The 57,671-nt window shown below is 71.3% G+C and carries 51 protein-coding genes and 1 tRNA gene (1 of these 52 cut by a window edge); 17 read left to right on the top strand and 35 right to left on the bottom strand.

The genetic code is table 11. The features are described 5' to 3' along the window. Together der and cmk are read right to left on the bottom strand one after the other, a co-directional pair. Positions 1 to 982: the 5' portion of a ribosome biogenesis GTPase Der gene (gene der, locus AB0K82_RS23505; protein WP_364400242.1), read on the bottom strand. 293 nt of this gene lie to the left of the window's left edge; only the first 982 of its 1,275 coding nucleotides appear in the window; it begins with the start codon at positions 980 to 982; the stop codon falls past the left edge of the window. Positions 983 to 1,005: 23 nt separating this feature from the next. After that, entirely contained in the window at positions 1,006 to 1,734 is a 729-nt protein-coding gene (gene cmk / locus AB0K82_RS23500) for a (d)CMP kinase (RefSeq protein WP_364400233.1), read from the bottom strand. 210 nt (positions 1,735 to 1,944) lie between these two features. Between cmk and AB0K82_RS23495 the strand changes: the two genes are divergently transcribed. The 3 genes from AB0K82_RS23495 to AB0K82_RS23485 all read left to right on the top strand — a co-directional run bounded on the left by AB0K82_RS23495 (position 1,945) and on the right by AB0K82_RS23485 (position 5,490). After that, positions 1,945 to 2,568 (top strand): GntR family transcriptional regulator, encoded by a 624-nt coding sequence (locus tag AB0K82_RS23495; protein ID WP_345363646.1) that lies wholly within the window; start codon positions 1,945 to 1,947, stop codon positions 2,566 to 2,568. 40 nt (positions 2,569 to 2,608) lie between these two features. Next, positions 2,609 to 3,922, top strand: coding sequence for an MFS transporter (locus tag AB0K82_RS23490; RefSeq protein WP_364400231.1), 1,314 nt, complete (start codon positions 2,609 to 2,611; stop codon positions 3,920 to 3,922). Between the two features lie 122 nt (positions 3,923 to 4,044). Further along, positions 4,045 to 5,490, top strand: a complete 1,446-nt coding sequence (locus tag AB0K82_RS23485) for an NF041680 family putative transposase (protein WP_364400239.1) — start codon at positions 4,045 to 4,047, stop codon at positions 5,488 to 5,490. Between the two features lie 213 nt (positions 5,491 to 5,703). On the opposite strand, the gene AB0K82_RS23480 is transcribed toward AB0K82_RS23485, so the two are convergent. The 10 genes from AB0K82_RS23480 to AB0K82_RS23435 all read right to left on the bottom strand — a co-directional run bounded on the left by AB0K82_RS23480 (position 5,704) and on the right by AB0K82_RS23435 (position 16,395). Beyond that, positions 5,704 to 6,786, bottom strand: a complete 1,083-nt coding sequence (locus tag AB0K82_RS23480) for a prephenate dehydrogenase (protein WP_345363650.1) — start codon at positions 6,784 to 6,786, stop codon at positions 5,704 to 5,706. A 151-nt stretch (positions 6,787 to 6,937) separates the two neighbouring features. Beyond that, the gene (gene aroH, locus AB0K82_RS23475) at positions 6,938 to 7,306 is read right to left on the bottom strand and encodes a chorismate mutase (RefSeq protein ID WP_364400228.1); all 369 of its coding nucleotides are present in this window, start codon (positions 7,304 to 7,306) and stop codon (positions 6,938 to 6,940) included. Between the two features lie 39 nt (positions 7,307 to 7,345). Then, positions 7,346 to 8,083 carry a pseudouridine synthase gene (locus tag AB0K82_RS23470; RefSeq protein WP_364400226.1) on the bottom strand — a complete coding sequence of 246 codons (738 nt, stop codon included), beginning with the start codon at positions 8,081 to 8,083 and terminating at the stop codon, positions 7,346 to 7,348. Beyond that, complete coding sequence (gene scpB / locus AB0K82_RS23465; RefSeq protein WP_364400223.1) at positions 8,080 to 8,739, bottom strand: SMC-Scp complex subunit ScpB; 660 nt, start codon at positions 8,737 to 8,739, stop codon at positions 8,080 to 8,082. Before scpB ends, AB0K82_RS23470 begins: the two co-directional genes overlap by 4 nt. Continuing rightward, complete coding sequence (locus AB0K82_RS23460) at positions 8,732 to 9,559, bottom strand: segregation/condensation protein A (protein ID WP_364400220.1); 828 nt, start codon at positions 9,557 to 9,559, stop codon at positions 8,732 to 8,734. Before AB0K82_RS23460 ends, scpB begins: the two co-directional genes overlap by 8 nt. A gap of 207 nt (positions 9,560 to 9,766) precedes the next feature. Beyond that, positions 9,767 to 10,639, bottom strand: coding sequence for a ParA family protein (locus AB0K82_RS23455; protein ID WP_364400236.1), 873 nt, complete (start codon positions 10,637 to 10,639; stop codon positions 9,767 to 9,769). Positions 10,640 to 10,842: 203 nt separating this feature from the next. Beyond that, positions 10,843 to 11,754: a site-specific tyrosine recombinase XerD gene (gene xerD / locus AB0K82_RS23450; RefSeq protein ID WP_364400218.1), complete on the bottom strand. Its 912-nt coding sequence runs from the start codon at positions 11,752 to 11,754 to the stop codon at positions 10,843 to 10,845. Positions 11,755 to 11,828: 74 nt separating this feature from the next. Continuing rightward, positions 11,829 to 12,476, bottom strand: coding sequence for an NUDIX hydrolase (locus AB0K82_RS23445; protein ID WP_364400215.1), 648 nt, complete (start codon positions 12,474 to 12,476; stop codon positions 11,829 to 11,831). Continuing rightward, the gene (locus AB0K82_RS23440; RefSeq protein WP_364400213.1) at positions 12,473 to 14,131 is read right to left on the bottom strand and encodes a CTP synthase; all 1,659 of its coding nucleotides are present in this window, start codon (positions 14,129 to 14,131) and stop codon (positions 12,473 to 12,475) included. The genes AB0K82_RS23445 and AB0K82_RS23440 overlap by 4 nt, the downstream gene beginning before the upstream one ends. 125 nt (positions 14,132 to 14,256) lie before the next feature. Then, positions 14,257 to 16,395, bottom strand: coding sequence for a hypothetical protein (locus tag AB0K82_RS23435; protein WP_364400210.1), 2,139 nt, complete (start codon positions 16,393 to 16,395; stop codon positions 14,257 to 14,259). 186 nt (positions 16,396 to 16,581) lie between these two features. On the opposite strand from AB0K82_RS23435, the gene pip reads away from it, so the two are divergent. From pip to AB0K82_RS23400, 7 genes are all read left to right on the top strand, one after another. Continuing rightward, positions 16,582 to 17,538 (top strand): prolyl aminopeptidase, encoded by a 957-nt coding sequence (pip, locus tag AB0K82_RS23430; RefSeq protein ID WP_364400208.1) that lies wholly within the window; start codon positions 16,582 to 16,584, stop codon positions 17,536 to 17,538. A gap of 58 nt (positions 17,539 to 17,596) precedes the next feature. After that, on the top strand, positions 17,597 to 18,523 hold the full coding sequence (locus tag AB0K82_RS23425) for an arginase family protein (RefSeq protein WP_364400205.1): 927 nt from the start codon (positions 17,597 to 17,599) through the stop codon (positions 18,521 to 18,523). 79 nt (positions 18,524 to 18,602) lie between these two features. Then, the gene (locus AB0K82_RS23420) at positions 18,603 to 19,769 is read left to right on the top strand and encodes a thiolase family protein (protein WP_364400202.1); all 1,167 of its coding nucleotides are present in this window, start codon (positions 18,603 to 18,605) and stop codon (positions 19,767 to 19,769) included. Continuing rightward, positions 19,766 to 20,161, top strand: a complete 396-nt coding sequence (locus tag AB0K82_RS23415; RefSeq protein ID WP_364400199.1) for an OB-fold domain-containing protein — start codon at positions 19,766 to 19,768, stop codon at positions 20,159 to 20,161. The genes AB0K82_RS23420 and AB0K82_RS23415 overlap by 4 nt, the downstream gene beginning before the upstream one ends. Then, positions 20,142 to 21,272: a nitronate monooxygenase family protein gene (locus tag AB0K82_RS23410; RefSeq protein WP_364400196.1), complete on the top strand. Its 1,131-nt coding sequence runs from the start codon at positions 20,142 to 20,144 to the stop codon at positions 21,270 to 21,272. Before AB0K82_RS23415 ends, AB0K82_RS23410 begins: the two co-directional genes overlap by 20 nt. Before the next feature lie 419 nt (positions 21,273 to 21,691). Continuing rightward, positions 21,692 to 23,131 (top strand): IS200/IS605 family accessory protein TnpB-related protein, encoded by a 1,440-nt coding sequence (locus AB0K82_RS23405; RefSeq protein ID WP_364400193.1) that lies wholly within the window; start codon positions 21,692 to 21,694, stop codon positions 23,129 to 23,131. A 12-nt stretch (positions 23,132 to 23,143) separates the two neighbouring features. Beyond that, the gene (locus tag AB0K82_RS23400) at positions 23,144 to 26,110 is read left to right on the top strand and encodes a hypothetical protein (protein ID WP_364400191.1); all 2,967 of its coding nucleotides are present in this window, start codon (positions 23,144 to 23,146) and stop codon (positions 26,108 to 26,110) included. A gap of 125 nt (positions 26,111 to 26,235) precedes the next feature. Here AB0K82_RS23400 and AB0K82_RS23395 read toward each other — a convergent pair whose 3' ends face one another. Continuing rightward, positions 26,236 to 27,288 carry an SGNH/GDSL hydrolase family protein gene (locus AB0K82_RS23395; protein WP_364400188.1) on the bottom strand — a complete coding sequence of 351 codons (1,053 nt, stop codon included), beginning with the start codon at positions 27,286 to 27,288 and terminating at the stop codon, positions 26,236 to 26,238. 321 nt (positions 27,289 to 27,609) lie between these two features. Between AB0K82_RS23395 and AB0K82_RS23390 the strand changes: the two genes are divergently transcribed. Continuing rightward, positions 27,610 to 27,813, top strand: a complete 204-nt coding sequence (locus tag AB0K82_RS23390) for a cold-shock protein (protein ID WP_252783825.1) — start codon at positions 27,610 to 27,612, stop codon at positions 27,811 to 27,813. A 169-nt stretch (positions 27,814 to 27,982) separates the two neighbouring features. Here AB0K82_RS23390 and uvrB read toward each other — a convergent pair whose 3' ends face one another. Beyond that, positions 27,983 to 30,097, bottom strand: coding sequence for an excinuclease ABC subunit UvrB (uvrB, locus tag AB0K82_RS23385; protein WP_364400185.1), 2,115 nt, complete (start codon positions 30,095 to 30,097; stop codon positions 27,983 to 27,985). 265 nt (positions 30,098 to 30,362) lie between these two features. Between uvrB and AB0K82_RS23380 the strand changes: the two genes are divergently transcribed. Further along, positions 30,363 to 31,187 (top strand): glycerophosphodiester phosphodiesterase family protein, encoded by an 825-nt coding sequence (locus AB0K82_RS23380; RefSeq protein WP_364400183.1) that lies wholly within the window; start codon positions 30,363 to 30,365, stop codon positions 31,185 to 31,187. Positions 31,188 to 31,214: 27 nt separating this feature from the next. Here AB0K82_RS23380 and AB0K82_RS23375 read toward each other — a convergent pair whose 3' ends face one another. From AB0K82_RS23375 to polA, 10 genes are all read right to left on the bottom strand, one after another. Beyond that, entirely contained in the window at positions 31,215 to 31,985 is a 771-nt protein-coding gene (locus AB0K82_RS23375; protein ID WP_364400181.1) for an alpha/beta hydrolase, read from the bottom strand. A 78-nt stretch (positions 31,986 to 32,063) separates the two neighbouring features. Then, positions 32,064 to 32,963 (bottom strand): aldo/keto reductase, encoded by a 900-nt coding sequence (locus AB0K82_RS23370; protein WP_364400178.1) that lies wholly within the window; start codon positions 32,961 to 32,963, stop codon positions 32,064 to 32,066. Further along, positions 32,960 to 33,868 carry a helix-turn-helix transcriptional regulator gene (locus AB0K82_RS23365; protein WP_364400176.1) on the bottom strand — a complete coding sequence of 303 codons (909 nt, stop codon included), beginning with the start codon at positions 33,866 to 33,868 and terminating at the stop codon, positions 32,960 to 32,962. The genes AB0K82_RS23370 and AB0K82_RS23365 overlap by 4 nt, the downstream gene beginning before the upstream one ends. Positions 33,869 to 34,210: 342 nt before the next feature. Then, the gene (locus tag AB0K82_RS23360) at positions 34,211 to 34,912 is read right to left on the bottom strand and encodes a hypothetical protein (protein ID WP_364400174.1); all 702 of its coding nucleotides are present in this window, start codon (positions 34,910 to 34,912) and stop codon (positions 34,211 to 34,213) included. Positions 34,913 to 34,949: 37 nt separating this feature from the next. Then, the gene (coaE, locus tag AB0K82_RS23355) at positions 34,950 to 35,561 is read right to left on the bottom strand and encodes a dephospho-CoA kinase (protein ID WP_364400171.1); all 612 of its coding nucleotides are present in this window, start codon (positions 35,559 to 35,561) and stop codon (positions 34,950 to 34,952) included. Positions 35,562 to 35,622: 61 nt separating this feature from the next. Next, positions 35,623 to 36,108 carry a GNAT family N-acetyltransferase gene (locus AB0K82_RS23350; protein ID WP_364400169.1) on the bottom strand — a complete coding sequence of 162 codons (486 nt, stop codon included), beginning with the start codon at positions 36,106 to 36,108 and terminating at the stop codon, positions 35,623 to 35,625. Between the two features lie 6 nt (positions 36,109 to 36,114). Beyond that, positions 36,115 to 38,124 carry an endonuclease/exonuclease/phosphatase family protein gene (locus AB0K82_RS23345; protein ID WP_364400166.1) on the bottom strand — a complete coding sequence of 670 codons (2,010 nt, stop codon included), beginning with the start codon at positions 38,122 to 38,124 and terminating at the stop codon, positions 36,115 to 36,117. A gap of 42 nt (positions 38,125 to 38,166) precedes the next feature. Then, positions 38,167 to 39,630, bottom strand: a complete 1,464-nt coding sequence (rpsA, locus tag AB0K82_RS23340) for a 30S ribosomal protein S1 (RefSeq protein WP_345363701.1) — start codon at positions 39,628 to 39,630, stop codon at positions 38,167 to 38,169. Positions 39,631 to 39,837: 207 nt separating this feature from the next. After that, complete coding sequence (locus tag AB0K82_RS23335; RefSeq protein WP_364400164.1) at positions 39,838 to 40,977, bottom strand: polysaccharide deacetylase family protein; 1,140 nt, start codon at positions 40,975 to 40,977, stop codon at positions 39,838 to 39,840. Between the two features lie 167 nt (positions 40,978 to 41,144). After that, on the bottom strand, positions 41,145 to 43,838 hold the full coding sequence (polA, locus tag AB0K82_RS23330) for a DNA polymerase I (protein WP_364400161.1): 2,694 nt from the start codon (positions 43,836 to 43,838) through the stop codon (positions 41,145 to 41,147). Positions 43,839 to 43,891: 53 nt separating this feature from the next. On the opposite strand from polA, the gene AB0K82_RS23325 reads away from it, so the two are divergent. After that, positions 43,892 to 44,308: a hotdog fold thioesterase gene (locus tag AB0K82_RS23325; RefSeq protein ID WP_364400158.1), complete on the top strand. Its 417-nt coding sequence runs from the start codon at positions 43,892 to 43,894 to the stop codon at positions 44,306 to 44,308. 318 nt (positions 44,309 to 44,626) lie between these two features. Then, positions 44,627 to 45,226 (top strand): DUF4352 domain-containing protein, encoded by a 600-nt coding sequence (locus tag AB0K82_RS23320; RefSeq protein ID WP_364400156.1) that lies wholly within the window; start codon positions 44,627 to 44,629, stop codon positions 45,224 to 45,226. Between the two features lie 70 nt (positions 45,227 to 45,296). Here AB0K82_RS23320 and AB0K82_RS23315 read toward each other — a convergent pair whose 3' ends face one another. The 6 genes from AB0K82_RS23315 to AB0K82_RS23290 all read right to left on the bottom strand — a co-directional run bounded on the left by AB0K82_RS23315 (position 45,297) and on the right by AB0K82_RS23290 (position 51,105). Continuing rightward, positions 45,297 to 46,028 carry an ABC transporter ATP-binding protein gene (locus AB0K82_RS23315; RefSeq protein WP_364400153.1) on the bottom strand — a complete coding sequence of 244 codons (732 nt, stop codon included), beginning with the start codon at positions 46,026 to 46,028 and terminating at the stop codon, positions 45,297 to 45,299. Next, entirely contained in the window at positions 46,018 to 46,830 is an 813-nt protein-coding gene (locus AB0K82_RS23310; RefSeq protein ID WP_364400150.1) for an ABC transporter ATP-binding protein, read from the bottom strand. Before AB0K82_RS23310 ends, AB0K82_RS23315 begins: the two co-directional genes overlap by 11 nt. Next, positions 46,827 to 48,014 (bottom strand): branched-chain amino acid ABC transporter permease, encoded by a 1,188-nt coding sequence (locus tag AB0K82_RS23305; RefSeq protein ID WP_364400148.1) that lies wholly within the window; start codon positions 48,012 to 48,014, stop codon positions 46,827 to 46,829. Before AB0K82_RS23305 ends, AB0K82_RS23310 begins: the two co-directional genes overlap by 4 nt. Continuing rightward, entirely contained in the window at positions 48,011 to 48,976 is a 966-nt protein-coding gene (locus AB0K82_RS23300) for a branched-chain amino acid ABC transporter permease (protein ID WP_364400145.1), read from the bottom strand. The genes AB0K82_RS23305 and AB0K82_RS23300 overlap by 4 nt, the downstream gene beginning before the upstream one ends. Positions 48,977 to 49,057: 81 nt before the next feature. Then, on the bottom strand, positions 49,058 to 50,224 hold the full coding sequence (locus AB0K82_RS23295; protein WP_364400143.1) for a branched-chain amino acid ABC transporter substrate-binding protein: 1,167 nt from the start codon (positions 50,222 to 50,224) through the stop codon (positions 49,058 to 49,060). 269 nt (positions 50,225 to 50,493) lie between these two features. Continuing rightward, positions 50,494 to 51,105: a response regulator gene (locus AB0K82_RS23290; RefSeq protein WP_364400141.1), complete on the bottom strand. Its 612-nt coding sequence runs from the start codon at positions 51,103 to 51,105 to the stop codon at positions 50,494 to 50,496. A 91-nt stretch (positions 51,106 to 51,196) separates the two neighbouring features. Here AB0K82_RS23290 and AB0K82_RS23285 point away from each other — a divergent pair. Beyond that, positions 51,197 to 51,270: transfer RNA gene (locus tag AB0K82_RS23285), tRNA-Leu, on the top strand. Between the two features lie 163 nt (positions 51,271 to 51,433). On the opposite strand, the gene AB0K82_RS23280 is transcribed toward AB0K82_RS23285, so the two are convergent. The 5 genes from AB0K82_RS23280 to AB0K82_RS23260 all read right to left on the bottom strand — a co-directional run bounded on the left by AB0K82_RS23280 (position 51,434) and on the right by AB0K82_RS23260 (position 55,657). Continuing rightward, complete coding sequence (locus tag AB0K82_RS23280; protein ID WP_364400139.1) at positions 51,434 to 52,207, bottom strand: ABC transporter permease; 774 nt, start codon at positions 52,205 to 52,207, stop codon at positions 51,434 to 51,436. Further along, complete coding sequence (locus AB0K82_RS23275) at positions 52,204 to 53,178, bottom strand: ATP-binding cassette domain-containing protein (protein WP_364400136.1); 975 nt, start codon at positions 53,176 to 53,178, stop codon at positions 52,204 to 52,206. Before AB0K82_RS23275 ends, AB0K82_RS23280 begins: the two co-directional genes overlap by 4 nt. Before the next feature lie 159 nt (positions 53,179 to 53,337). Continuing rightward, positions 53,338 to 53,958 (bottom strand): PadR family transcriptional regulator, encoded by a 621-nt coding sequence (locus AB0K82_RS23270; protein WP_364400134.1) that lies wholly within the window; start codon positions 53,956 to 53,958, stop codon positions 53,338 to 53,340. 163 nt (positions 53,959 to 54,121) lie between these two features. Beyond that, on the bottom strand, positions 54,122 to 55,180 hold the full coding sequence (locus AB0K82_RS23265) for a methyltransferase (RefSeq protein ID WP_364400131.1): 1,059 nt from the start codon (positions 55,178 to 55,180) through the stop codon (positions 54,122 to 54,124). Between the two features lie 21 nt (positions 55,181 to 55,201). After that, positions 55,202 to 55,657 carry a DUF1772 domain-containing protein gene (locus tag AB0K82_RS23260; RefSeq protein ID WP_364400129.1) on the bottom strand — a complete coding sequence of 152 codons (456 nt, stop codon included), beginning with the start codon at positions 55,655 to 55,657 and terminating at the stop codon, positions 55,202 to 55,204. Between the two features lie 229 nt (positions 55,658 to 55,886). Here AB0K82_RS23260 and AB0K82_RS23255 point away from each other — a divergent pair, with 229 nt between their 5' ends. Together AB0K82_RS23255 and AB0K82_RS23250 are read left to right on the top strand one after the other, a co-directional pair. Then, positions 55,887 to 56,348, top strand: a complete 462-nt coding sequence (locus AB0K82_RS23255; protein ID WP_364400127.1) for a DUF1772 domain-containing protein — start codon at positions 55,887 to 55,889, stop codon at positions 56,346 to 56,348. Positions 56,349 to 56,521: 173 nt separating this feature from the next. Then, positions 56,522 to 57,580: a cytochrome P450 gene (locus tag AB0K82_RS23250; protein WP_364400124.1), complete on the top strand. Its 1,059-nt coding sequence runs from the start codon at positions 56,522 to 56,524 to the stop codon at positions 57,578 to 57,580. The last annotated feature ends 91 nt before the right edge of the window (positions 57,581 to 57,671 follow it).

Here is a 57,671-nt window from a genome sequence, read left to right as displayed (position 1 = left end):
GCAGCTGCCGGTCGATCTCGCGGTCGAGGAAGTGCCGGCGCTCTTCGTCCACCAGGTCCCACTTGTTGTACGCCAGGACGAGCGCGCGGCCGGACTCGATCACCATGGAGATGATCCGCAGATCCTGCTCGGCGAGCGGCTCGCTGGCGTCCACGAGCACGACCGCGACCTCGGAACGCTCCAGCGCCGAGCGGGTGCGCAGGGTCGCGTAGAAGTCGGCGCCCTGGGACTCGCGGGCGCGGCGGCGGATACCGGCGGTGTCGATGAACCGCCAGGTCTCACCGCCCAGCTCGATGAGCTCGTCGACCGGGTCGCGGGTCGTGCCGGCGACCGAGTCGACGACGACGCGGTTCTCTCCCGCCAGCTTGTTGAGCAGGCTGGACTTGCCGACGTTCGGCCGGCCGAGCAGCGCGATGCGCCGCGGGCCGCCCGCGGCGCCGTACGTCTCCGGCGGCGCCTCCTCGGGCAGGGCCTCCAGAACGGCGTCGAGCAGGTCGCCGCTCCCCCGCCCGTGCAGGGCGGAGACCGGCAGCGGCTCGCCGAGGCCGAGGGACCACAGGACGGTCGCGTCCGCCTCGGCCCGGGCGTCGTCGACCTTGTTGGCGGCCAGGACGACCGGTTTCTTGGCCCGCCGCAGGACGTCGGCGACGGCCTCGTCGGTGTCGGTGGAGCCGACCGTGGCGTCCACGACGAACAGGACCGCGTCGGCGGCGTCGACGGCGAGCCGCGCCTGGTCGGCGACGGCGGCCGCGAGGCCCTCGGCGTTCGGCTCCCAGCCGCCCGTGTCGACGACGGTGAAGCGCCGTCCGCTCCAGGTGGCGTCGTAGGCCACCCGGTCCCGGGTCACGCCGGGAACGTCCTCCACGACCGCCTCACGGCGGCCCAGAATGCGGTTGACCAGCGTGGACTTGCCGACATTCGGCCGGCCGACGACGGCCACGACCGGCGGCGGCGCGACGTCGTGCTCGACGGCGACGTCGATCGCCTCGGCGTGCTGGAATTCACTCACTCGTCTCGCTCCTCGTGCGGCGGCTCGCCCGTACGGGAGCGCGCCTGTGACGCCGAATCGCCGTCGGCGGCGGCGAGGTGCTTGCGCGCGATGCGCAGCACCTCCTCGATGACCTCGTCGAGGCCGAGGCTGGTGGTGTCGACCTCGACCGCGTCCGCCGCCTGCGCGAGCGGGTCGACCTTGCGGGTGGAGTCGAGGCGGTCGCGGCGGGCCAGGTCGGCCTGGGTCGCGGTGATCGTGACCCCGGTGAGCTCGGCGTTGCGGCGCTGCGCCCGCGCCTCGGCACTCGCGGTCAGGTAGATCTTGACCTGGGCGTCGGGGGCGACGACGGTGCCGATGTCGCGGCCCTCCACGACGATGCCGCCCGCACCGATGATCTCTCGCTGCAGGGCGACGAGACGCTCACGGACGGCGGGTACGGCGGCGACGGCGCTGACCGCGCCGGTGACCTCCGAGCCCCGGATCGGGCCGGACACGTCGACGCCGTCGATCGTGATCGTCGGCGCGGCCGGGTCCGTGCCGGAGGCCATCTCGGGCTCGGCGGCCCGGGCCGCGACCGCGGCGGGATCCTCGACCGGGACGCCCTCGCGCAGCATCCACCAGGTCATGGCGCGGTACATCGCGCCCGTGTCGAGATAGCGCAGCCCGAGGGCGCGCGCCACGCCTTTGGAGACGCTGGACTTACCCGACCCGGAGGGACCGTCCATGGCGATGACGAGCGTCACGTTCGCTTCCTTATCTGCCTTTTTCGCATAACCGACCGGCCAACGTCTGAGGCTACCGGTCTCGGGCCCCCGTCGTGGCCGCCCGGCCCACTCGCGACGGCCCGGTGGCCGCCGCCTCCCCATCGCATCCGGCCGCACGCGCGCCGGGCACCGGGTGACGCCCGCCCCTGACAGGGGCTCCAAGCGGCTTGTATGTAACATGGATACAAGATGACCTCGGCGACCTCCCGGGCCTACGACCACGTCAAGCAGGCCATCCTCGACCGCGCCTACCCGGGTGGCGCACTGCTCAGCGAGGGTGAGATCGCGTCCGCGGTGGGCGTGTCCCGTACGCCCGTACGCGAGGCGCTGCTCCGCCTGGAGACCGAGGGGCTGGTCCGGCTCTATCCCAAACGCGGCGCGCTGGTGCTGCCGGTCTCCGCCCAGGAGATCTCCGACGTCTTCGAGACCCGCGAGCTCGTGGAGACCTTCGCCGCAGGCAAGGCGACCCTCGGCCCGGACCGGATCGACGAGCTGGCCGGGTGGCTCGAGGCGATGCGCACCCACGCCGCCGGCGGAGACGCCCGGGAATTCGCGCGCGCGGACCGTTGTTTCCACCGAACAATGGTCGCCGCGGCGGGTAATGAGATCATTACCCAGCTCTACGACGCGCTGCGCGACCGTCAGCTGCGCATGGCGCGGCTGACGGCCGACGATCCGGACCGTACGGCGACCGCGATCCAGGACCACGCCGAGATCCTCGAGGCCGTGCGAACCGGCGACCGCGAGCGGATCCGCGCCGCGGTCCACCGTCACCTGCACACCGCGGTGACGGCGTTGCGCGGGCACGCGTGACCGCCATACCGATCAAGGCACCACCGAAAGGCTCCCCCCGTTGAAACCCGCGGTTCTGACCGTCCCCGCCGAAGCGTCCGCACCGCGGCCTCCCTCCCACCCGCTCGGCGGACGGCGCGCCTGGACCGTCTGGGGCGTCGCCGCGCTGGCCTACCTGATCGCCTTCTTCCACCGGACCAGCCTCGGCGTCGCCTCGCTCGCCGCCCAGCAGCGCTTCGGCGTCGGCGCGACCGCGCTGTCGATGTTCGTGATCCTGCAACTCGGCGTGTACCTGGTGATGCAGATCCCGGGCGGGCTGATGGCCGACCGGTTCGGACCACGCCGGATGATCGGCGCGGCCCTGGTCATCATGGCGCTCGGTGAGGCGGTGTTCGCGTTCGCGAGCTCGATGCCGCTGGCGATCACCGGCCGGGTGCTGGTCGGACTGGGCGACGCGATGACGTTCCTCAACCTCATCCGCCTGATCGCCGCCTGGTTCCCCCGCCGGCGGTTCGCGCTGCTCACCGCGATGACCGCGATGATCGGGTCGCTCGGCCAGGTCGTCGGCACGGTGCCGCTGTCCGCCGGGCTGCACGCGTACGGGTGGACGAAGACGTTCCTCGGGATCTCGGTGATCAGTGCCGCGATGGCGGTCGTCGTGTGGCTGTGGGTCCGCAACCACCCGGGTGCTCCCGTGGAACGCTCCATCTCCCTCTCCGAGTCCGGCGCGGAATCGAAGAAGGGCTCGGCGCTCGCCGACATCCGGGCGGTGTTCGGCACGCGCGGCACCCGCACGGGCCTGTGGACGCACTTCACGCTGTCGTCGTTCACCGTGCTGGCCACCCTGTGGGGCTACCCCTACCTGGTCAAGGGGCTCGGCATGGCGCCCGGAGCGGCCCGGCTCATCCTCACGCTCGGCGCGGCGACCCCCATGGTGGCCGCCCCGCTCCTCGGCTGGTTCGCCGGCCGCCGTCCCGACCTGCGCGGCCGGTTGATCATCTCGACCGTCATCACCCTCGCGGTCGCCTGGCTCGTCGCGATCACCTGGCCGGGCGGTCACCTGCCCGCTCCGCTGGCCCTGCTCCTCTTCCTGATCAACGCGGTCGGCAGCGCGGCCTCCATGCTCGCCTTCGACCTCGCGCGGGACGCGAACCCGCCGGAGCGCGGCGGCCTCGCCTCGGGCATCGTCAACCTCGGCGGGTTCTCCCTGACCATCACCGGCCTGCTGACCGCCGGGGTCCTGCTGGACGCCACCGGCGACGGTGGCTACGGCCCCGTCGCGTTCCAGGTGGCGTTCATCCCGATCACCGGCCTGGTCGTGATCGGCGCCGTCCGCGTGACCCTGCTCCTGCGCCGATCACGGCGCAGCCACTAGCTTGATCTTTAACCTGTGGTCTCGGTGGCGGGACCCCGGTTGATCATGGATGAAGCCCTTGGGTGATCATTCCTTCTTGCGACAGAACGGAAGATCACAACCAAGGGCTTCAATTGATCAGTGTGCACGATGCCGGCGCTGTGCGTGCGCTCGGGGAGCTGTCACGGTTCCGGCGGGAGTTCTATGAGTGCTTGAGGACGCGGGCGGATGCGTTGTTCGAGCTGACCGATGCGGTGTTGTGCGCGGACGGGCCGGTCGGCTCGCTGGTGGAGTTGTCGCTGGTCGGGGAACATCGCCGCGGGCACGGGTCGCTGTATGGCGCATTGGCCCGCGGCGAGGTGGACATCGCGCGGCTGGGCGCGGCGCTTGCGGCGGTGCCGCTGCCCCGGGCGGCCGAGGGCCGGCTGGTACTGGCCGTCGATGTCACCTGCTGGCTGCGTCCCGAAGCCCACACCTCACCACAGCGGATCTTGTGCCACACCTACGGGCGCGGCAAGGACCAGCACCTGATGATCCCCGGATGGCCGTACTCGGTGGTCTGCGCGCTGGAAAGTGGCCGCAGCTCCTGGACCGCCCCGCTGGACGCCCGGCGGCTAGAACCGGGTGAGGATGCCGCCACGGTGACGGCCGACCAGCTACGCCAGGTCATCGAGCGGCTGATCGCAGCGGGCCACTGGCGCCCTGGTGACCCCGACATCTGGATCGTGGCCGACGCCGGTTACGACGGGCCCCGGCTTGCCTACCTGCTGGCGGACCTGCCTGTTCAGGTGCTGGCCCGAATGCGCTCGGACCGGGTGTTGCGCCGCGCCGCCCCGCCCTGGGAACCCGGCACGAAGGGCCGGCCACCCCGGCACGGCGGCGAGTTCGTCTTCGGCGATCCCGCCACCTGGGGCACCCCAGATGTCACCACGGTCCACGACACCCGCCTCTACGGGCCGGCCACCGCCCGTTCCTGGGACCGGCTGCACCCCCGGTTGACGCATCGTTCCGCCTGGGTGGCCCAGGCCGGCATCTTGCCGGTCATCGACGGGACAGTGATCCGGCTGGACACCACCCGCCTGCCCAGCGGCGCGATCCCCAAGCCGGTGTGGCTGTGGTGGTCCGGCACCGACGCCACACCCGACGACGTCGACCGGCTCTGGCAGGCGTTCTTGCGCCGCTTCGACATCGAACACACCTTCCGCCTGCTCAAACAGACCCTCGGATGGGTCTGCCCGAAGATCCGCACCCCCCAGGCCGCCGACCGATGGACCTGGCTGGTCCTGGCCGCCTACACCCAGCTACGCCTGGCCCGTCCCGTGGCCAAAGACCTGCGTCGCCCCTGGGAACAGCCGGCACCCCCACAGCGCCTCACGCCGGCCCGGGTCCGCCGGGGATTTCGGCACCTGCGCCCGCAACTGCCCTGCCCTGCCGGCGCACCCAAACCCTCCCGACCCGGCCCAGGACGGCCTCCAGGCCGCCCCAACGCCCACCCGACCCCACGCCACGACGTGCACACCATCGGGAAAGACACCCGACAGCGACGCATCAAGAAATCCACCACCCCGCGCCCACGACGAACGGGTTAAAGACCAAGCTAGGGCCTGTCTCAAAGCCCCACTGTCCTACTGCGCGGCGTCCAGGCGGCGCCTCGCCGCGTTGTCGTCGGTCGGCAGCCAAACCCAGGCTGCCTCCCTCCTCCGCCTTGCGAGGCACCACCTGGACGCCGCTCGCTACGGACGGGGACTTTGAGACAGGCCCTAGCCGAGCAGCCTCGGGAGGGCCGAGTGCCGGGGCGCCGGTCAGCCGGGGACGGACCAGCCGCGGGCGCGGAGTTCCTCGGCGAGCCGCTCGGCCGCCGCGGGATCGACGCTCAGCTCGACCACACCGACCGGGCGGCCCGGCGAGTGCTCGATCGTGACGTCCTCGATGTTCACCCCGGCGACGCCCGCCGCCTGGAACAACAGCGCCAGCTCACCGGGCCGGTCGGGGATGAGAACGGAGACGACGGTGTACGCGCCCGGCCGCCCGCCGTGCTTGCCGGGCAGCCGCCGGCGGCCCGCCCCACCGCGCTCCAGCAGGTCGGAGACGCCGGGCCCAGCCCCTTCGCGCAGCGCGGCGGCCACGGCCGTGAGGTCGGCGGCGACCTCGTCGATCACCTCCGCCACCGGCAGGGCGTTCGACCCGAGGATGCCGATCCACAGCTCCGGGTCGCCGGCCGCGATGCGGGTCACGTCGCGTACCCCCTGGCCGGCGAGGCCGAGCGCGACCTTCGGGGCGCGCCGCAGACGTGCGGCGACCGCGGCGGACACGACGTGCGGCGCGTGGGAGACCAGCGCGACCGCCTGGTCGTGCTCCTCGGCGTCCACGACGACGGTCTGCGCCCCGCACTCCCGCGCCAGGGCGGTCACGGTCTCGACGGCGGCCGGGTCGGTGCCGTCCGTCGGGCACAGCGCCCACGGCCGGCCGAGGAACAGGTCGGCCCGCGCGGCGGCGGGCCCGGACCGCTCGCTGCCGGCCAGCGGATGCCCGGCGACGTAGCAGGCCAGGTCACAGCCCAGCTCGGCGGCCTCCCGCAGGGGCCGCGCCTTGACGCTCGCCACGTCCGTGTAGAAGCGGGCCAGGTTCCGTTTCTGCGCGTCCAGGAGGGTGGCCGCGACCGCCGCGGGCGGGACCGCCAGGACCGCCACGTCGGCCGGTCCGTCGCCGTCGCGCAGCGGCGTCCCGGCGCCCAGCTCGGCCGCCAGGCGTACGGAGGCCGGGTCGCGGTCGGCGAGCGACACGTCGACACCGCGCTCCCGCAGCGCGAGGGCCACGGACGTGCCGATCAGTCCGGTACCGATAACGACGATCCGCCGCAATCCGCCGATCAGTCTCACCTCCACACGAGCTACCAGCGTATCGACTCCGCCGCCCGCCCGACCCGGTGATCAGACACGTCGAGGCGTCCCCCGCCCGCCTCCGGGAACCCCGGAGGCGCGGGGTACGTCTCGCCGTGACACGCCGATCCCGGCCCGGTCCGCCGGGAGCCGGGCGCTATTGGACGATGTCGAGCCGCAGGGCCACGGCCCCGCGCAGGTAGACGTGCTGGATCTCCGAGCGCGGCCGGTCCGTCTCGACGTAGGCCATCAGCCGGATCACGCGCGGCAGCGCGTGCGGTACGTCGATCTCGGTCGCGCACAGCAGCGGGACCTCGTTGAAGCCCAACTTGCGCGCCGCCAGCGCCGGGAACTCCGCGGTGAGGTCCGGGGTGGCGGTGAAGATGACGCTGATGACGTCGTCGGTCGTCAGGGAGTTGCGGGCCATCACCTCGGCGACCAGCTCGCCCGTCGCCTCGAGGATCTGATCCCGGTCGTTGTCGTCGATCTGCGTGGCACCGCGTACCGCACGTACTGCTCGTCCCATGAAACCTCTCTCGAAATCCGCGCCGGTGAACGGTGCGCGCTACAGCTCGACGGCGGCGTACAGCTCGCCGATCTCCTTGGTGGTCAGCGCGCGGATCGTGCCGGACTTGAGCCGACCGAGCTTGATCGGGCCGAACTCCGTTCGCGCCAGCTGCTGGACCGGGTAGCCGACCTCCGCCAGCAGACGCCGGACGATGTGCTTGCGCCCCTCGTGGAGCGTCACCTCGACCAGTACGCGCTTGCCGACCTGGTCGAAGATCCGGAACGCGTCGGCCTTGGCGAACCCGTCCGCGAGCTCGACGCCCTTCTTCAGCCGGCGGCCGAGGTCGCGCTCGATCGGGCCGTGCACCTCGGCGAGGTAGGTCTTGCTGACGCCGTACCGCGGGTGCATCAGCCGGTTGGCCAGCTCCCCGTCGTTGGTGAGCAGGATCAGTCCCTCGGTGTCGGTGTCGAGCCGTCCGACGTGGTAGAGACGCTCGGGAACGTCCCCGACGTACTCGGCGAGGGTCTTACGCCCGCGCGGGTCCGACATCGTGCTGACGATGCCCCTGGGCTTGTTCAGGGCGTAGTACCGCAGCTCGGTGCGGGTCGGGATCCGCTTGCCGTCGACGTGGATCACGGCGGTCTCCGGGTCGACGCGGGCGCCGAACCACGTCACCTTCTCGCCGTCCACGCTGACCCGGCCCGCGGCGATCAGGTCCTCACAGGCGCGCCGGCTGGCGATGCCCGCGTCGGCGAGCACCTTCTGGAGTCGCACGCCCTCATTCGTCTGGTTCACTGCTGGAGTTCCTCTATGCCTTCCACGTCGTCAGGTAGGTACGGGGCGAGATCGGGCAACTCCTCCAGGCTGTTGAGACCCAGCCGTTCGAGGAAGTAACCGGTCGTACGGTAGAGCACCGCCTGATGCTCCGGGTCGTGGCCGGCCTCCTCGATGAGGCCCCGCAGGGTCAGCGTGCGGATCACGCCGTCGCTGTTGACCCCGCGGATGGCCGAGACCCGTGCCCGGCTCACCGGCTGGCGGTACGCGACCACGGCGAGCGTCTCCAGGGCGGCCTGGGTCAGGCGGGCCTGCTGGCCGTCCCGGACGAACCGCTCGACGAGCGGCGCGCAGACGTCACGCGTGTAGAAGCGCCATCCACCGGCGATCTCTCTCAGGTCGAACCCGCGTTCCTGGGCGGTGTATTCCGCCGCCAGCTCGCGCAGTGTCGCGGCGACCTCGTGGCGGGGCCGTTCGAGGATCTGGGCGAGCGTGACCTCCGGCACCGGCTCGTCGACGACCAGCAGGATCGCCTCCAGCCCCGCCCGCAACGAGGGCTCGGCCTGCCGCGGGTCCGCGCCGTACGGCTCCGCCGGGTCCTGCGGCCCGTCGTACGGGAGCTCGTCGTGCGGCCCGCCCGGCGTCGTCTCGGGCTCGTGGGGCGGCGTGTCAGTCATCGTCGTCGGACTCCGTCGGTCGGCCGGTGTAGTCGTCGCCGACCTTGATCTCACCGTCGGCGGCTCCGGTCCACGTGACGTGCAGCTCGCCGAGAGGCTCGTCCTGCTCGAAGGCGACGGCCTTCTCACGGTAGAGCTCCAGGAGGGCCAGGAACCGGGCGACGACCTCGAAAGTGCCCGCGCAGTCGGCGGTCAGGACCTGGAAGGTCGCGCGCTCCAGCTTACGCAACCGCTCCACGAGGATGCTCGCCTGCTCCCGCACACTGGCCTGGGGCGCGTACATGTGCTCGATGGACACGGTCGGCGGGCGCTTCGGCGCGAGGGTACGGGCGGCCAGGCCCGCGAACGCCTCCGGTCCCAGGCCGAGCAGCACCTCGGGCAGCAGGTTGGCGAACTTCGGCTCCATCGGGACCATCCGCGGGAAGCGCCGCGACTCGGCCGCGATCCGCCCGGCGAACAGCCCGGCGATCTCCTTGTAGGCGCGGTACTGCAGGAGCCGCGCGAACAGCAGGTCGCGGGCCTCGAGCAGCGCCAGGTCCTCTTCGTCCTCGACCTCGCCGGACGGGAGGAGCCGGGCGGCCTTGAGGTCCAGGAGCGTGGCGGCGACGAGCAGGAAGTGGCTGGCCTGGTCCAGGTCCCAGTCGCGGCCGTGGGACCGGATGTGGGCGATGAACTCGTCGGTGACCTTGTGCAGCGACACCTCGGTGATGTCGAGCTTGTGCTTGGAGATCAACCCGAGCAGCAGGTCGAACGGCCCCTCGAAGTTGTCCAGGTGGACCCGGAAACCCCCGTCCTGCTCCTCTGTCGCCGGCTCGTCCACCTGGTCAACGGTAGTCGAGGTCACGGACTCCCCCGCGACGCCGTCGCGGCGCGTGCGGCTCGGGACGGGTCACCTCGGCGACCGGCCGCGGGCGGGCGGCGGTCGCGGCCGAGCGGCTCCCCCGGCGGACGGCCGCGCGGGCGTGTGCGCCCGGGCAGGCGGCCGCGCGGGGGTGAGCGCCCGGGCGGGCGGCCGCGCGGGGCGACGTCACCCGGCGGGCTGCCACCTCTGCAGCACCTCCTTGGCCAGCTCCCGGTAGGCGTTCGCGCCCATGGACGACGGGTCGAACCGGGTGATCGGCTCGCCGACGACCGTCGCGTCCGGGAATCGGACCGTGCGGTTGATGACCGTGTGGAAGACCTTCTCGCCGAACGCCTCCACGATCCGGCCGAGCACCTCGCGGGTGTGCAGGGTGCGCGAGTCGTACATGGTGGCCAGGAACCCGTCGATGGTCAGCCCGGGGTTGAGCCGGGCCTTGACCTTCTCGATCGTCTCCATGAGCAGCGCGACGCCGCGCATGGCGAAGTACTCGCACTCCAGGGGCACGAGGACGCCCTGGCTGGCGGCGAGCGCGTTGACGGTCAGCAGGCCGAGCGACGGCTGACAGTCGATCATGATGTAGTCGTACTCGTCGGCGACCGGCTTGAGCAGCCCGCCGAGGATGTACTCCCGGCCGACCTCGTGGACGAGCTGGACCTCCGCGCCGGACAGGTCGATGTTGCTGGGCAGCAGGTCCATGCCCTCGACGCTGGTCGGCAGGATGACCTCTTCGGTCTCCACGCCCTGCTCCATGAGCAGGTTGTAGATCGTCAGGTCGAGCTGGCGCGGGTCGCCCTTGCCCAGGCCGACCGACAGCGCCCCCTGCGGGTCGAAGTCGACGAGCAGCACGCGGCGGCCCTGCTCCGCGAGCGAGGCACCGAGGTTGATCGTGGTCGTCGTCTTGCCGACGCCGCCCTTCTGGTTGCAGACCGAGACGATCCGGGCCGGCCCGTGCTCCTGCAGCGGCGGCGGATCGGGAAATGACGGAATGGGACGCTGCGTAGGGCCGAGTGGCGCTGCGTCACGCGGATCGGTCGCGATGGCGGTCGAGAGCGCCAACTCCGAACGTGCTCTCTCCTGCTCGCTGGGTTCAGTCACCAGCTCCTCGAACCTCCCCGGCGGCTGTGGTTTGCCGTAGATGGGGACTCTAGGGCCTGTCAATCAGGGCGGCAAGGCGGCGCACCGCGAACGCCGCCGTGTCGCGGACCTGCGGGGCGTCGTCGAACGCCGCCCTTTCGGCCTGCTCACGCCAGTGCGCGCGGATGCGCCGACGCGTAGACCTCGCGGAGCCGGTCGACGGTGACCAGGGTGTAGACCTGGGTCGTGGTCACCGACGCGTGGCCCAGCAACTCCTGCACCACCCTAACGTCGGCGCCGCCGTCGAGCAGGTGGGTCGCGAAAGAATGCCGCAGCGTGTGCGGGGAGACGTCCCCCAGCCCGGCGCGGCCCGCCGCCGACCGCAGCGTCGACCAGGCGCTCTGCCGCGACAGCCGGCCGCCACGGGCGTTGAGGAACAGCGCGGGTCCGCCCTGGCCCCGGACGTTGAGCGCCGGCCGGGCCCGTACGAGGTAGGCCGCCAGGGCCTCACGGGCGTACCGGCCGACCGGGACGACGCGGTCCTTGCCGCCCTTGCCGCGCAGCAGGACCACGGCGTCGTCCAGGTCGACGTCGTCCACGGCCAGGCCGACCGCCTCGGAGATGCGGGCGCCGGTGCCGTACAGCAACTCGAGCAGCGCGCGGTCGCGCATCCCCCGCGGCGTGTCCGACGGGCCGGCCGCCGCGAGGAGCCGCTCGACCTCCGCGATGCCGATGGCCTTGGGCAGCCGGCGCGGCGGCACGGGCGGCCGGACGTCCCGTGCCGGGTCGGCCGCCGACATGCCCTCGCGCACCGCGAACCGGTGCAGGCCGCGCACGGCGACGACGGCGCGGGCCGCGGAGCCGGCCGCGAGCGGCGGGTGCGCCTCGTCGCCCTCCCGCAGCGCCGCCAGGAAGGACACGACGTCGTCCTCCCCGACCTGGCCGAGCGCCGTACGGCCGCGGGCGGTCAGGGCGTCGACGTAGCGGCGCAGGTCGCGCCGGTATGAGCTCAACGTGTTGGCGGCCAGGCCGCGCTCGACCGCGAGATGGTCGAGGTAGGCCCGGACCTGCGCCTGCAACGATCGTCCGACCTCTTCACCGGCGGCGGATATCAGCGCGGCACCTCATCCCGACGAGTCGTGGCGGACGCGGGTCACCACTCGGGGGCGTCGGGTGCGCGTAGGTCGCGGAAGCCCGTGGCCCGGGCGGCGTAGACCGACAAGATACCCATGACGGCAAGGGGATTGTGGACCTGTCCCCGGCGCACCGCGGCGACCGCCTCGTCGAGGGGCACCCACGCGATCGGCATGTCCGCCTCCTCGTGGACCCGATCGAAGTCGTTCTCCCCCTCGGGGATCTCGCTGAGCCCACGGGCGAGGAAGATCCGCGTCCGCTCGTTCGTCATGCCCGGTGACGTGCACGCGTCCAGGAGCGTGTGCCACTCGCGGGCGCGGTAGCCGGCCTCCTCGGCCAGCTCGCGCTCCGCCGTGCGCCACAGCGGCTCGCCCTCGACGTCGCGCAGCCCGGCCGGCGGCTCCCACAGCAGGTACCCGACGGGGTGGCGGTACTGCCGCAGCAGCAGGATCCGCTCCTTCTCGTCCAGGCAGATCACGCCCACGGAACCGGGGTGCACGACGATGTCGCGCTCGACCACCTCGGAGTCGTCGCCGTTCGGCATCCGGACCCGGTCGGTGCGCACCTCGATGATGGCGCCCGTGAACCGTGACTCGCCGCCCACGGTCTCCCAGCGGCACGGCTCGTCGGCGACGCCGCCGGTCGCGCCCTCCTCGCCGCCGGTCACCGGTCCGCCGCCTCGCCGAGCGCGGCGGCGACGAGCCCGGCGAACAGCGGGTGCGCCCGGGTCGGCCGGGACCGGAACTCCGGGTGGGCCTGGGTGGCGACGTAGAACGGGTGCCGGTCGCGCGGCAGCTCGGCGTACTCCACGAGGCGCCCGTCCGGGGAGAGGCCGGAGAAGACGAGCCCCGCCGCCGTCAGCTCCTCGCGGTAGGCGTTGTTGACCTCGTAGCGGTGCCGGTGGCGCTCCTCGACCTTGGCCGCGCCGTACAGCCCGCGGACCAGCGAGCCCTCGGCGAGGTCGGCCGGGTACAGGCCGAGCCGCATCGTGCCGCCCATGTCGCGTTCGCCGGCGACGACGTCGACCTGGTCGGCCATCGTGGCGATCACCGGGTCGGCGGCCTTCTCGTCGAACTCGGCGCTGTTGGCGCCGTCGATGCCGGCCAGGGAGCGCGCCGCCTCGATGACCATGCACTGCAGGCCGAGGCAGATGCCCAGCGTGGGGATGCGGTTCTCGCGGGCGTAGCGGGCGGCCGCGACCTTGCCCTCGATGCCGCGCACGCCGAAGCCGCCGGGGATCAGGACGCCATCGACGCCGCCGAGCTCGCGCGCCGCGCCCTGCGGCGTCTCGCAGTCGTCGCTCTTGACCCAGCGGATCTTCACCCGGGTGTCGTTGGCGAACCCGCCGTGCCGCAGCGCCTCGGTCACCGAGAGGTACGCGTCGGGCAGGTCGATGTACTTGCCGACCAGCGCGATCGTGACCTCGTGGGCGGGGTGGTGGACGCGGTGCAGCAGGTCGTCCCACTGCTTCCAGTCCACGTCGCGGAACGGCAGGCCGAGACGGCGCACGACGTACGCGTCGAGGCCCTCGGTGTGCAGGACCTTGGGGATGTCGTAGATGCTGGGGGCGTCCACCGCCGAGACGACGGCGTCGGCGTCCACGTCGCACATCAGACTGATCTTGTTCTTCAGCCCCTGGGTGATCGGCCGGTCCGAGCGGCACACGATCGCGTCGGGCTGGATGCCGATGCTGCGCAGCGCGGCGACCGAGTGCTGCGTCGGCTTGGTCTTCAGCTCGCCGGACGGGCCGATGTACGGCAGCAGCGAGACGTGCAGGAAGAAGCAGTTGTCCCGGCCGATCTCGTGCCGGATCTGGCGCACGGCCTCCAGGAACGGCAGCGACTCGATGTCGCCGACCGTGCCGCCGACCTCGGTGATGACCACGTCGATGTCGGGACCGGCCATGCCGCGGATCCGGTCCTTGATCTCGTTGGTGATGTGCGGGATCACCTGCACGGTGTCGCCGAGGTACTCCCCGCGCCGCTCCTTGGCGATCACGTTGGAGTAGACCTGGCCGGTCGTGACGTTGGCCGAGCCGTGCAGCTCCGTGTCGAGGAACCGCTCGTAGTGGCCGACGTCGAGGTCGGTCTCGGCCCCGTCGTCGGTGACGAAGACCTCACCGTGCTGGAACGGGTTCATCGTTCCGGGGTCGACGTTGAGATAGGGGTCGAGCTTCTGCATGGTGACGCGCAGACCGCGAAGGGTCAGCAACCGCCCGAGGCTGGAGGCCGTCAGGCCTTTGCCGAGGCTCGAGGCGACACCGCCGGTGACGAAGAGATGCTTGGTGGCCCGGACGGACCCACCAATGACTGCCGAAGGCAAGAAAGACGCTCCCGTGGTCGTTGTCGCGGCGTTCACCGGCGTGGCGAACAACCGAATGTCCACGGGCCACCAGAATAACAGGCGACTCTCCTGGTAGCGTCCGCCGATCCGGCGTCGAAGAGACGTCAGCGGTAGCCGGTCGCGTAGCTCCCGGTGCCGTTCGGCGTGCCGCCCTGGATCTGGCCGCTGAGCTCGTCGATGATCTTCCGGGCCTGGTCGGCGGCGGTGCGCGCCTGGTCCCGCTCGGTGGAGAGGGCGGCCAGGGCGTCGCGCTGCTGGGTGACGGCCTCGGCGAGCTGGTCGACCCACTCCTCGCGTTCCTTCAGCTTCTTGGCGAGGGCGTCTCGGTCGGTGGTCGCCTGCCGGGCCGACGCGAGCGCCTGGTCGCGGTCGGCGGTGGCCTGCCGGGCGGACGCGAGGGCCTGGTCGCGTTCGCGGGCGGCGTCATCGGCGCGCCGCTGGGCCTGGTCGCGTTCGCGCACGGCATCATCGGCGCGGCGCTGGGCCTGGTCACGATCGCGCACGGCGTCCTCGGCACGGCGCTGGGCCTGGGCCAGCTCCGACTGGGCCCGCGCCTGTCCCCGCTCGGCGAGGTCCCGGCCGCTCTCGGCCTTGGTCGCCTGATCCACCGCCCGGCGGCGCTCGACGGCGAGCTCCTGGGCGCGACGGCGGGCGTCCTCGGCCTCCTTCGCCGACGCCGCCGCCGTCTGCTGCAGGGTCAGGGACGCCGCCTCGAGCTCGGCGACCTTGGCCCGCAGGCCGGCCACCTCGATCTGCGCGGCCTCCAGGGTCTGGGACAGCTCGGCCGCGTGCTGGGAGATACGGTCGCGCTCGCCCTCGACGGCCTTGCGCACCGTCTGGGCCTCACCGGCGGAGCGGTGCGCCTCGTCGCGGTCCTCGCGCATCTGGTCGCGTTCGGTGAACGCCTGCCGGGCGGTGGCCTCCGCCTGCTCGGCCATCGCCCTGGCCTGATCGGCGACTGCCTGCGCCTGTTCGGCGCCGGCCCGCGCCTGGTCGCGCTCGGTGAACGCCTGCCGCATCGCGGCCTCGGCCTGCTCGGTCGAGACCCGCAGCCGCTCGACCTCCTGCCAGGCCGAGCCGGCCTCGCGCTGGGCGGCCTCCCGCTCGGCCATGAGCTGGCGCACGGCGGCCTCGGCCTGCTCGGCGCGCTGCTCGGCCTGGCGCGCCTGAGCCGTGGCCTGGTCGGTCTCCTGGCGGGCGGTGACGGTCTCCCGCTGCGCCTGGTCACGCTCGGTCAGGGCCTGGCGCATCGCGGCCTCGGACTGCTCGGCCTGGGCGCGCGCCCGCAACCCCTCCTGCCAGGCGGTCTGCGCCTCCTGCTGGGCCGTGTCGCGCTCGGAGATCGCCTGCCGCATCGCGGCCTCGGCCTGCTCGACGCGCTGGCCCATCTCCTCGACCTGGGCGCGCATCCGGTCGACCTCCTGCAGGGCGGCGGCCGCGTCCTGCTTGGCGGCCTCCCGCTCGGCCATGAGGCCGCGGGCGGTGGCCTCGGCCTGCTCCTTGGCCTGCCGCTCGGCGAGCGTCTCCTGCTGGGCGGCGTCGCGCTCGGCCATGAGGCCGCGGGCGGTGGCCTCGGCCTGCTCCTTGAGCTGGCGCTCACCGAGCGTCTCCTGCTGCGCGGCCTCGCGTTCGACCATCAGCTGCCGCGCCGCCGCCTCGGCCGCCTCCTTGGCCTGCCGCTCGGCCTGCGTCTCCTGCCGCGCCGCCGCGGTCTCCAGCCGGGCGGTGGCGGTCTCCTGCCGGGCGGCCGCGGCCTCCTGCTGCGCGGACTCCCGCTCGGCCATCATCTGGCGGACGGCGGCCTCGGCCTGCTCGGCGCGCTGCTCCATCTGGTCGTGCGAGGCGCGGATGCGCTCGACCTCCTGCAGCGCGGAGGCGGCGTCCTGTTTCGCGGACTCGCGCTCGGCCAGCATCTGGCGCGCGGTGGCCTGCGCCTGCTGCACCTGGGTGCGCAGCCGCTCCACCTCCTGCCAGGCGGAGGAGGCCTCCTGCTTGGCCGACTCGTGCTCGGCGCGCACGGCGGCGATCTGCGTCGCGGCGTCCTGCTTGGCCTCGGCGACCTTCTGCTCGCCCTGCGCGAGTGCGCCGGCGAGCATGTCGGCCATCTGCCTCAGCCGGTCGACCACCTCGGCCGGTTGGTCGGTGTCGTCAGGACGCGCCGGCGGGTTGACATTGTTCGGCGCCCACGACGACCCGGCGCCCTCCGCGGCATAGGAACCGCCCGAACCGTTGAGATCGCTCACATAGGGAACTCTAAGGGCGTCTCACCAAGCTGTCTGCCATGTCACGCAAGGTGTGGCGCATAACTCGTGATGATTTCGAGATCTACGCGAATCGATGCCTCCGCCGTGACCAGCGGTTACGCACCGTGAGGCGGTCCGTGGTCACTCTGTGCGGTCGTCGGCGTGTCGGATGCGAGAATTCCCACCATGAGGACGCTCTACCCGCCGATCGAGCCGTACGACTCCGGACTGCTCGACGTCGGCGACGACGATCAGATCTATTGGGAGGTCTGCGGCAACCCCGACGGCAGGCCCACGGTGATGCTGCACGGCGGGCCGGGCGGCGGCTGCACGCCCGGGCACCGGCGGCAGTTCGACCCGGAGGCGTACCGCATCGTGCTGTTCGACCAGCGCAACTGCGGGCGCAGCCGGCCGCACGCGAGCGACCCCGCCGTCTCCCTGGAGCACAACACCACCGCGAACCTCGTCGCCGACCTCGAGCGGCTCCGCGAGCACCTGGGCATCGACCGGTGGCTGGTGTTCGGCGGCTCCTGGGGCAGCGCGCTGGCGCTGGCCTACGCCGAGACGCATCCGGACCGGGTGACCGGGCTGGTCCTGCGGGGGATCTTCACGCTGCGGCCGTTCGAGCTGTACTGGTACTACCAGGAGGGCGCCTCACTGCTCTTCCCCGACCTGTGGGAGAAGTACGTCGCCCCGATCCCCGAGGACGAGCGGGACGACCTCATCGCCGCGTTCGCCGCGCGGCTGAACGATCCCGACCCGCACGTGCGGATCCCGGCGGCGCGGGCGTGGAGCGTCTGGGAGGGCTCGACGATCACGCTGCGTCCGGACCCGGAGATCATCGCGCAGCAGGACGACCCCGACTACGCGGTGGCGTTCGCCCGGATCGAGAACCACTACTTCGTCAACGACGGTTTCCTCGAGGACGGACAGCTCATCCGGGACGTCGACAAGATCCGGCACATCCCGGCCGTGATCGTGCAGGGCCGTTACGACATCGCGACCCCGGCGGCGACCGCGTGGGACCTGCACAAGGCCTGGCCGGAGGCGGACTTCCACCTCGTCGACGACGCGGGGCACGCCTACAGCGAGCCGGGCATCCTGCACCACCTCATCGAGGCCACCGACCGCTTCGCCCGTTGACGCCGCGGATCGACCGCCGCCAGGATGTCACCACCGTAGCGACTTAGGTGGTGTGCTCATGGCCCTCGTTCAGCGGTCGATCGCCGTCCTGGACGCTCCGTCGAACCTCGGGCTCCGGCCGCCGCGTGAGGGCCACGAGCCCGGGGTCCGCGGCCTCGCGGCCGCGTTGCGCGGACACGGCGTCGTCGACCGGCTCGGCGCGGCCGACGCGGGCCGGGTCGAGCCCCCGCCGTACTCCTTCGCCGCCGAGCCGGTCACCGGCTTCCTGAACGGCCCGGCCATCGCGGAGTTCTCCGTACGGCTCGCGGACCGCGTCGGAGCCCTCCTCGACGAGGGACGGTTCCCGCTCGTGCTGGGCGGCGACTGCGGCATCGCGCTGGGGCCGGCCCTGGCGCTGCGGCGGCGCGGCTCGTACGGGTTCGTCTACCTCGACGGGCACGACGACTACTCCCCGCGGCGCGACCCGGCGAGCCGGCACGGCCGGTTCACCGCCGGGGGCACGGCGCTCGCGCTCATCACCGGGCACGGGCCGGCCGCGCTGACCGACATCGAGGGCCTCGGCCCGTACATCGCCGAGGAGCACGCCGCGCACATCGGCGTGCAGTACGAGCCGGAGGACCTCGAGCTGTTCGACATCGAGCCGTTCCGCACCGCGCCGATCCACCGGTACTCGATCGAGTACGTCCGTGAGCACGGCGCCGCGGCGGCCGCCGAGGCCGCGCGCCGGGACCTGGCGGCGGCGGCCGTCGAGGGTCACTGGATCCACATCGACGCGGACGTGCTGGACAAGAGCGTGATGCCGGCGGTCGACTCCCCCAACCCGGACGGCCTGTCGCTCCCGGAGTTCACCGAGGTCCTGGCGATCCTTCTCGGCGACCCGCGCGCGGTCGGCATGCACGTGGGCATCTACGACCCGGAGCTCGACCCGTCGGGCGAGGCGGGCCGCGCCCTGGTCGACGCCCTCGTCACCGCGTTCACGCGCTGAACGCCCCTCCCCAGAACCGAACATGATTCGGTACGGTGGGAGGTGAACGCGCGCGAGAGTGAGGCGGCGACGGTGAGCCATGGCTGAGACCGCGATCGCCGGGCTGGGCATGACCGAGCTCGGCAAGGTGTACGGCCGCAGTCCGCGCCGCCTGGCGGCACAGGCCGTGCGGGCGGCGGCGGCCGACGCCGGACTGGCCCTCACCGACCTGGACGGCCTGATCGTCGCGCCGGGCATGTCGGGCGGGCCCGGCGTGGAGCTGGCCCGCACGCTCGGCCTGCGCGACCTCCGGCTGCTCACGGCGATGAACGCCTTCGGCGCCTCCGCCGGCGCGATGGTGGCCTACGCCGCGTCGATGATCTCCGCGGGCTCGGCGAGCGCCGTCGCCTGCGTGTTCGCCGACGCGCCGCTGCGGCCCGAACGCCCGGCGGGCGCGGCGTACGACCGGACCGCGCCCGAGTGGCACGGCCTGGACGGCCTCCGCGCGGCCCTCGGATTCCGCAGCGTCAACGCCTACTACGCGCTGGCCGCCCGGCGGCACATGGCCCGCTACGGCACGACCAGCGAGCAGTTCGGCGCGATCGCGGTCGGTACGCGGGCCTGGGCGACCGGCAATCCCCTCGCCCAGATGCGCGAGCCGATCTCGCTGCGCGACCACCAGGAGTCCCGCTGGGTCGTCGAGCCGCTGCACCTCCTCGACTGCTGCCTGGTCTCCAACGGCGGCGTCGCCGTCATCGTCACCGGCGCCGAGCGCGCCCGCGACCTCGCGCGGCCACCGGTGTACGTCTGGGGCTGGGGACAGGGCCATCCGGGGCACCGGCTGGAACGCGGCAGTGAGTTCGGCCTGACGACCGGCGCCGCGATCTCCGGCCCGGCGGCGATGAAGATGGCCGGCGTCACCACCGGCGACATCACCATGTGCCAGCTCTACGACTGCTACACCTACACCGTCCTGGTGTCCCTGGAGGACTACGGCTTCTGTGCCAAGGGCGAGGGCGGCCCGTTCGCCGCGAGCGGCGCGCTCGGCCCCGGCGGGGCGCTGCCGACCAACACCGGCGGCGGGCAGTTGTCCGCGTACTACATGTGGGGGATGACGCCGCTGTCGGAGGCGGTCATCCAGGCCCGCGGCGACGGCGGCGAGCGCCAGGCCGCCCGTAACGACCTGATCCTGGTCAGCGGCAACGGCGGCATCCTCGACCACCACTCGACCCTGATCGTCGGCCCGCACCCGAAGGGGCATCGATGAACGTGGACGGCGTCGTACGGCGGGACGCCCGCTCCGGTCCGTTCTTCGACGGCGCGGCGCGGGACCGGCTGATGATCCGCCGCTGCGCGCCCTGCGACCGCTGGTACGCCCCGGACGCCGGCGGCTGCCCCGAGTGCGGCGCCGAGGAGCTCGACTGGGCGGAGGCGAGCGGCCGGGCGGTCCTCGTGTCCTGGGCGGTCGCGCACCCGCGCGGCGGCGACCCCGCGCCACTGGCGCTCGTCGAGCTCGCCGAGGGACCGTGGATGTACGGGCGGCTGGACGGGGTCATCGCCCCGCGCGAAGGGCTGCCGCTGCGTGCGCGCTTCGTCCATCCGGACGGGGGCGAGAGCCATGCCGTTTTCGAGGAGGACCGTGAAGACCGAGGTCTGTGACAGGTTCGGGATCGAGTTCCCGCTGTTCGCCTTCAGCCACTGCCGTGACGTCGTCGCGGCGGTCACGAACGCGGGCGGCTTCGGCGTGCTCGGCGCGGTCGCCTACAGCCCCGATCGCCTCGAGGAGGAGCTGCGCTGGATCGACGAGCACGTCGGGGGCCGCCCGTACGGCGTCGACGTCCTCGTCCCCGGCAAGATCGCCAAGGAGGCGGCGGACGGCCGCGGCTCGCTGCTGTCCGCGGTCCCGCCGCAGCACTGGGACTTCCTGAAGGGGCTGTTCGAGAAGTACGGCGTCCCGGCGCCGCCGCCGGAGGCGCGCAGCGACCCACGGGTGGACGGCGTGGGACGGCAGGTGACGCGGCAGGGCGCGACCGAGCTGATCGACGTGGCGCTGGCCCATCCGATCCGGCTGATCGCCAGCGCGCTCGGCCCGCCCCCTCCGCTCATGGTCGAGCGGGCCCGCGCCGCCGGAGTGCCCGTGGCGGCGCTGGTCGGCACGGTCGAGCACGCCCGGCGCCAGGTCGAGGCCGGGGTCGACCTCATCGTGGCGCAGGGCGGTGAGGCCGGCGGTCACACCGGCGAGATCTCCACGATGGTGCTGGTCCCGGAGGTCGTCGACGCCGTCGCGCCGCTCCCGGTCCTCGCGGCGGGCGGCATCGCGACCGGGCGGCAGATGGCCGCCGCGCTGGCCCTGGGCGCGTCGGGCGTCTGGTGCGGCTCGGTCTGGCTGACGACCGAGGAGGCCGAGACCCTGCCCGCGGTCAAGGCCAAGATGCTCGCCGCCACGTCCCGGGACACCGTCCGCTCGCGGTCGCGCACGGGCAAGCCGGCCCGGCAGCTCCGGTCCGCCTGGACCGACGAGTGGGACTCCGCGGACAGCCCCGGCCCGCTGCCGATGCCCCTGCAGATGATCGTCGCCGAGGGCGCGATGGCGCCCATCGGCAAGGCCGCCGAGGCCGGCAACGAGGGCGCGCGCGAGCTGGCCAACTACTTCGTCGGCCAGGTCGTCGGCCTGATGAACACCGTCAAGCCCGCGCGTCAGGTCGTCTACGACATGATCGAGGAGTTCGCCGACGCCCTCGAGCGGCTCAACCGCATCACCGGCGGCTGAACCCGTGGTTAGCGCCGGTCCGGGGCCGGGCCAGCGCGGCCCCGTCGTTCGGCAATGTCCTCATCCCGGATTGTGGTCGGGACGCATCCCCGGGTGACGTGAAACCGCCGGATTCGCCTCCTACGCTGTATTCACGGCGGCCCGTCACCGCCGTACGATCCGATGCTGCGGGGTAGCGAACGGCCGGGATTCGAGTGTGCAGGAGTGCACGACATGTCGCTAAGTGACGATATGGTTACAAAGTGCTGACTGGTCTGCGTCCCATCCAGGCGCCATTCGTCGCGCCGGGATGCTCGGGAGTGGCGATCCGTGACCGCCTCAAATACCTCACATCGCAGGATGTGATGGTGCTCCGGCGGGTGGGTGACCATCTCGGTTCGCTGGCCTCGCGCGATCTAAAGACACGGTGTGCGGCCGGATTGGATCCCGCCACCGGCCAGTGGGCGGACCGTAAACGGACGATAACGGCTGAGTCGTCGTCGCGGTGGGCCGGTTCGATCACCAAGGCCACGCATGATCAGTGGGCGTTAGCACGACGGAGCCAGTTCGCTCACATCCGCAGTCTCGAGTCCGGGATCGCCACGATCACCCACCGCCTGTCCCTGCCGGTCGGTGCGAAGGGCTCAAAGAAGACACCGGGCGGCTACCGCAGCGCTGAAGAGTGGTTCGCCAAGACCCGGCGCCTGCGCCTGCTCCAGGACCGGCTGCAGCGCCTCCAGGCTGATTATCGGACCGGGCGGGTCCGGGTGGTGCGGGGTGGTAAGCGACTGCTGCGCACCCGGCACAACCTGGAGGCCGCCGAGCTCACGTCGGCCGAATGGCGCGAACGGTGGCGGGCCGAGCGCCGATTCCTGCAAGCCGATGGCGAGTCCGGCAAGCGGTATGGCAACGAGACCATCCGCATCACTCCCGAGGGTGAGGTCAGTATCAAGCTGCCGGCCTCGTTGGCGCATCTGGCCAACGCCGGGCACGGCCGGTACGTCCTGGGCGCGAGAGTGTCGTTCCCGCACCGGGGCGACCAGTGGCGCGACCGCGTCCAAGCGAACCGGGCGGTTGCCTACCGCATCCACGAGGACGTCGAGCGGCACCGCTGGTATGTGACCGCGTCCTGGACAATCCCGCCGGTCAGAACCGTCCCGCTCGAGAGCGTCCGGGCCGGGGGTGTGATCGGGGTGGATACCAACGCCGATCACCTGGCCGCCTGGCGACTCGACGCCCACGGCAATCCCGTCGGTGCTCCACGCCGGTTCGACTACGACCTGACCGGCACCACCGCCCACCGTGACGCGCAGGTCCGGCACGCCCTTATCCGCCTCTTGCGCTGGGCTCGGCGGCACCATCTGGCGATCGCGATCGAGGATCTCGACTTCACCACAGAGACGACCCGTGAGAAGCACGGGCGCCGCAGACGGTTCCGAAAGCTAATCTCCGGTATGCCCGTCAGTAGACTGCGCGGCAGGCTGGTGGGCATGGCGGCCGATCTCGGTGTCACCGTCGTCGCCGTCGACCCCGCCTATACCTCCAAGTGGGGAGCCCAGCACTGGCGGCACCCCCTGACCACCACCCAGCGCCCCGTCACCCGCCATGAGGCGGCGGCGGTGGCGATCGGACGACGCGCCCTGGGACACCCGATCCGGCGACGGACGGCACCACCCCCTGCTCACCAGAGCGATGAGCAGGGGCATCGGACCGTCCAGGCCGCACCAGGCGCCCCAGAGCGTGAGGAACCCCGCCCCCGCGCCCTGGGACCACGGACACGATCCGCGCCGCCCGGACACGGAGCGAACGCGGGCGACCAGGACGCTCAACACCGTTCGGAGCGTCCGGCCGAGCATGCACAACTCATGCTCAGCCTTTAGGAACGGTGCGGCGTGAGCATGACGGAACCCGCCGAGACGGCCGGTGAGGACGTCCTCAGCACCCAGGTGGGCCGCGAGCTCCTCGAGTTGCTGGACGAGCGCACCACGGCCCATCCGTGGCGGCTCGGCGGCCAGGCGTTCCCGCTGATGGTGCTGGAGGCGGCCGACCCGGGCGTGGACGCCGGCGCGTACATCGACGCCCTGGCCCAGGCCGCCGCCGCGGCGGACATCCCGCACATCGTCCTGTCTCCTTCGGACGCCCCGGAGGACGCCGCCGGCCCCGGAGACCGGGGGAGCACGACCCCCGGTGGGCCGCCGCCGGAGACCGCCGCCGGTCGCGATGGCCAGGGTGGCGCGGCCCCCGGCGGGACGCCGCCCGAGATCGCCTTACTCGACTCGCTGGCCAAGCCGGGTGCGTGGCCCGGGGACCGGCCCGCGGCCGGTCGGTACCGGTTCCCCCGGTCCGACCTCGTGCGGTCCCTCGAAGAGGCGGTCAGGAGCGCCGCCGCCAAGAACCGGGGGCGGCAGTCCTCGACCACGCCCGCCGAGGAGTGGTACGACGCGGCCGTCCTGCTGCCGTGGACCCGCCGGCCGCTGACCGCGCCGGTGTGGTGGTCCACCGTCATCGTGCTGGTCGCCGCGATCTTCGGCGGCATCGCCCAGGGCGTCGCCGACAAGACGCGCGTCGGCACCCTGCTGGCCATGTGCGTCGTCCTGCTGGCGGCCGTCGCGCTCGCCGCCGGCCTGATGAACCGCAGGATCTGGCTGCCCGTCCTGTCCCGCGTCGGGTTCGGCACGCGGTACCGCTGGCTGGCCGCCTCGTCGTTCTTCGCCGTGCAGGGCAGCCGCGGGTTCGGCGGCCGGCTGAACTCCCAGCTCGCGCCCATCCACCAGGCCCTCACCACCGGATCGCCCGCCTCGGCGGACTCCTGGCTGCAGACGAAGACCTACGCGTTCCTGGAGGACCTGCGCGCCCGGCACCGCCGGCTCTCCCCCACCCTCCGGGGGTTCAAACGGCCCGTCCCGTCCGTGATCTTCCTGAAGGACATCACCCGCCGGAACGGCGGCGTCGGGCTGCTGCGGGCCATGAGCGACGTGCGCAGCCGCCGCAGCGAGCTCCATCCGCTCCTCGTGGTGGCCTCCGTCGACCACGCCCACCGCGCCGACATCGACGACCTGCCCGGCGCTCGCGGCATCCAGGACTCGCTGTCCCCACCGGGCCGCTACGAACAGTGGATCCAGTCGCTGGCCCGCGCCCAGGGGCCGAGCGCCCAGGTGGCCCTGCCGTGGCTGCTGCGGCTGCCCATCCCCGCCGGCAGTCCGGTCCGGGCGGCTCCCCCGGCGCTCAAGCCCCGGACCCGGCCGCGCTGGACCTGGCTGTGGTCGGGCCGGTCGCTGCTGGCGCTCCTCGCCGCCCTCGCCGTCGGCGGGTCGTACCTGCACGCCCAGCTCGCCTCCACCCACTGCAGCGTGCACGCGCTGTTCTTCGCCAACACCGACACCCGGCTGCGGACCGACGCGGCGGGCAGCCGCGAGTGCGTCGGCATCGCCACCAAGGGCGTCCGCTTCGAACGGGACCCCCTCAGCACGGCGCTGAGCGGCGCGAGCGTCCGGCCCGACGCCGCCCACACCGCGGGCCAGATCACCCTCGCCGACCTGGAGAACCGGATCGCGGCGGAGAACGCCTGGGTGCTGGGCACTCACCGGGCGTACGTGACGATCCTGTACGTCGGGATGATGACGTCGGCCGACGGCCAGGAGAGCAGCGCGGTGAGCTCGATCCGCCAACTGGCCGGCGCGTACCTCGCGCAGCGCGGCAACAACCGGGCCCAGGCCGGCGGCGGCGACAATCCCCTGAAGATCCGGCTGCTCGCGGTGAACGCCGGGCAGGACATGGCCTTCTCGAAGATCGCCGCGGACCGCATCCTGGCGATGGCCCGCCGGGACCGCACGGTGGTCGGGGTGGTCGGCCTGAGCCGCAACACCGCCGAGTCGCAGGCGGCGATCCGCCGGCTCAGCGCCGCCGGCCTCGCGGTGGTCGACCCGGTCAACTCCTCCGACACGCTCCGCGCGCTCCCGCAGTTCTACGGGCTGGCCGCCACCGACAACGACGAGGCCGTGGTCGCGCGCAAGGCCCTGGGTGGCCGGCGCGCCGGCCGCACGCTGGTCGTCTACCGATCCCCCGGCTCGGAGGGCAACGACTACGGCGCGGAGCTGGCCGAGGACGCGCGGCGGGCGCTGGCGCTCGGCTCGTCCTCGACCATGCTGCGCTACGACGGCATCGACGACATCGGCGCCAAGGTACGGGCGGCCTGCCGCGGGTCGACGGGAGACCCCTACGCCCTGGTGTACTTCGCCGGGCGTACCGAGGACCTCGGCGGCCTGATCAGCGGGCTCCGTGACGGCGGCTGCGCCGACCGCGAGCTGACCGTGCTCGGCGGGGACGAGGTGTCCCGGTCACGGTTCGGCACCGGCCGCACCGACGTGCTGCTGCCCCGGTCGATGACCGTCTACTACACGACGTTCACCTACCTGCCGAACCTCCTGTCGAAGGGCGGGGACACCGACAACCCGTTCTTCGTCCTCGCCCGGAACGAGCTCGGAATCGGCCCGGCGGATCGCACGGCCCTGCTGGCGGACGGCCAGATGATCACCGCGTACGACTCGGCGTCCGCGCTGGCGCGCGCGGCGGAGAACGCCTTCGGGACCCTGGACCTGGCCGCGCACGGCGCGTCCCGTGCCCCGGGCAGCGCGTCCGTCACCTCGGGCTCGGTCCTGCTGACCCTGCCGAACCTCAGCTACCAGGGGGCCACCGGCCTGATCGACTTCACCCGCGACCAGCACGTCACCGGCGGCTCCGGCCGCCGGGCGCTCACCCTGGTCAAGGTGACCGGGCGGGACCTCGGAGCGACGCCCACCGCCGTCTGCGGCCAACTGGCCGGCGGCGCGCCGTCCCCCGGCCTGGCACCCTGCCAGTAGACCGGCTCGCACGCGCCGGAGCGTCTCCGGTCCGCGGCGGCCGGGAGAGGGCAAGGGCCCGTCAGCCGCCGGGCGAGGGCCCTCAGCGGCCCGGAGGGGCCCCTCAGCGGCCCGGAGAGGGCTCGTCAGCGGCGGTACTGGTACACCGGCCGGGCCGGGCCGGACTGGATCTGCCGGTCGATGAGCTGCGCGAAGGCGCCGTAGCCGAGTTGATTCGGGTGGAAGCTGCGGGGTTCGGCCGCCAGCGCCCCGAAATCGATCTTGAGTGCGTTCAGGTACGGCTGCGCGGTCCCGAGCTCGTGCCCGTCGAACGCGGCGTACCCGTCGGCGAACTCCACGGTGCCCGGACGGCCGGCCGCCGCCAGTCCCCCATCGGCACGCCGGGCCGCGTCGGCGATGACGTCGTCGAGGGCGCGGACGACGCCGTTGAGGTAGACCTGGTCGGCGACGCCGATGTTGTCCACCGAGCGGCCGGGGCGCACGGGGAACGGCCGGGGATAGCCCAGCACGACGATCCGCGCGTTCGGCGCCCGCCGCCCGATCTGCTCGAACACCGAGGCCAGCCCGGCGGGCAGGGCGGCCATCCGGGCCCGGATGGCCGCGTCCTGGTCGCGGCAGGCCGACGACCACGGGAGCCGCACGACGCACCGGGTGACGATCTCCGAGAAGCCGATGTCGTTGCCGCCGATGGTGAGCGTCACCAGGCTGGTGTCCGGTCGCAGGCGGTCGACCTGGGCCGGCTCGCCGAACCGGCCGCCGTGCAGGACGTCGTCGACCCGCGCGCCGCTGCAGGCCCACAGCGTGCCGCCCAGGGCGAACCGGAAGCCCCGCAGCACGGTCGAGAAGTACGAGCCCTGGGAGCGGTGACAGTCCTGGGCTCCGCCGCCGGCGTACCCGCGGTCGGCGGTGAGATCCCAGGTGCCCTCCCCCGAGGAGTAGGAGTCGCCGAGGGCGACGTAGCCGCCGCGCAGGGCGGCCTGCAACCCGGTCAGCCGGGTCGGCGGAGGGACGAACCGGATGCGCGGGATCCCGCAACCGGAGCCGAAGAGCCGGCACTGCCCGGTCACCGCCAACGGAACGACCAGCGCGCCGATCAGGACCGCGACGACCGCCGGGACCAGGACGAGCAGGCCACGGCGGGTGCGGATGCTTCTCCCCAGTGCCGCGAGCGCGACCATGCACCACCTCCGCCCCCAGGTCATGATCTCATCTCTCCGCGCCGGGAGCGAGCCGTGAACGCCGCCGCGATGGGCCTCCGGGACGCCGCGATGATCGGCACGCTTGCCGGGGTACCGGGGAGGGGATAGCATCCGAGGTGTTGCAGTCGTAGTTTCCTCGTACGTGTTGAGTTTTACTTGAACGCCCGCAGGAAGTTTTGACGGCGGGCGTTTTCGCTTCTCCGGGATAGTTTTCGCGGACGTAAGCAAAAGTCCGTAACGCAGCCCCGGAACGCCGACCGGCGTCTCGGTGAGGCTCCCAAGAAGGAGAGAAGAAAGAAAGTGGCAGAAGGTACCGTCAAGTGGTTCAACGCCGACAAGGGCTTCGGTTTCATTGCTCCTGACGGCGGCGGCCCCGACGTTTTCGTGCACTACTCGGCGATCACGACCTCGGGCTTCCGTAGCCTGGAGGAGAACCAGCGTGTGAGCTTCCAGACGACCCAGGGTCCGAAGGGCCCGCAGGCGGAGGACGTGACCCCGCTCTAAGGCTTAGAAGTGCCTCACCGGGCCCGCACCGATCATCGGTGCGGGCCCGGTGTCGTTCCGGCCCGGTGTCGTTCCGGCCCGGTGTCGTTCCGGCCCGGTGTCGTTCCGGCCCGGGGCGCGGGCCGGATGTCCTTCCGACCCGCGATGCGGGCCGGGCCGGAGGGCGCGGCTACCGGACGCCGGCCTCCTTCATGTCGCGCAGCTCACGCTTCAGCTCCTTGATCTCGTCGCGGAGCCGGGCCGCCATCTCGAACTGCAGCTCCTCCGCCGCGTGGTGCATCTGCTGCGTCATCTGGTCGATGAGGGCCTCCATCTCCTCGCGCGGCCGCTCGCCGACGAGGTCGGCGGCGTGCCGGCCGGCCCGCTGCTTGGAGGACAGGCCCGGCACCGGGGCCTTGCCCCGGCTCTGCTGCCGCCCGGCACCGCCGATCAGCTCCTCGGTGTCGGCGTCCTCCCGGGCCAGCATGTCGAGGATGTCGGCGATCTTCTTGCGCAGCGCCGTCGGCTCGATGCCGTTCGCCTCGTTGTAGGCGGTCTGCTTGGCGCGCCGCCGGTTGGTCTCGTCGATCGCCCGCTCCATCGACGGAGTCACCTTGTCGGCGTACATGTGGACCTGGCCGGAGACGTTTCGCGCGGCACGGCCGATCGTCTGGATCAGCGAGGTCTCCGAGCGGAGGAACCCCTCCTTGTCGGCGTCGAGGATGCTGACCAGCGACACCTCCGGCAGGTCGAGACCCTCGCGGAGCAGGTTGATGCCGACCAGGACGTCGAACTCCCCCAGCCGCAGCTCGCGCAGCAGCTCGACCCGGCGCAGCGTGTCGACCTCGCTGTGGAGGTAGCGCACCCGGATGCCGAGCTCCAGGAGGTAGTCGGTGAGGTCCTCGGCCATCTTCTTGGTGAGCGTGGTGACCAGCACCCGCTCGTCGCGCTCGGCGCGCTGCCGGATCTCGTGGACCAGGTCGTCGATCTGGCCCTTGGTCGGCTTGATGACCACCTCGGGGTCGACCAGACCGGTCGGGCGGATCACCTGCTCGACCACGTCGCCCTTGACCCGGCCCAGCTCGTACGGACCGGGCGTCGCCGACAGGTACACCGTCTGCCCGATGCGCTCCAGGAACTCCTCCCACTTCAGCGGGCGGTTGTCCATCGCGCTCGGCAGCCGGAACCCGTGATCGACCAGCGTGCGCTTGCGCGACATGTCGCCTTCGTACATCGCGCCGATCTGCGGCGTGGTCTGGTGCGACTCGTCGATGACGAGGAGGAAGTCCTCCGGGAAGTAGTCGAGGAGGGTGTTGGGCGCGGTGCCGGGACCACGGCCGTCGATGTGCCGGGAGTAGTTCTCGATGCCGGAGCAGGTGCCGACCTGCCGCATCATCTCGATGTCGTACGTGGTGCGCATCCGCAGCCGCTGGGCCTCCAGCAGTTTGCCCTGCCGCTCCATCTCGGCGAGCCGCTGCTCCAGCTCCGTCTCGATGCCGTTGATGGCGCGCTCCATGCGCTCCGGGCCCGCGACGTAGTGCGAGGCCGGGAAGATGTACAGCTCCTCGTCCTCGGTGATCACCTCACCGGTCAGCGGGTGCAGCGTGGCGAGCTTCTCGATCTCGTCGCCGAACATCTCGATGCGGACGGCGAGCTCTTCGTACTGCGGGATGATCTCGATCGTGTCGCCGCGCACCCGGAACGTGCCGCGGGTGAAGGCCAGGTCGTTACGGGCGTACTGCATCGCGACGAGCCGGCGCAGCAGCTCGTCCCGCTCGATCTCGTCGCCGACGCGCAGCCGCACCATGCGGTCGACGTACTCCTGCGGGGTGCCCAGGCCGTAGATGCAGGACACCGACGCGACCACGATCGTGTCGCGGCGGGTCAGCAGCGAGTTGGTCGCCGAGTGCCGCAGCCGCTCCACCTCGTCGTTGATCGAGGAGTCCTTCTCGATGTAGGTGTCGGTCTGCGGGACGTACGCCTCGGGCTGGTAGTAGTCGTAGTAGGAGACGAAGTACTCGACGGCGTTGTTCGGCAGCATCTCGCGCAGCTCGTTGGCGAACTGCGCGGCGAGCGTCTTGTTCGGCTGCATGACGAGCGTCGGGCGCTGCAGCTTCTCGATCAGCCAGGCGACCGTCGCGGTCTTGCCGGTGCCGGTCGCGCCCAGGAGCACCGAGTCCTTGTCGCCGCGCTTGACGCGCCGCTCCAGCTCGGCGATCGCGGCCGGCTGGTCACCGGACGGGGTCATCTCGGTGACGACCTCGAAGGGCGCCACCTTCCGCTGAAGATCGGTGACAGGCCGCACGATGCTCCTCCGCTTGCTGCGCTCGCTGGCCGCCTCGGCGGCTCCTGGATCGGGCGGGCCGACGGCCACGGTCCCCGGTATGAGATTCAACCTACGCCCCGCCACCGACATTCCGAGCCGGACCGGCGGCCCCCGCCGGGCTTCGGCCGGCGTTACCGAATGTCAACATGAGCGTCATGTCGGGCTTACACCCTGCTCGCCGCCCGGCAGTCCGGTCGGAGCACCGTCATAGCCGAGCCCCCGCCCCCGGCCGTGAAGGACCCCCATGCCCCTGCGCCTCGCCACCGTCACGCTCGCCTCCGCCCTCCCCCTCGCGCTCACCGGCACCGCCTCCGCCGCCACCACCGTGATGGACGTCGGACACCGGGGCGCGTCCGCGTACGCGCCGGAGAACACCCTCCCGGCCTTCCAGCAGGCCAAGACCAGGCACGCGGACTACTTCGAGCTCGACGTCCAGCAGACCAAGGACCACCAGCTGATCGTCATGCACGACGAGACGCTCAGCCGCACGACGAACGTCGAGAAGGTCTACCCGCACGGCTCGCCGTGGCGGATCCGCGACTACACCCTCAAGCAGATCAAGCGGCTCGACGCCGGATCGTGGTTCTCCTCCAAGTACAAGGGCGAGCGGGTGCCGACCCTGGACGAGACGCTGCGCGCCATGAAGGGCAAGGGGATGAAGCTCCTTCTGGAGATCAAGAACCCCTCCCTGTACCCCGGCATGACGAGCCGGATCGCCGCCGAGCTGCGCACCGAACCGTACTGGCTGCGCCCGGGGCGGCTGATCGTGCAGAGCTTCGAGTGGTCGTACTTGAAGTCCTTCCACAAGCTGCTGCCGTCCGTGCCGCTCGGCGTCATCGGCAAGCCGACGACGGCCCAGCTGCCCGCCGTCGCCAAGTACGCCCGGTACGTCAACCCGAAGTACACCACCGTCACCAAGAGCTACGTCGGCGGCGTGAAGAAGCGCCACCTCAAGGTCTTCGTATGGGTGGTCAACGACCGCACGACGATGCGCCGGATGATCGGCTACGGGGTGAACGGCATCATCACCAACCACCCCGACACGCTCCGCTCGATCCTTGAGCGCTAGCTGTTCTGTCCCGTGAGCGGTTGAAGTTCACGCTAGAAGACCGACGAAGTCCAACAGCAGGGCGCAGAAGGCCGCGGGCTCTTCCAGCGGTGCCAGGTGCCCTGCGCCCGGAATGACCACGGTCTCGCCCGCACCCAAGTCGCGGGCCAATCCTTCGCCGCCTTCAAAGAAGTCGGGCATGTCGTGTTCGCCGACGCCGACCAGGGTGGGGACGGCGAGCCGGCGCAGGGCCGCCGCGTCTTTACCCAGCGGATCCGCCGCCAACGGCGGCTCGCCGTGCGTGAGCTGGGAGGTCAGCTGGCGGCGGAGCATACGGGCGGCGTGCGCGCGTACCTCGTCGGTGGCGCCCGCCGAGGTCCACGCCTGGACGCCGACCGCCACCGCGGCATCCAGGTCGCCCGCCGCGAGCGCCGCCCTCTCGCCGTCCCAAGCCGCCTGCAGCCGTGGGGAGGGCGGCTGATCGTGGGGCCGGTACCCGACGAGCACCAGGCCCTCCACCCGCTCGGGCGCCGTGACAGTCGCCTGGAGAGCCACCAGGGCGCCGAGCGAGTTTCCGGCCAGGACGAACCGGTCGGCCCCGAGGTGGTCGAGCGTGTCGAGCACGTCCACCCAAGGGGCCACCTCACGGCGGTCGGATACGAGCGCGTCGCCGTGGCCGGGCAGGTCCAGGGCGATGGCTCGCACGCCCGCCTCGGCGAGCAGCGGGAGGTGCGCGCCCCACATGGTGCGGTCGGTGGGCCGGGCGTGTAGGAGGACGACGGGCCGTCCTCGGCCCGCCTCAGTGAAGGGGAGCAGCATGAGTCGCGTCCTTTCGTCGGTAGGAGGGGGCAGGCTCCCCAATGCACGGGGACGAGGCGCCCGCCTTCGGGGCGGCGGTCACGCCGCGTCGGTGAGTTCCTCGGTCTCCGCCTCACTCAATCGCAGCGTCGCCGCGGCCAGGTTGTCCTCCAGGTGCGCGACCTTGGAGGTGCCGGGGATGGGCAGGACGACCTCGGAGCGGGCCAGCAGCCAGGACAGCGCCACGTGCGACGGACTGGCGCCGTGGGCGGCCGCGATCCGGTCGACCGGGCCACCGGAACGGGCGAGGTCACCCGCGGCCACCGGCGCCCATGGGATGAAGCCGATGCCGTGGCGGGCGCAGTAGTCCAGGACCTCGGCGGAGCCGCGGTCGATGAGGTTGTAGCGGTTCTGGACAGTGGCGATCTCGGCGACCGTGCGTGCGTGCTCGATCTGATCGACGGTGACCTGGGACAGGCCGATCGCGACGATCTTTCCCTCCTCCTGGAGCCTTCTCAGCTCACCGACCTGATCCTCCAGCGGGACCTTCGGGTCGACGCGGTGCAGTTGGAACAGGTCGATGTGGTCCACGCCGAGCCGACGCAGGCTCATCAGGGCCTGCTGGCGCAGGTACTCCGGCCGCCCGACCGGCGGCCACGCCTTCGGACCGAGACGCACCGTCTTCCCGCCGGTCCTGACCACATCGGGACCGTTGCGGGTCAGCCCGGCCTTGGTCGCGATGAGCACGTCGTCGGGATAGGGATGGATCGCCTCCCGGATGATCTCCTCGCTCACATGCGGGCCGTAGGAGTCCGCCGTGTCGATCAGCTGCACCCCGAGTTCGACGGCGCGGCGTACCACGCGGACGCACTCCTCGCGGTCGTCGGGCTCACCCCACACTCCCAGCCCGGTCAGGCGCATGGCGCCGAAGCCGAGACGGGCTACCTTCTTGCCGGCGATCTCGAAAGTGCCGGCGACGTCGGCCAGGGACGAGTTCATGATCGAAAATCTCCTTCTGCCGTAGAGCCGTCCTGGTCGCCCAGAGCGTCTGCACCGTCCGAGTCCTCCGGCTCCGCAGCGTCGGTGCGGGAGGACTGCTCGGCCAACCGGCGCAGCCGGGTCAGGGCATCACCGCTGCGGCTGCCCGGTTCCGCGCTGTAGACGGACAGGTGCTGACCCGGGGCGCTGGTGACGGCCAGCGCCTCGAAGTGCAGCCGCAGCTCCCCCACCTGCGGGTGCCGGAAGTGCTTGTCCTCGTGCGTACGGGGACGGACCTCGTAGCGCGCCCACACGCCCGCGAATCCGGGGCTGCGCACGCTCAGCTCGCCGACGACCCGTTCGATCCGCTCGTCCTGCGGGAACTGCGCCGAGGACGCCCTCAGGTTGCGAACCGCGATCCGTGCCGCCTCGTCCCAGTCGAGATAGAACTCGCGCGCGAAGGGATCGAGGAAGATCATCCGCAGCAGGTTGTCGTACCGGACGAAACCGCGGTACAGCTCACGTGCCATCGCGTTGGCCGCCAGCACGTCCTGCGCCGCGCCGACCACGAAGGCCGGCACGTCCTGCATGCCGTCCATCAGCCGCAGCAGCTCCGGAGCGACGGTCGTCGTGGCCGCTGCCGTCCCGAAGGCGGGCGAGCCGAGCCTGAAGAGATGGGCCGCCGCGGCGGCGTCCATCCGCAGCGCACCAGCGATCGCCCGGAGCACCTGCTCGGACGGGTGGCGCTCACGGCCCTGCTCCAGCCGGATGTAGTAGTCCGTGCTCACCCCGGCGAGCAGCGCCACCTCGTCGCGCCGCAGCCCCGGCACCCGCCGGGATCCGTCATCGGACAGACCCACGTCCGCCGGCGCGGTTTCCGCACGGCGAGCGCGCAGGTAGTCACCGAGTCTGTTTTCCCTGTTCACAGCGGCTAGGCTAATCGCAGCTGCGCCCCGGGGCGTGGGTGCGCTGCACCCACCCGGCCCCTGGTCGCCGGGTGCACACGCGGGACGCACGCGAGCGCTGCGGAACGCGCCGGGCCAGGGGAAGACCCTCCGGCGGGTCGCCCTCGGTCAGGACGCAGGCCCAGGCGGCCCGCGACGAGGGCTTCGCCGCCTCCCGGGGCGGCAACCGCGCCTGCCGAAGGTCGGAGACGTGACGGTCCGCTGGTCGCGTCCCCTACCCGCTGAACCATCTTCGGTCACGGTCGTCAAGGATGCGGCCGGAAGGTACTCCGCCTCGTCCGTTGTTCAGGTCAGGGCCGGTCCTCAAGGGCTAGCGAACTCGCAGAAGGCCACGGTGGCGTCGTCGTGACGCTTGTTGCGGGGCCAGCGCCGCCCGTCCGGGTCGGTGCGCTCGGCCTCGCGGACCTGCTCGATCAGCGCCGCCGGCCCCCGCTCGGCCAGCGTGGTCAGGGTATGCGGCCAGTCGGTCAGGCCGAACCGGTCGACCAGCCGAGTGGCGCCGTCGGTGAGCAGCGCCGCCCGGCGCAGGCCCGCGATCGGCACGCTCCCGACGTGCGCCCGCTCGGCCACGCGCGGGTCGGCCGCGGCGAACCCGCTGCCCTCGGCGGTGAGCGCGGTGACCCGCCCGTCCCGGTCGAGCAGCAGCGTGGAGTCCGACAGCACCAGGTAGTCCGCCGCCCGGTCCCGGGCGCGCAGCGCGACGACCGTCGTGGCCGGGGTCCAGGGATGGGACAGGTCGCAGCGGCCGCCGTGCGCGTCCGCCGTCTCCGCGATCGCCTGGGCCAGGGCCGTGGCCGGGCTCACCCGGTGGTCGAGGAGGCCGCCGAGCAACCGGGTCGCGAGCTGTCCGACGTACCACGGGCGGCCGTGCACGCAGCCGGTCTCCAGGCTCATGTCGATGCTCATCCCGTCCAGCACGACGGCGGCGCCGAGCGCGGTGGCGACGAAGTCCTCGTTCGGCCGGGCGGGGCTGCCCTGGTCGGTCGCCCAGGTGATCCGCATCATCGCGCGACACCCCTGTCGGTCGGCCGGGTGACCCGCGTCATCGCGCGCCGTCCAGGTCGGCGCGCCGTTTGAGCTCCGCCCACAGCTCGTCGACCAGCTCGGCGAGCCGCTCCAGCGGGCCGGAGTTGTCGATGACCCGGTCGGCGATCTCCAGCCGACGCTCCCGGGTGGCCTGGGCGGCGATGCGGGCCCGCGCGTCCGCCTCGGTCATGCCGCGTCGTCCGGTCAGCCGCCGCACCTGCTCCTCGACGGGCGCGTCGACGACGACCACGAGGTCGTACATGCCCGCCAGGCCGTTCTCGGCGATCAGCGGCACGTCGTAGACGACGATCGCGTCCGGCGGCGCCTGCTCGACCAGCTCGCGCATCCGCTCGCCGACCCGCGGGTGGACGATCGCGTTCAGGCGCGCCCGCCGCTCCTCGTCGGCGAACACGATCGACCCGAGCCGCTCCCGGTCCAGCGAGCCGTCCGGGCGCAGCACCCCGTCGCCGAACTCCGCGACGACCTCGGCCAGGCCCGGCGTGCCCGGCTCGACGACCTCACGTGCCGCGGCGTCGGCGTCGACGATCACCGCGCCGTGCTCCGCCAGCCGCCGGGACACCTCGCTCTTGCCCGACCCGATTCCTCCGGTCAACCCCACACTCAGCACGACCGCGAGCGTACTCACTCCCCCGGCGCGGCGGCCACAAGGGATTTCGCACCCCGCGCGATCAGGCGCCGGGCCCGGCCGCGACCAGGGACTTGCGCAGGTGCACGAGCGTCAGGTGGTCGGCGACCCGTTCCCGGTGGGTCTCGGCGTACCCGAGCCGGCGGTACAGCCGCAGGTCGGTCTCGCTGAGGTGCCCGGTGAACAGCACGCAGGCGTCGGCCCGCCCGGCCACCTCCGCCTCCAGCGCCCGCATCAGCGCCTCGCCGATCCCCCGCCCCTGCAGGTCGGGCGCGACGACGAGCCGCCCGACCAGGCAGGTGCGCTCGTTGAACCGGCCGCGTACGGAACCGACGAGCCGGGACCCCACGCTCGCCTTGAGGACCAGCGACTCGGCGATCATCTTCCGGATCTGGTCGAGGGACTCGACCAGCGGGGGCAGGAACGGATCACCGTGCAGCTGCGCCTCGGTGACGTACGCGGCGCGCTGCACGGTGAGGATCTCCCCGGCGTCGGCGACGTCGGCGTGCTCGATCCGGGCCTCCTCCACGGGCGGTCAGCCCACCACGCGGACGGTCGCGGCCACCGGGTAGTGGTCCGAGGCCTTCCGGGAGGAGTCGACCGCGCTGCTGTCGAAGCCGAGGTCGTCGCTGCCCAGGATCCAGTCGGCACGCGTGCCGCCCGCCGTGGTCGGCGGAGGCGCGTCGATCGGGCTGCGCAGCCCGCTCTGGCCCATCAGCCGGCTCAGCTCCGGAGTGCCCGGGCCCGCGCCCATGTCCCCGGCGATGACCGTACGCGGCGCGCCGCTCCACACCTGCAGCAGCTTCGCGATCTCGGTCAGCCGGCTCTGGGTGCGGTCGGTGCCCTGCTGGAGCTGGACGGACCACACGTCGGCGGTGCTCCCGCCGCCGACGTCGACCCGGGCCCAGACGTACCCCGGCGCCTGCGGGCCGGCGCCCACCGGCAGCCGCCCGGTACCGGTGGCCTTGACCCGCAGCCGGGTCAGCACCGCGTTGCCGTCCTGGTGGTCGGCCGCCGGCCCCCACACGAGACGCATCTTCAGCCGCCGCGCCAGCCAGGACGCCACGTCCGCGGTGCCCGACATCGGGCGGCCCCGGCCGACCTCCTGCAGCGCCACGACGTCGGCGTGCTGCGCCTCGATCGCGTGGGCGACCGCCTCGGGGTCCAGCCGGCCCCCGTCTCCCACGGCGTCGTGGACGTTGTACGAGACGAGGCGGAACGTGCCCGGCAGCGCCGCCGCCCGCGTCACCGAGGGCGCGGTCACCGCGTAGATCACCGGGACGACCACGAGGACCAGCGCGCCCGCGCCCGCGCCGAGCGCGCGGACCGCCGAACGGACCGGCAGCGGGCCGCCGCGCGCCGCGGCGATCGCCGACAGCAGGCCCAGCGCGATGCCCGCCAGGCCCGGCAGGACCTTGTTCGGCAGCGGCAGCGGGTGGGTGTAGTGCAGTTGGTACGGCAGGATCACGACCAGGACGCCCAGTCCGCCGAGGGCCGCGCCCAGGTCGACGCGCCACGCCCGGCCCCCGGTGTCGGAGACCTTGACGTTCGGCGGCGGGCCGCCCCGCTCGGCGGGCCGGCCGCGGTACCCGCCGCGCCGCAGCGGCACCCGCGAGGCGACCGCCAGCAGCCACGCCGACAGCACCTGACCGATCACCACCACGGCGATCGCCACCGCGCCGGTGAGGCCGTACCGGCCGGTGACCGCCCCGGCGCCCACGCCGAGGAGCGTGCCGCCGAACACGCACACCCCGCCGGGCACGGCCGCCACGGCCAGGCCCGACGACAGGAACGCCAGCGCCAGCGCCTGACCGACCAGGACGACCGCCCCGGCGACGGCCAGGGGCAGCCCGCCGCTGGAGGACGCGAACGCCGGGCTGGACAGCACGAGGATCTGCAGGGCCAGGAACGGCCCCAGTGCCGCCGCGCCGAGCGCGTCACGCCAGCCGATCACCGGAGCCTCGACCGGCGGGGTGCGCAGCCAGCGCGCCAGCACGGCGACTCCCCCGGCGACGACCAGCAGGGTGACGATCCAGGCCGCGACGCCCGGACGCGCGGGCGGGTCCCAGGTGCCGAAGGCGAGCCGCAGCGCGGTGTCTCCGGTGAGCCCCGCGGTCGCCGCGACCGCGAACCCGGTGCCGGACAGGCCGCGCGCCGCCTCGTACAGCGCCGTGACCGCGAGCATCCCGAACACGGCGCCCGCGAATGCCAGCCACAGCGCCGGTGAGAGGGCCTGCATGGCGAGCCGGACGAGCAGCAGCCCGCCGATCGCGACGGCCGCCAGGCCGCGCGGCCCGGCGACCGCGCGGACGCCGGGCGCGAGGAAGCCCGCGAGGCAGGACACCAGGATCACCAGCGTGGCGGTGACCGCCCCGCCGCTCTCGGTGTAGTGCCCGAACGCGGGAAACGCCGCCCGCAGCACCTCGGCGAGCACCGCCAGGGTGATCGCGATCAGCGAGATCCGCGACAGTTCCTGGGGAACGACCGGGGGTCCCGCCGTAGCGACGGGACCCCCAGATCGGACGCGTGAGTCAGAATCGACCATATCGGTGGTCTTCTACTCCTCGCCAGTATGCGGTTGTTTGTCCTACTCCTGGCCGCCGGACAGCTTCTCGCGGAGCGCCGCGAGGGCCTCGTCGGAGGCGAGAGCGCCGCCCGTGTCGCCGCCCTGCGACTCCTCCGTGGCGTACGACTGCGGACCGGCGGCCTCGGCCTCGGCCCGGCGGGCCTCCTCGACCTGCCGCTTGTGGGCGTCGAAGCGGGACCGGGCCTCGGCGTACTGCCGCTCCCATGCCTCGCGCTGCTCGTCGTAGCCCTCGAGCCAGTCGCCGGTCTCCGAGTCGAAGCCCTCGGGGTACTTGTAGTTCCCCTGCTCGTCGTACTCGGCGGGCATGCCGTAGAGCGTCGGGTCGAACTCCTCGTCGGTGAACGTCCCGCCGGTCTCGTTGGCCTGCTTCAGCGAGAGGCTGATGCGGCGCCGGTCGAGGTCGATGTCGATGATCTTGACGAAGATCTCGTCGCCGACCTGCACGACCTGCTCGGGGATCTCCACGTGGCGCTCGGCCAGCTCGGAGATGTGCACCAGACCCTCGATGCCCTCCTCGACCCGCACGAACGCGCCGAACGGCACCAGCTTGGTGACCCGGCCCGGAACGACCTGGCCGATCTGGTGGGTGCGGGCGAACTGCTGCCAGGGGTCCTCCTGCGTCGCCTTGAGCGACAGCGAGACCCGCTCGCGCTCCATGTCGACGTCGAGAACCTCGACCGTGACCTCCTGGCCGACCTCGACGACCTCGGAGGGGTGGTCGATGTGCTTCCAGGACAGCTCGGACACGTGCACCAGACCGTCCACGCCGCCGAGATCGACGAACGCACCGAAGTTGACGATGCTGGAAACGACGCCCTTGCGGACCTGGCCCTTCTGGAGGGTGTTGAGGAAGGTCTGACGGACCTCGCTCTGGGTCTGCTCGAGCCAGGCACGGCGGGACAGGACCACGTTGTTGCGGTTCTTGTCCAGCTCGATGATCTTGGCCTCGAGCTCGCGGCCGACGTACGGCTGGAGGTCGCGGACCCGGCGCATCTCCACCAGCGATGCCGGCAGGAAGCCGCGCAGGCCGATGTCGAGGATGAGGCCGCCCTTGACGACCTCGATGACGGTACCGGTGACGATTCCGTCCTCGTCCTTGATCTTCTCGATCGTGCCCCAGGCGCGCTCGTACTGGGCGCGCTTCTTGGACAGGATCAGGCGACCTTCCTTGTCCTCCTTCTGGAGTACAAGGGCCTCGACGTGGTCTCCGACCTTGACGACCTCGTTCGGGTCGACATCGTGCTTGATCGAGAGCTCACGCGAGGGGATGACACCCTCGGTCTTGTAGCCGATGTCGAGCAAGACCTCGTCTCGATCGACCTTGACGACAGTGCCTTCGACAATGTCGCCGTCGTTGAAGTACTTGATGGTCTCGTCGATCGCCGCGAGGAAGGCTTCCTCGGACCCGATGTCATTGACCGCTACCTGCGGGGTACTCGAGGTGGCCTCGGTGCTGCTCGTCATGTGTGGGATGGCTCCGGATACGGACATGCGTAGTTGCCTGTGCTGCGCGGAGGGCCAGTTATCCGTCCCTGCCGATGAACCGGCGGCGTGACCATACCGATGTCGACGTGACCGAGCGCGAGCCTGCTCTGTCCGAGGCGCGCGCAGGCCCACAGCGCAGCGATCAGAATATGGGACGTCGACCGGTACGGTCAATCTCTCGCGTGATCAGTACGGGCACGCGCGGGCCCGGAAGCCCTCGGCGAGGTAGATCATCTTAGCCTGCGGGAAGGCCACCGTGGCCGGATCCCCGTCGGACGTGTAGCGCTTGTCCGGGTGCTGGGCCAGCCAGTCGAGCCAGGCGATCGAGCAGAACCGCCGGCAATCGTCCTGGCGAACCCTGCCGTCGTCGCGGATCCGCGGGATCTGCCGAGGATCATAGTCCTTCTCGAACGGCGAGTCGGCCGGACGCCACCCCGCCAGGAACATTCCCTGGAAGTCCCACCGGGCTCCGGCGGCCGCCCCGCGATCGGCCCACGACAGGCGCGCCGGGGCGCCGAAAGGAAACGCGAACGTCACCGGCGGGATACCCGTCGCATCCGTGATCATCTTCTGGTCGGTGCCGATCTCCCTCGCCACGGCACCGTGTCCCATCCCCGTCAGATCCGGGTGGTGGGTCGTGTGGTTGGCGACCTCGAAGCCGTGCTGGGCCAGCCAGCTCATCGCCGCCGCCGCCCGGTCCCCCAGCGCGAACGGATCCGCGTTCACGAAGAACGTCGCGACCGGGCGGAACCCCGGATTCTCCCGCGCCACCCGCTCGATCACCCCGACCGCGGTGTCCGGCTCCGGAACGCCCGCGGCGTCGAACGCCAGGTGCGTCGGCGAGCCGTCGTCGAAGGTCAGCACGACCGGATGCCGGCCCGCGGGGACGTTCATCCTGCCCGTGACCAACTCCGCGGCCGTCACCGGCACGTAACCCTCCCGCGCCAGCCGGGTGAACTCCGCGTACAACTGCGCCGGCGTACGGTCCAGCGACACCTTGGGCTTGGCCAGCACCCGGTGGACCATCAGGATCGGGACCTGGCCGAGCTCGTTGGCACCGGCGGCGCGCGCCGCCGCGGCCGCCTTCACCGGGTCGAAGCCGGGCGTGGACGGTGCGGCCGTCCGCGCCGGGCTCGCCGGCGCGACCGCCCGCCGGCCGCGCCCCGTCCCGCGCGCCGACGCCCCCGCGCCGTCCCCGGCGGAGGCGGTCGCGCCCGCGCGGCGCGCGTTCACCCCGTGGCGGCCGGATCCGGCCGACGGCGACAGCACGCCGACGGCCACCGCGGCCACGATCAGGGCGACGGCGAGTCGGTGAAGGTGCGGCACGGGCGCCCCCAGCGGTCCGGGCCCACGGCGATCTGCGAGACCGTGCGCGACGTCGGAATTCCGCGCGGAACGGACCTTCGACCAAGACGATCCACGCCGCGCGGACTCTTACTTCCCGCTTCCCGAATCTTGCAATCCGTCACCGGGGCCACCAGTCGGTGACCGGCTCAGTGACCGGCGTCCTGCCAGGTGCGGCCGGTGCCCATCGAGACCTCCAGCGGCACTCGCAGGTCGTACGCGCCGCTCATCTGCTCGCGCACGAGGGACTGCAGCGCCGCCAGCTCGCCCGGCGCCACCTCGAAGATCAGCTCGTCGTGGACCTGCAGCAGCATCCGCGACCGCAGCCCGGCCGCGCGCATCGCCCGGTCGACGTTCAGCATCGCGACCTTGATGATGTCGGCCGCCGACCCCTGGATCGGCGCGTTCAGCGCCATCCGCTCGGCCATCTCACGCCGCTGCCGGTTGTCGGAGGTCAGGTCGGGCAGGTAGCGCCGCCGCCCCATGATCGTCTCGGTGTAGCCGTCGTGCCGGGCCGTGGCCACGATGTCGCGCAGGTAGTCGCGCACGCCGCCGAACTGCTCGAAGTACTCGGCCATCAGCGCCCGCGCCTCGTCCGGCGTGATCCGCAGCTGCTGCGACAGCCCGAACGCCGACAGGCCGTAGGCCAGGCCGTAGTTCATCGCCTTGATCCGCGACCGCAGCTCCCCGTCGATCTGCTCGGGCGGCAGGTCGAACACCCGGGAGGCGGTGATCGTGTGGAAGTCCGCGCCGGACTCGAACGCGTCGATCAGCGCGGCGTCCTCCGACAGGTGCGTCATGATCCGCAGCTCGATCTGGCTGTAGTCGGCGGTCAGCAGGCACTCGTAGCCCTCCCCCACCATGAAGCCCTCCCGGATCTGCCGGCCCTCGGCCGTGCGGATCGGGATGTTCTGCAGGTTCGGATCGGAGGAGGACAACCGGCCGGTCGCCGCGACCATCTGCCCGAACGTCGTGTGGATGCGCCGGTCCTCGTCCGCCATCGGGATCAGCGAGTCGACCATGCTCTTGAGCTTGGCGACCTCGCGGTGCCGCAGCAGGTGCTCCAGCACCGGGTGGCCGGTCTGGGCGAACAGGCTCGTCAGCGCGTCGGAGTCGGTGGTGTAGCCGGTCTTGGTGCGCCGCGTCTTCGGCAACTCCAGCTCGTCGAACAGCACCTGCTGGATCTGCTTGGGCGACCCGAGGTTGAACTCGTGCCCGATCGCCTCCCAGGCGCCCTCCTCCATCGCCTTGACCTCCCCGCCGAAGGTCGCCGACAGCTTCGCCAGGTAGTCGATGTCCAGGGCGACGCCGACGCGCTCCAGGCCCGCCAGCACCTCCACCAGCGGCAGCTCGACCTCCTGCAGCAGCCGCGTCGCGCCCCGCCGCTCCAGGTCCGCGTCGAGCGCGTCGGCGAGGTCGACGACCGCCCGCGCCCGCACGACGAGGTCGAAGGCGGCCTCCTGCTCACCGGACCCGTCGATCGTCAGCTGGCCGCCGTCGTCGGCCTCCTTGCGCAGCTCCCGGTGCAGGTAGCGCAGGACCAGGTCGCCCAGGTCGAAGGAGCGCTGGCCGGGCAGCGCGAGATAGGCGGCCAGCGCCGTGTCGCTCGTCACGCCGTCCAGCCGCATGCCGCGCGCGGCCAGCGCCAGCATCGGGCCCTTGGCGTCGTGGATCGCCTTCGGCCGCTTCGGGTCGGCCAGCCAGGCGGCCAGCGCCCGCTCGTCGTCCTCCGGCAGCTCCACCGGGTCGATGAAGGCTCCCGCGCCCGCCTGGTTGGCCAGCGCGAGTCCGGTGATGTCACCGGTGCCCCGCCCCCACGTGCCGGTCACCGCGACGCCGACCCGGCCCTCGCCGGTGGCGTGCTCGGCCAGCCACGCGGCGAGCTCGCCCGGCCCCGGCCGCGCCATCTCGACCTCGAAGCCCTCCTCCGCCTCCGGCTCGACCGCCGACAGCGTGGCGTACAGCCGCTCGCGCAGCACCCGGAACTGCAGCGTGTCGAACAGCGTGTGGATCTCGTCGCGGTCCCACTGCCCGATCGTCAGCTCGGCCGGGGCCGCCTCGAGCGGCACGTCGCAGACCAACTGGTTGACCTGGTAGTTGCGCATGACCTCGCCGAGGTGCTCGCGCAGGCTCGCCCCGGCCTTGCCGGTGATCTCCTCGACGTGCTCGATGACCCCGTCGAGCCCGTCGTACTTGGTGATCCACTTGGCCGCGGTCTTCGGCCCCACGCCGGGCACGCCCGGCAGGTTGTCGCTGGTCTCCCCCACCAGGGCGGTGAGCATCCGGTGCCGCTCCGGCGGCACGCCGTACTTCTCCTCGACCGCCGCCGGCGTCATACGCGCCAGGTCGGACACGCCCTTGCGCGGGTAGAGCACCGTGCAGTGCGGGCCGACCAGCTGGAAGGCGTCCCGGTCACCGGTGACGATCGACACCTCCATGTCCTGCTCGACCGCCCGCGTGGCGAGCGTGGCGATCAGGTCGTCGGCCTCGTAGCCCGCGACGGACATCCGCGGGATGCGCAGCGCGTCGAGCACCTCGAAGATCAGGCTGATCTGGCTGCGGAAGTCGTCCGGGGTCTCCCGCCGGTTCGCCTTGTACTCGACGTAGGCCTCGTGCCGGAACGTCGGCTCCGACCGGTCGAAGCACACCCCGACGTGCGTGGGCGCCTCGTCGCGCAGCACGTTGATCAACATCGACGTGAAGCCGTACACCGCGTTGGTCGGCTGACCCGTCGTGGTCGAGAAGTTCTCGATGGGCAGCGCGAAGAACGCCCGGTAGGCCAGGGAATGCCCGTCCAGGAGCAGCAGGCGCGCGTTTTCAGAGGTCGCTTCCGTCGTCACCACGCCAGCAGCCTAGTCTTCAGTTCGGACAGTTCTGAGCAGGTGACGGAGGTTTCATGAGCGAGGCCGGCGGCTCCATCGACGATCTCGAGGGCGTGGACGTGCGCGGGGACCTGGCCACGGCGATGGGCGTGGAGATCCTCGAGGCGAGCGCCGAGCGCGTCGTGGCGCGCATGCCCGTCAAGGGCAACACCCAGCCGTACGGCGTCCTGCACGGCGGCGCCTCCTGCGTCCTGGCCGAGTCCGCCGGCTCCATCGGCGCGGCCCTGCACGCCGGACCCGGCCGCATCGCCCTCGGCATCGAGATCAACGCCACCCACCACCGGGCCGCGACCAGCGGGTACGTCACGGCGGTCGCCACCCGCCTGCACGGCGGACGCACTCTGGCCAGCTACGAGATCGTCATCACCGACGAGCAGGACCGCCGCGTCTGCACCGCCAGACTCACCTGCGCCATCCGCGACCAGGCATAGATTTCTCGCATCTTTTGCACCAGTCACTCCAGTCTCGCTACCGTTGGAGGGCAAGAGCCCGGAGCGCTGAGTAGAAAACGTACGATCCGGTCCCCGTGCAGGGCCGGGGAAGGCCTGCACGGGTCACCAGACCGTACGGCGCCAAAGGCGCTCCGGGCTTATTTTCGTCCGCGGGCCCCGGCCACTCCGGGCGAGTGCCCGCCCCAGGGCTCGATCGCGCCGGTCTCATCGCCGCGCCGGTCTCGATTCGGCCACAGCCGCTTTGCGCGTCGGCCACGGAACCTTTGCATGATCGCGTCCGTCGCCTACCGTCGCGCTGTGCGCCCCTTCGCGATCACACACGGCGTCCGCCCCCGGCACCGATTCGGCGCGCTCCGCGCCCTGACGCCACTGCTCGCCCTGGCCCTCGCCGCGGCGGGCTGCGGCCACTCGGCCCGCGACTACACCATCCCGCCGCAGGCCCTCCCCGAGCACGAGACGCCGCTCAAGGGCCGGACCGCCGCCATCGGCGAGGTCACCTACACCGCGATCGGGGTCCGCACCAAGATCCCCGAGGTCATCGGCTCCCACGCCAGCTGGATCCCGCACGGCCAGTACGTCCGCGTCCGCCTCCTCATGGTCAACCACGGCCGCGAACGCCACGACCTCGACCCCTCCCGCCAGCGGCTCATCACCGCCGACGGAACCGCGTACGCCCCCAGCATCGACGCCATGCAGATCTCCCGGGCGCCCGCCGGAGTGCAGACCATCGCCTCCCAGGAGATGCGCGCCTTCGACCTGTGGTTCGACGTGCCCGCGAACGCCAGGGTGAAGGCCCTGCGCGTGCTCGGCGACCCCTCCTCCTCCCGGCTCGGCGACCAGCTCAAGGGCGGCGCCGTCAAGAACGCCAAGAACCCCGTCGACATCTCCCTCACCTGACGCGCCGACGACGAAAGGGGCGGCGGCCCGCCCGCGCGAGCCACCGCCCCTTTTCGACACCGGCGAACGGTCAGTCGCCCGAACCGGCCGCCGCCTCCGCGCCGCCACCGAGGTACGCCGCGCGCACCTGCGGGTCGTTCAGCAGCTCGCTCGCCGCCGCGGACTTCACCACCGAGCCCGTCTCCAGGACGTACGCGCGGTGCGCGACCTGCAGCGCCTGCTGGGCGTTCTGCTCCACCAGCAGGACCGTCGTGCCCCGCCGGTTGATCTCCGTGATGATCTCGAAGATCTGCTGGATCAGCTTCGGCGCCAGACCCATCGACGGCTCGTCCAGCAGCAGCACCTTCGGCTTGGTCATCAGCGCCCGGCCGATCGCCAGCATCTGCTGCTCACCGCCGGACATCGTGCCGCCCGCCTGGTTCTTGCGCTCGGCCAGCCGCGGGAACAGCTCGTAGACCTCCTCCAGGTCCTTGGCGACCTGGTCCCGGCGCGCGTACGCGCCCATCTGGAGGTTCTCGACGACCGTCATGCCGGGGAAGATGCCCCGGCCCTCCGGCGACTGCCCGATGCCCATGAGCACGCGCCTGTGCCCCGCCACCTTGCTGATGTCCTTGCCGTCGAACCGGATGCTGCCACGCGTCAGCGGACGCAGCCCCGAGATCGTCTTGAGCGTCGTCGTCTTGCCGGCGCCGTTCGCGCCGATCAGCGTGACGACCTCGCCCTCGTCGACCTCCACGGACACGCCCTTGAGCGCCGCGATCTTGCCGTAGTGGACGTGGATGTCCTCGATCTCAAGAAGCATCGGCGGGGACCCCCAGGTACGCATCGATGACCCGCTGGTTGTTCTGGATCTCGGCCGGCAGACCCTCAGCGATCTTCTGGCCGAAGTCCAGCACGGCGATCCGGTCGCTGATGCCCATGATCAGGCTCATGTCGTGCTCGATCAGCAGCACCGTCCGCCCGGTGTCCCGGATCCTGCGGATCAGCCCCTGCAACTCCTCCTTCTCCGTCGGGTTCATCCCGGCGGCCGGCTCGTCGAGCAGCAGCAGCTTCGGGTCCGTCGCCAGCGCACGAGCGATCTCCAGCCGCCGCTGGTCGCCGTACGGCAGGTTCTTCGCCGTCTCCTCCATCCGGTGCGCGATCCCGACGAACTCCATCAGCTCCCGGGCCTTGGCCCGGCCGTCGCGCTCCTCCCGGCGATGCCACGGCAGCCCCAGAGCCGCCCCGGCCAGCCCGGTCCGGTGGTGCGCGTCCGCGCCCACCATGACGTTCTCCAGCGCCGACATGTTGTGGAACAGCCGGACGTTCTGGAACGTGCGCGCCACGCCGCGCTTCGTCACCTGGAACCGCTTCTTGCCGTCGATCCGGGAACCGGCGAAGACCACCTGGCCCTCGGTCGGCCGGTACACGCCGGTGACGACGTTGAACACCGTCGTCTTGCCCGCGCCGTTCGGCCCGATCAACGCGAAGATCTCACCCTCGTTGATCGTCAGGTTCAGGCCGTTGATCGCGACGACGCCGCCGAAGCGCATCGTGATCTCACGCAGCTCCAGCGCCGGCGTTCCGGTGCTCTTCTCCGCCGGAACGGCTGCCGTCTCGCTCATTCGCCCACCTCACCAGCGGCGACGGTCACCGGACCGCCCACCTCCGCACCGAGGCCGCCCATGCCGCCCTCGCCCTCGGCGAGTTCCGCCTTACGGCGCCGCGACGGCAGCAGACCCTCCGGCCGGAAGATCATCAAGAGGACCAGCACCCCGCCGAACACCAGCACGCGGTACTCCTGAAGGCCACGGATCCGCTCCGGGATCCACGCCACCAGGAACGCCCCGAGCATGACGCCGGGCAGGTTCCCCGAGCCGCCCAGGACGACCGCCGCCAGGATCGTCGCCGACAGGATGAACGGGAAGTTGTTCGGGATGATGGACACCGCCTGCGACGCGTACACCACGCCGCCCGCGCCACCGATCGCCGCGCCGATCGCGAACGCCGCCAGCTTGAACTTGAACGTCGGAACGCCCATCAGCTCGGCAGCGTCCTCGTCCTCCCGGATCGAGGCCCACGCCCGGCCCACCCGGCTGTTCTCCAGCCGCTTGACGAAGATGATCGCCAGGACGATCACCACCAGCATCACGTAGTAGTACGGCTTGCCGTCCAGCGCGCCGTACTTGAACGGCTGCACACCACCGATCCCGATCGCGTCGAAGAACCCGTTGTCCGGGATCGTCCACTCCGACAACGTCGGCGGGTGCGGAATGCCGCCGATGCCGTTCGGGCCGCCGATGTAGTCGGTGTTCTGCGCCACGATCCGGACGATCTCCCCGAAGCCCAGGGTCACGATCGCCAGGTAGTCGCCGCGCAGCCGCAGCGTCGGAGCGCCCAGGATGATGCCCGACGCCGCCGACAGCAGCACGCCGATGACCAGGATCTCCCAGAAGCTCAGGTGCATCTTCGTGCCGAAGATGGCCATCGCGTAGCCGCCGATCGCGAAGAACGCGACATACCCCAGGTCGAGCAGACCGGCCTGCCCCACCACGACGTTCAGGCCGATCGCCAGCAGGATGTACCCGCCGATCGGGAAGAACAGCAGCGTCGGCCAGTCGGTGTACGGCGACATGAAGCTGCCGATGCCGTCCGCCGGCAGGATGATCGCGACCACGATCAACAGCAGGTAGACCGCCCAGCGCGCCCAGCGCGGAGCGGACCCCCACCGGTCACGGAGCGAATCGGAGAAAGAGGAGTACCCGTCCCGCGCACGGGCGAGCGGGCTTCGGTTGGTCGAATCGTTCATGCGCGCGCCTGCTGAAGAGACTCACCGAGAATGCCGGTGGGACGGAACATGAGGACAAGCACCAGAAGGCTGAATGCCACGACGTCGTGCCACTGGGAGCCGAAGATCGCCGAGCCGTACATCTCGATCACACCGAGGACGATGCCGCCGACCAGCGCGCCGCGGAGATTGCCGATACCGCCCAGCACCGCGGCCGTGAACGCCTTGATGCCCAGCAGGAAGCCGACGTCGAACTTGGTCTCCTCGAACCGCAGCATGTACAGCGCCGCCGCCACGCCCGCCATGGCGCCGCCCAGTGCGAACGTCGCGGTCACGATCCGGTCGATGTTGACGCCCATCAGCACGGCCGTCTCCGGATCCTGCGCCGTCGCGCGGATGCCGCGGCCGAGCTTCGTCCGGTTCACGAACACGTCCAGCAGGATCATCATCAGGACCGCGCCGACGATCACGATGAGCCGGTCGTTCGACAGCTCGAACCCGCCGATGTGAATCACGTCGTCACGGTGCACGAAGTGCCCCTGAACCGGCAGCGCGCCCTTCTCCTTCGGCAGGCCGAACGCCTGCGGGATCACGAGCCGCGCGAAGAGCTGCTGCAGGAACAGCGACGCGCCGATCGCCGAGATCAGCGCCGCGAGCCGTGACGCGCCTTTCCGCCGCAGGGGCCGGTACGCCACGTACTCCAGGATCACCGCGCTGCCGCCCGAGGCGACACCGCCCACGACCGCCAGCGCGAGGGCCAGCCCCACCAGCGCGAAACCGCCGACATTCGACGGCATCCCGAACAGGTGCAGGGCTCCGAGCACGCCGAACGTTCCGATCATGAAGATTTCGGAGTGCGCGAAGTTGATGAGTCGCAGGACGCCGTAGACCATCGTGTAGCCGAGCGCCACCAGCGCGTAGATCGCGCCGAGCGACAGGCCGTCAATCGTGTACGGCCAGAATTGACTGAAAAGATTGTTCAATGTGGTCGCCTTTGCCGCAGGGGCGGGAGCATGTCGCTCCCGCCCCTGCGCCTGTCCTAAGGCCGCCGTCTGGCAGGCGGACTACTTGACCGTCGCGTTCTTGGCGCTGCCCAGCAGCGGGAGCTGGTTGCCCTTGACCTCGTAGACGTAGACGTCCGTCGCGGTCGGCTCACCGTTGCTCTGGAACTTGATCTGCTTCGAGACGCCCGGCTTGTCGACCTTCGTCAGGAAGTCGTTGATCTTCTCCGGCGTCGTGTTGCCGGCCTTGACCGCCTCGATGAACGCGGTGGCCGCGTCGTAACCCTCGGCCGAGTAGATCGCCGGGTCGGCGTTGAACTTCGCCTTGTAGTCCTGGGCGAACTTCTTGCTCGCCGCGCTCGCCGTACCGGTCGGGTCGATCAGGCACGGGCAGCCGATGATCGAACCCTCGGCGTTCGTTCCGCCGGCGCCCTTGGCCAGACCCTGGTCCAGCGAGCCGTCACCGGACAGGAAGCGCGCCTTCACGCCACCCTCACGCAGCTGCTTGATCAGCTTGCCGCCGGCCGCGTAGTAGCCGCCGAAGAAGATGGCGTCCGGCCCGAACGCCTTGACCTTGTTGACGGTCGCGGAGAAGTCCGAACCGTTCGGGTCGATCGGGTCCTCGGAGGTCTGGGCGCCGCCCTTCTCCACCGTCGCCTTGACCGTCTCGCCGAGCGGCTTACCGTACTCGGAGTTGTCGTGGACGATGAAGACCTTCTTGGCCTTCAGCCCGTTGGTGATGAACTCACCGATCCCCGCGCCCTGCACGTTGTCGTTGGCGATGAGGCGGTGCCAGTACTTCCAGCCGTGCGTCGCCAGCGCGGCGTTGGTCGCCGAGGAGGAGATGTTCGGCAGCTTGCCCTCCTCCAGGACCGGGTCGGCCTGCGCCGACTCGCCGGAGAAGGTCGGGCCGATGAGGCCGGCGATCTTGTCCTTGGTGATGGCCTGCTTGGCCAGCGGCACGGCCTGCTCGCCCTTGCCCTGGCTGTCGTAGGTCTTGAGGGTGATCTTGACCTTCGGGTTGGTCGCGTTGTACTGGTCGATGGCCAGCTGAGCGCCCTGCTTGGGCGGGATGACGATGCCGGAGTTCTCGCCGGTCAGGTCGCCCATGAACCCGATGGTGACATTGTCACCACCGCCCTTGGAGTTGCCACCGCACGCGGACGCGCCGAGCGCCAGTGTCGCGCTCGCCGCCACCACGCCGACGACCGTAATCAATCTGCTCCGCAAGGTAGCTCTTCCTTCCGTCCGAATCCCCTGGATCAGGGACTTATCACCACCCAGGTCGTGGACTCGGTGCGGGCGAAACAGCACGTTTCCTGGGGGCTCGGTGGGTAGTACACCGAGCACCGGCTACGAACAGTAGAGATCCAGCGATGGTGTTGCTGATTCGTTACTGCCCTGTGCCCTAAAAGTCCGGATTTGGTTACGGACGGTTACTCTGCGTAGTAGTGCAGATCACTTCGTTTCAGGGACGTTAACGGACATAGGACGCCCTCCTATTCGGCCGGTCCGCCAGACGTCTCTCCCGAGCCGCCCGCGATGACCGCCTCCGCCACCGCCCGCATCGTCAGCCGACGGTCCATCGACGTCTTCTGGATCCAGCGGAACGCCTCCGGCTCCGACCACCCGTGCGCGCTCTGCAGCAGCCCCTTGGCCCGGTCGACCAGCTTCCGCGTCTCCAGGCGCTCCCCGAGCGAGCTCACCTCCGCTTCGAGGCTCTTGATCTCCTGGAAGCGGCTCACCGCCATCTCGATGGCGGGCACCAGATCCGCCTTCGTGAAAGGCTTCACGAGGTAGGCCATGGCGCCGGCCTCGCGCGCCCTCTCGACCAACTCCCGCTGGGAGAACGCCGTCAGGATGACGACCGGCGCGAGGCGACCGGCGGCGATCCGCTCGGCCGCCGAGATCCCGTCCAAGATCGGCATCTTCACGTCGAGGATCGTGAGGTCCGGGAGCAACTCCGTCGTCAGGCGGACGGCCGTCTCCCCGTCCCCCGCCTCACCGACGACCTCATAGCCGTCTTCTTCCAACATCTCCTTGAGGTCCAGCCTGATCAGGGCCTCATCCTCAGCGATCACAACACGACGCGCGCTCTCGGTCACGCGCACGAGCGTACCCGGACCCGCTACCCTGGTACCCGCCGCGGCCCGCGCAGCCGGGCCGGCGATCTTCGGGCAGTAACCTGCATGTCCGAAAAATGCCCCGGTACTCCAATTGGTCGAGAGGACGGATTCAAAACCCGTACAGTGTGGGTTCGAATCCCACCCGGGGCACTTTGTGAACCGCCGTTCCCAGTGGACGGCGGTTTTGCGTTGATTGCTGGTACGAGCCCCCCGCTACTTCTTCACCGGTGAATCAGCCGATATCACCAGGTTGTTCACCGAACCAAGTGCCGGTGGCCCGGGTGCGCCCTGAGGGGCACACCCGGGGCAGGGCTCAGACCGAGCGCTGGTAGGCGCGGAAGGCGAGGGTGGACAGCCAGGCGCAGACGATGGTCAGGGCGAGCAGGCCGCCGCCCCGGGTGAGGACGAGGTTCCAGTCGACGTCGCTGTGGAGCGACTCCCGGCCGACCTCGACCAGCCAGTTGATCGGGTTCCAGCCGGCGATCGTGTTCATCCAGCCGGGCATGAGGTCGCGGGGGACGAAGGTCGAGGAGAGGAACGCGAGCGGAAGCACCAGGAACTGGGCGATGCCGATGACCGATTCCTCGCTGCGGGTGAGCAGGCCGAGGGCGTTCGACAGGGAGGCGAACGCCATGGCGATGAAGGCCGTGCAGATGAGGAAGACGAGGAGAACGCCGATGCCGCCGTGGAAGCGCGCACCGGCGGCCAGGCCGATGAGGAGGATGATCACGCCCTGGATGACGACGGTGATGGCCTGGTAGATGATGCGGCCGACGATCAGCGCCCCGCGCCGGACGGGCGTCACGAGGAACCGGTTGAGGGTGCCCTCCTTCATCTCGGCGACGAAGACCATGCCGCTCCAGCCGCTGGCGAAGAGGGCGGTCATGGCGACGACGCCGGGGGTGAGGTAGCCGATGTAGGAGCCGCTGCCGGTGCTGTGTGCCATGACCGAGCCGAAGAGCTTGCCGAACAGCAGCAGCCAGACGATGGGCTGGACGAGTGTGGCGAAGAGGTAGAAGGGCTGGCGGATGAAGGCTCGCAGGTCGCGGAAGGTCATGTAGCCCGACTGGCTGATGATGGCGGTCATCGGCTGGCCTCCTCGTGGGCGCTGCGGAAGGTACGGCCGGCGTGGCGGAGGTAGACGTCGTCGAGGGTGGGGGCGGACAGCGTGACGGAGACCACGCGGAGCCCGGCGGTCTCGAGTGACGACAGGACGGCGGGGGCGGCGGAGGCTCCGTGGTCGACGCGCGCGCTGACTCGGCGTTCGCTGGTGACGACGTCGCGGACGCCTTCGAGGTCGGCCAGTGCGGCTTGGACCGCGTCAGGGGGGAAGGCTTCGGCGAGTTCGACCTGGATGGCGTCGCCGTGGAGTTCGTTCTTCAGTTGGGCGGGTGATCCTTGGGCGACGATCCGGCCCTGGTCCAGGATGACGAGGTCCCGGGCGAGTTCGTCGGCCTCTTCGAGGTAGTGGGTGGTGAGGATGACGGTGACGCCTTCACCGGCCAGCTTGACGATCTCCTGCCAGAGTTCGGATCGGGCTTCGGGGTCGAGGCCGGTGGTGGGTTCGTCGAGGAAGAGGACCTTGGGCCGGTGGACGAGTCCCATGGCGACGTCGAGTTTGCGGCGCATGCCGCCGGAGTAGGTCTTGGCGAGTTGGCCGGCGGGTTTGACGAGGTCGAATCGGTCGAGGAGTTCGTCGACTCGGCTCTTGAGCGCGTTGCCGCGCAGCCCGTACAGGCGGCCTTGGAGGAGGAGGTTCTCGCGGCCGGTGGCGGCGGGGTCGACGCCGGACTGCTGGGCGACGCAGCCGATGGCGTGGCGGACCTTGCCGGGGCGGGCGACGACGTCGACGCCGGTGATCTTCGCGGTGCCGGCGTCGGGCCTGGTCAGGGTGGTGAGGATTTTGATCGTGGTGGATTTGCCGGCGCCGTTGGGACCGAGGAGGCCGAAGACCGTGCCGGCGGGGACGTCGAAGCTGATGCCGTCGAGGGCCTGGACGTCGTCGGAGTAGCTCTTCTTGAGGTCCCTGACTTCGATGGCCAGGGCTTTTTCGGACATGACGAATCTCCCGGGGGATTCCTGATGATCACTGGCTGATCCCCGGGCGACGGTCCGGCTATCGTGAGAGTGCGACCCTCGATGGGCCTGTCGCCACCCGGTGACATGGTCGAGGTGGGCTCCCGGCGGATGCGGCAACATCCGCCGGGAGCATGTCCGCTACAGCACTTTGTCCTCCTTCGTGGTGGGCTGCTCGTGCCATCGCCGCCAGTCCGGGAGGTCTTCGAGGGAACCGTCCTCGATCTCCTTGATCAGCGCTCGCACCCAGCCCAGCTCGGCGCGCAGCATCGCGGACTCGTAGTCGGCCTCGACGCAGAAGAGGCGGCGCAGTCCGTTCTCGAGGAGTTTCTCGACGAGTCCGTCGAGTTCGGCGGCCCGATCCTCCAGCAGCAGCCGCCGCTCTTTCAAGGCGGCGACGGCTTCGTCGGGGGGCAGCACCGGCAGGAGGGACAGGCCGGCCTCGAACTCCGGGAACTCCTTGCGGGGGTTGCGCAGGATGTCGCGGAGCCAGTCCCCGAGCTCGGTCTCGCCGGACGCGGTGAGGGCGTAGATGGTGCGCTCGGGGCGGCGGCCCTCCCGCACTGTCTCCACCGGTGTGATGAACCCGGCGCGGACCAGTGCGTCGACGACGGTGTAGAGCGAGCCGTAGTTCATGCGGATGCTGCGCTCTTTGCCGCGCGCCTTCAACGTGGTCGCCATCTCGTAGGGGTGCATCGATCGCTCGGACAGCACGGCGAGCACCGCGAGCGCGAGCGGGTTGGAGACCTTGCGTTTGGCCATCGCATTCCTCTGTGCGTGATATCCGGTGTCGAGTATACGCTTCCAAGGACTTTTGACTAGATATTCCACGCGAAATGACTGTCGGCCCCGGCCCTCTGATGGGAGGGTCCGGGGCCGGCGTGGCCGTGAGCAGGCGGTTTCGGGTCAGGTGGCCGTCCTCGTGTCAGATGGGCCCGTACTCCAGGACCTTCCAGCCACCGAAGCCGGGGTCGTTCACCGGCTGGAAACCGGCGGCCTCGGTGAGGACGCGGAAGTCATGGGCGTCGCGTTCGCGGCCGCCGTAGCGCAGCAGCATGTCGATGTCGAGGAATCGGGCGGGGTCCCACTGATTGGGCGGGGCGAGCACCTGTTCGATGATCAGGAGCCGGGCGGTGGTGTCCGCGCCGATCGCCGCCCGGATTCCCCGCAGGATCGCGAGGGCGTGCTCGTCGTCCCAGTCGTGCAGGACCGCCTTGAGCACGTAGGCGGAGTAGCCGCTCGGCAGCGTGGTGAAGAAGTCGCCCTCCATCACCGTCGCCCGGTCCGCGACGCCGAGGGCCTGGAGGTTGCGCCGGGCCCGTTCGGCGACCTGGGGGCGGTCGAACAGCAGACCCTTCGCTCCGGGGGTCCGCTGGAGCACCCGCCCCAGGAAGCCGCCTTCTCCGCCGCCGATGTCGGCGATTCCGGTGAACCGGGCGAAGTCATAAGTGTCCAGGAGCATGCGGGTGGTGGCGGCGGTCATCCTGGTCATCGCCTGGTCGAACAGGTCCGCGGCCCGCGACTCGGCCGCGATGTGGTCGAAGAACGTCCGTCCGAAGACGTTCTCGAAGACGGGGCGGCCGGTACGGGCACCGGTCAGGATCTCGCCGTACGGCCGCCAGACCAGTTCGTCTCCGTTGAACAGGACCATGTCCCGGACGCTGTACGGGACGTCGGAGCGCAGGCACTCGGCGAGCGGGGTGAGCGTGAAGCGGCCGTCGGTGTCTTCGCGGAAGACCTCGACGGTGGCGGCGGCGCGCAGCAGCCGGCGCAGCGCGTCGGGATTCGCGTCGGTGGCCTCGGCCAGTTCCGCGGCGGTGCGCGGGCCGGTGGCGAGGTGGTCGGCGACGCCCAGGCAGGTCAGCGCGTAGATCACCTGGGAGATCCGTTTTCCGGTCGTGAGCATGAGCATCCGTGCGACGGGTGGCAGCTCATGGGCGTTGGGCGGGCCGATGAGTCCGGTGCGCGGCGGGTTGCCGTCCATGAACCTCTCCTCGGGTGGCGTCTACCAGACGATCACGACGGCAGCGGCGAGATTGACCGCGAGCGCCGTGGTGGCGAGGGCCGTCCTGATGGCGTTCCACTTCTGCCAGCGAAGCCGGCGCGTGGGCCAGTCGGAGGGCAGCGCCTGCGGATCCTGGCTGCTGACCCACCGGTTGATGGGCACGTTCTTGGTGACCGACACCGTCATGACGGACGCCATCAGGATCGTCGCGACGGCACACAGCAGGTGCGCGGCGAGCGGGGACGCCATGATCGCGCCGAGGATGTCGGCCAGGACGGTGGTCGCGATCGTGATCGGCATGAACGGGTCGTAGCGGGTGGCCAGGAACCCGTGCGCGCGGACGTACTGCTCGCCCGGCAGTGCCAGGAGAAGTGGCACTCCGCCGAGAACGGTCCCACAGAACACGCCGACGGCGATTCCGTTTCCCACGAGGGCCAGCAGCACGATCTCTGTCACGTCCGTCCTACCTTTCGCGGCCGAGGCTCGGCGTGTCACCGGTCCGAGGCTCCCAGCGGATCCTCGAGTACGGCTCGCGGACGTGTGGACGCCCGGCCGTGGACCCGGCGGCGGTGCGCCGGCGGCGCGAGGTTCGTGGTGCGGGCTCGATCGTGGTTTGAGGAAGGTTCCAGCGGCGGTGTGGATCCTGGTGCGGTTCGAACCGCTCAGGCACGCCGGAGGTTGGGAGATGACCGTTCAGGTGCTGGCCGTCGTCGCGCTGCTCGGCAACGGCATCGTGGCCGGTGTCTTCTTCGCGGTGGCGGTGAGTGTGCTGCCGACTCTGTTCGCGCTGCCGGCGGGCCGCTACGTCGAGACGCACCGGCTGCTCGGCAGGGGCTACCACCCGGCGATGCCGCTGATCGTCAACGCGGCGACGGTGAGCGCGCTGGCGCTGGTGTTCCTGGTCCACGGGATGGCCGACCGGCTGTTGTTCCTCACCGCCGGGGTGCTGCTGATCGGCGTGCAGGCGGTGTCGCATCTGGGGAACGTCCCGCTGAACCGCAGCCTGCACGGGATCGATCCGGAGCGCCTGCCGAGCGACTGGCTGGATCCCCGGCCTCGCTGGCGGAACTGGCATCGGTTGCGTACGGCGCTCGCCCTGGTGGCGCTCGTCCTGACGAGCACGGCCACCGCGTTGTTGCACGCTTAGGAGGTCATGTGCCGGACAACGGCGAAGAACTGTCATCTTCCCGTCCTGAAGAGCTCTCGTTCCCTCTCGTCTCACCGGTCCCGTATGAGCCGAGCCCCGCCCTGGCCGGGCTTCGTGAGAGCGGCTGTCCGGTCGGCCGGATCCGGTTGCCGACGGGTGCCGTGGCCTGGCTGGTGACCAGGTATGAGGACAACCGGCTGGTGCTGGCGGATCCGCGGTTCAGCCGGGCGGCGGCGGCGGCGCCGGGCGCGCCGCGGGCCCGGCGGGTGCCGCTGGAGGCCGCGTCGCTGACAACGCTGGACCCGCCGGAGCACACCCGGGTGCGGCGGCTGGTGATGGGGGCCTTCACGGAGCGGCGGATCGCCCGGTTCGCCGATCGCGTCCAGGAGTTCGCCGAGAAGCTGTTCGCGCGGATGGCGTTGCACGGACCGCCGGCCGATCTCGTCGCCGATCTCGCGCGCCCGCTGCCGTTCATGACCATCTGCGACATCCTCGGTGTGCCGGCGAGCGTCCACGACCGGTTCAGGTCGTGGACCGAGACGTACCTCAACGTGACGGGCCGGGAGCCGGCCGAGATCGAACGGGCCGGAGAGAGTCTGCGCGGTCATCTGCGCGAGCTGGTCGCGCTCAAGCGCCGGGAGCCGGGCGAGGACCTGCTGAGCGCGCTGGTCGCGGCGCGGGACGAGGAGTTGTTGTCCGAGTCGGAGCTGGTGGCGCTCGGGGTGACGCTCCTGGTCGCGGGCTATGAGACGGTCGTGGGTTATCTGTCGGGGGCGGTGGTGGCGCTGTTCCGTCACCCCGATCAGCTCGACCGGCTACGCGCCGTCCCGGGTCTGGTGCCGACGGCGGTGGAGGAGTTGCTGCGGTACACGCCGGCGCCCGCGACCGGAGGGACGATCCGGGTCGCGCTGGAGGAGGTGCGGATCGGCGGTGTGACGATCGCTCCGGGTGAGGCGGTACTGCCCGCGATCACGTCGGCCGACCGGGACGCCGCGGTCTTCTCCGCACCGGACCGGCTCGACGTCACGCGGACGCCGAATCCGCACCTGGCGTTCGGTCATGGGCCGCATCGCTGCCTGGGTGCGCCGCTGGCCCGCGCGCAGCTGACGATCGCGCTCGGTGGTCTGTTGCGGCACTTCCCGGCGCTGCGCCCGGCGGTCCCGGTCGAGGAGCTGGAGTGGCAGACCACCGGGATGGTGCGCCGTCCGGTGGCGCTGCCGGTCATCTGGTAGCCGCCCTCCGGGCCGGAACGCGGTGGGCACGGTCTGGCCGTGCCCAAGTCGTGTGAGAACGCCAGGACCATCTGTCTTCTCTCCTTTGCCG

The organism is Actinoallomurus sp. NPDC052274, assembly GCF_040679475.1.
In the GTDB taxonomy this organism is placed as follows: Bacteria; Actinomycetota; Actinomycetes; order Streptosporangiales; family Streptosporangiaceae; genus Actinoallomurus; species Actinoallomurus liliacearum.
This window is presented reverse-complemented; position numbering and strand designations above follow the sequence as displayed.

What these genes read in the sequence shown, in the direction of transcription:
- AB0K82_RS23495 (WP_345363646.1), top strand. Translation starts at nt 1,945, where the DNA reads ATGACCTCGGCGACCTCCCGGGCCTACGACCACGTCAAGCAGGCCATC.
- aroH (WP_364400228.1), bottom strand. Translation starts at nt 7,306, where the DNA reads ATGGGACGAGCAGTACGTGCGGTACGCGGTGCCACGCAGATCGACGAC.
- scpB (WP_364400223.1), bottom strand. Translation starts at nt 8,739, where the DNA reads ATGACTGACACGCCGCCCCACGAGCCCGAGACGACGCCGGGCGGGCCG.
- pip (WP_364400208.1), top strand. Translation starts at nt 16,582, where the DNA reads ATGAGGACGCTCTACCCGCCGATCGAGCCGTACGACTCCGGACTGCTC.
- AB0K82_RS23425 (WP_364400205.1), top strand. Translation starts at nt 17,597, where the DNA reads ATGGCCCTCGTTCAGCGGTCGATCGCCGTCCTGGACGCTCCGTCGAAC.
- AB0K82_RS23420 (WP_364400202.1), top strand. Translation starts at nt 18,603, where the DNA reads ATGGCTGAGACCGCGATCGCCGGGCTGGGCATGACCGAGCTCGGCAAG.
- AB0K82_RS23415 (WP_364400199.1), top strand. Translation starts at nt 19,766, where the DNA reads ATGAACGTGGACGGCGTCGTACGGCGGGACGCCCGCTCCGGTCCGTTC.
- AB0K82_RS23395 (WP_364400188.1), bottom strand. Translation starts at nt 27,288, where the DNA reads ATGGTCGCGCTCGCGGCACTGGGGAGAAGCATCCGCACCCGCCGTGGC.
- AB0K82_RS23380 (WP_364400183.1), top strand. Translation starts at nt 30,363, where the DNA reads ATGCCCCTGCGCCTCGCCACCGTCACGCTCGCCTCCGCCCTCCCCCTC.
- AB0K82_RS23375 (WP_364400181.1), bottom strand. Translation starts at nt 31,985, where the DNA reads ATGCTGCTCCCCTTCACTGAGGCGGGCCGAGGACGGCCCGTCGTCCTC.
- AB0K82_RS23370 (WP_364400178.1), bottom strand. Translation starts at nt 32,963, where the DNA reads ATGAACTCGTCCCTGGCCGACGTCGCCGGCACTTTCGAGATCGCCGGC.
- AB0K82_RS23360 (WP_364400174.1), bottom strand. Translation starts at nt 34,912, where the DNA reads ATGATGCGGATCACCTGGGCGACCGACCAGGGCAGCCCCGCCCGGCCG.
- AB0K82_RS23345 (WP_364400166.1), bottom strand. Translation starts at nt 38,124, where the DNA reads ATGGTCGATTCTGACTCACGCGTCCGATCTGGGGGTCCCGTCGCTACG.
- rpsA (WP_345363701.1), bottom strand. Translation starts at nt 39,630, where the DNA reads ATGACGAGCAGCACCGAGGCCACCTCGAGTACCCCGCAGGTAGCGGTC.
- AB0K82_RS23325 (WP_364400158.1), top strand. Translation starts at nt 43,892, where the DNA reads ATGAGCGAGGCCGGCGGCTCCATCGACGATCTCGAGGGCGTGGACGTG.
- AB0K82_RS23315 (WP_364400153.1), bottom strand. Translation starts at nt 46,028, where the DNA reads ATGCTTCTTGAGATCGAGGACATCCACGTCCACTACGGCAAGATCGCG.
- AB0K82_RS23310 (WP_364400150.1), bottom strand. Translation starts at nt 46,830, where the DNA reads ATGAGCGAGACGGCAGCCGTTCCGGCGGAGAAGAGCACCGGAACGCCG.
- AB0K82_RS23305 (WP_364400148.1), bottom strand. Translation starts at nt 48,014, where the DNA reads ATGAACGATTCGACCAACCGAAGCCCGCTCGCCCGTGCGCGGGACGGG.
- AB0K82_RS23280 (WP_364400139.1), bottom strand. Translation starts at nt 52,207, where the DNA reads ATGACCGCCATCATCAGCCAGTCGGGCTACATGACCTTCCGCGACCTG.
- AB0K82_RS23275 (WP_364400136.1), bottom strand. Translation starts at nt 53,178, where the DNA reads ATGTCCGAAAAAGCCCTGGCCATCGAAGTCAGGGACCTCAAGAAGAGC.
- AB0K82_RS23270 (WP_364400134.1), bottom strand. Translation starts at nt 53,958, where the DNA reads ATGGCCAAACGCAAGGTCTCCAACCCGCTCGCGCTCGCGGTGCTCGCC.
- AB0K82_RS23265 (WP_364400131.1), bottom strand. Translation starts at nt 55,180, where the DNA reads ATGGACGGCAACCCGCCGCGCACCGGACTCATCGGCCCGCCCAACGCC.
- AB0K82_RS23255 (WP_364400127.1), top strand. Translation starts at nt 55,887, where the DNA reads ATGACCGTTCAGGTGCTGGCCGTCGTCGCGCTGCTCGGCAACGGCATC.